Origin of the sequence: Paenibacillus sp. NPDC058898 (assembly GCF_049316025.1) — a bacterium.
In the GTDB taxonomy this organism is placed as follows: domain Bacteria; phylum Bacillota; class Bacilli; order Paenibacillales; family Paenibacillaceae; genus Paenibacillus_AQ.
On the sequence record NZ_JBMOSM010000004.1, the window covers coordinates 576,715 to 634,385 of the forward strand.

Consider the following 57,671-nt stretch of genomic DNA (forward strand, 5'->3'; position numbering starts at 1 on the left):
CTGAAGCATATCAACGACGAGAAGCATATCAAGCTCACTGGGAAGTCGAACGAAAGGACGTTAAAGACGGCCCGCTGGCTGTCTGACCATGATCGGAACATGTGGGTCCGCCACGTCTATGTGCCGGGCATCCATGACAGCGAAGAAGACTTGATTGCGCTCGGTCAATTTATTCGGACGCTGCACGGCGTCGAGAAATTCGAAATCTTGCCTTACCATCAGATGGGCGTTTACAAATGGAAGGAGCTCGGCATGGCTTATCCATTGGAGGGCGTACCTTCACCTTCCGAGGAAGAAGTGGCACGCGCTTACCGATTGATTGGTGAGATACCCAAGAAAATAGAGATAGTCCAGAGCTAATAGATTTCTAATTAATTTCATATATGCGTTACGATTACTGACAACAACCTTTCCCCATATGGAAAGGTTGTTGTTTTTTTGTAGAGGATTTTATCCCTTGGCAAGAAAAATATCGGCCTATCGAAAAATGGAATCGCTTTCTATAATGAAGATGTGAGGAAAACGCCTATCAAATAAACAAACACTTCGGGAGGGTCAAAGACAATGAAGAAAAAGGGTCTGGCATTATTAATGTCGCTTCTGTTCGTCTCATCCACGCTTTTGTCTGCATGCGGCGGCGGTGACAAGGCAGCAGAAAAACCGTCAGGTGGTTCGGAAGGAACGGCCAGCAATGAGCCGTTTGAAATCACCATTCGCCATACGCAAGTAGGTGAATCCAAGAAATTCCGTCTCGCATTGCTGAACGATGTTGTCAGTAAAACCGAAGAGGCGGTGCCCGGGCTGAAAATCAAGCTGGACGCTGTGGACTCTGAAGTGAACCGGAAAGAGAAACTGAGAGGCGAGATGGCAGCCGGTAAGCCGCCGGAAGTATTCGATGTGTTCGGCAGCCCGGATGCAGGCGTATATTCCAAAGAAGGCTTAATGCTTGATTTGACCCCAATTTTGGATGAACTAGGCATTAAAGACAAATTTACGACACTGGATCCATTTACACATGACGGCAAGATCTACGGATTGCCGATTGGGGGTTCCATTGAGGGTATTTTCTATAACAAGGATTACTTCACCCAAAAAGGTTTGAACGTTCCTAAAACATTGGCTGAATTGGAGCAAATTGCTGAAACGATAAAGGCCGACGGGAAGATTCCTTTTGCCCAATCCTCCAAGGATGCTTGGATTCCGCTCATGACCACGAACAACCTGTGGAGCTATTACGCAGGGCCAGAGGTTACTTACGGCTTCAAAACCGGGGAAACCAAATGGACCGATCCGAAAGTCGTGGAAGGTGTGAAGAAGCACCAGGAATGGGTTGAGAAGGGATACTTCAAAAAAGGCGAGCTTGGCTTCGAATATGCGGACATGAGAAACCAAATGATCACCGGCGAAGCCGTCATGATGATGGACGGATCGTGGGCAAACTCCGTATTTAGAGATCCGACTCAAGCGGGTGATTTGGTAGGTAAGGTCGGATACTTCAACCTGCCTCCGGTTAATGAAGGCGACCCTGTCATCGTCATGCAGGACGCAAACAACGGATATGGATTCTCGGCAGCGGTAGCAGAAGATCCTCGTAAACTTCAAGCGGTTAAAGAATTCATTAAAAATATGTGGACAGATGAAATGCAGCTGCGCGGTCTGAAAGAAGACGGTGTACTGCCGGCAATGAAGATGGATCTGGCAACAATGAACTCCACTTCGGATGATCCGCTTATGCAGGACATTTTCAAAGGCGTCAGTGAGATCAAAAAATCCTTCCCTGCCTTTGATGCACTTGTTCAAGCCGACGTAAACACTGCACTGAGCATGGGCATTCAGCAGGTCATCGGCGGCGAGCTTGATGCCGAGAAGATGCTGGAGAATGTGCAAGCAGCGCAAGAAGCGGCCAATGCTTCAGAGGAATAACTAAAATTCTAGACGAAAGGGCACCACCCGCTGCGGTACATGGGGGTGCCCTTTCGCCTAAACAACATCAGACATAAATACGGAGGTTACCATGAACAAAGCGCTGAGAAATCCTCTGATTTACATCGTTTTTGTGCTGCCGGCATTCTTATTGTTTCTGGCTTTTTTCATATACCCGATCTTTACTGCGTTTGACAACAGCTTTACGAGCTGGAATGGCATCTCCAAAGATGTGAAGTACATTGGGCTCGATAACTATGTGACAGCCTTGAATGATGATGCTTTTTGGAAGGCTGTCAGGAACAATGTTTATTTCATTCTCTTTTCCTGTTTGATCCAGGTTCCGACGATCGTATTTTTCTCCCTGTTAATCGCAAACGTGAAGCGTTTGAAGGGACTTTATAAAACGGCGGTTTTTGCACCATCCATCATGTCGACGGCTGTGATCGGCATTTTATGGGGATTCATTTACAACCCGGACTTTGGTCTGATGAATGAGATTTTAGGGCTGGTTGGAATTGAACCCATCTACTGGTTATCGGATAGCAAATGGGCCATGATTGCCATCCTGATCACGAATGCGTGGCAATGGACTGGCTTTTACATCGTGATGGTTCTTGCCGCAATTCTATCCATACCCAAAGAGCTGGATGAGGCTGCGGCAATTGATGGCGCGACAGGGGTCCAAAGAGCAACCAAAATCACGCTTCCATTAATTATGCCAATTATCTCTGTTGTGATCATGCTTTCGATCGCGGGAGCCATGAAAGCGGCGGACATTATTCTGGTTATGACCAAGGGCGGGCCGGCTGGCTCAACCGACGTTATGGCGACATATATGATTCGATATGCGATCACGAGCTTCAAGCATGGCTTTGGCAACTCGATCGCCGTGCTGATCTTCCTCTTCACGATTATCGTAACGGTGCTTTACCAGGTGCTGGTCGCAAGACGCAACGAAAGGATTGAATACTGATGAGAGCAATAAAGAAACTGATCCCGCACATTTTTCTGATGGCTTACTTGCTCGTCATACTATATCCTTTCCTGTTCGTCCTGTTCTCTTCCGTGAAGGTGGATAACCAGTCTATTGCAACGAACCCTTTTGGTTTGCCAAGCACGCTGGTATTTGATAACTATGTGAACGCATGGGTGAACGCCAAGATTAGCACGTATTTCTGGAACAGCTTATACATCGGCGTGCTGTCAGCCTGCTTGTCGATTCTGTTTGCAGCGATGCTGGCCTTTGCCGTGACGCGGATGAGATATAACCGGATTAGCGCCATCGTCTTTCAATGTATTTTGATAGGCATGCTGATTCCGAATAACTCTCTCATGCTGCCGATATATGGCATCATGAGGCAGTTGGATATTTTGAACACGCACATGGCCCTGATTCTACCGTATGTTGCCAATGCCATCCCGTTCTCGGTTATTATACTGGCTGCCTTCATGCGGTCGCTGCCCGGTGAAATCGAGGAGGCTGCGGTTATTGATGGATTGAGGTCCGGAGGGTTGTTTGCTAGAATTATCATACCTCTGACTGTTCCGGCTATCGTTACCGTATTTATTATCAATTTCCTGGGTAACTGGAACGAATTCTTGCTTGCTAACTACTTCCTATCGAATGATGAACTGAGAACACTGCCTGTCGGCATGGTCGGTTTCAGGGACGCCTACAATATGAACTACGCACAAATGTCTGCGGGTATCATATTCAGCGTGCTGCCGGTCCTTATCATTTATGCCGTTCTGCAAGAGAAGATCATTGAAGGCGTCACCGCAGGAAGCGTCAAGGGGTAATACTAGGAGCAGGAGCATGCGTATGAATTTGCGGAACAAACTATTCACAGCCTTTTTGGGGCTCATTATTATTCCGTTATTTGTGCTGGGCCTATTTACATTCTTTATTACCTACAATTCGATTGAGAAAAAGTACAGCCAGCAAGCCGAATATTCGCTTAAAGCAATCAGCTACAGCATTCTGAGCGTGTTTAAGGAGATGGAGTACGTCACGGATAACGGGATTGCCACCTCCGTCTTCGCCATGGCGCTGAACGCCAAGGATCCCGATGCGCAGAACCTGATTAAGGAATCCAATGCGGACCAGCTGAAATTGAACGACAGACAGCGGAGCTTTCGGAATCTTCTATATAATCATCCTGCGATTAGCTATGCGTTTTTATATCATTTTAATAAAGAATCATCACCGATTCCTATATTCAGTAAAGAAGATTTCAGGACCCTGCCTTATGAAAAGTTTAAGAATAGTCCTTTATATGAAGAGGTGGTTCAGCTTAACGGAATTCCCAAATGGCTGGCTCCGCACGAATTTCCGGAGTTGACGGGAGCGGATCCGGTATTCACCCAGATCCGGCTGATTAAGGATGTTACGACACTCCGCAAGCTGGGCATTCTTGTCGTCCAGATCAAGAGGTGGGAGTTTGAAGAAATTTTCCGCAATTTGACACTCCCTAACAATCTGCAGAACACATCTTTTATGTTGGTCAACAATGAAGGCTTCATTCTATTTGACCCCAATAACGATATGGATGGTCAAAATATCAGTCAATATATGAAGCATGACGTTGAGTTTAAGCAAGGCTACCAAAGTTTTAAAGCCAAGTTTAATGGCAAAGAGAATATTGTTTCTATCTATCATCTGAATGATTACGGCTGGAATCTCGTCTCGGTGACTGACTGGAACTCGTTATCGCAAGAGGTTACTTCCTTTGCCAAGTGGTTCTTCGTCATTATGGGCCTCTGTCTGGTTACCGCGATTGTGTTCAATCGTCTGTTCATGAATCGGATTACCGGGACGATCGCTGTTATCGTGCGGTTTATGCGCCGTGTGGAAGATGGGGATTTGAACGCGAGAGTTGAAGAGAAGGGAGAGGATGAGCTGCTGCTGCTGTCGAAAGGGTTCAACAACTTGATGAACCGGATCAACAATCTGTTTGCGCAGATCAAAAAGGAGCAGAGGCAGAAGACCGACGCGGAGATGCGTGTGCTGCAAGCGCAGATCAAGCCGCACTTCCTCTTTAACACCTTGGAATCAATCAATGTTCTCGCTGTCCAGAATGAAGGACGCAAGGTCAGTGAGATGGTTTACCGGCTTGCCAGCATCTTGCGGATCAGTATACAGGAGAAGGAAGAAATTACGCTGGATGAAGAAATCAAGCACTTGCAGAGTTATCTTGAAATCCAGAAGTTTCGGTTTGAGGACCTGTTCGAATACGAGATTGACGTGCCGAAAGAGCTTATGCACAGCCGTATCCTGAAGCTGACGCTGCAGCCGCTGGTTGAGAACAGTATACAGCATGGCTTTGAAGGCATTTCTTATACGGGATGGATACGCATCTCTGCATGGAAGGAACTCGGTAATGTCATGATTCGGGTCGAGGATAACGGACTCGGCATGACCGCTGAGCAGTTGTCCATGTTTGAATATATGGTGTCCGAGGATAACGGATCCGAACAGGTGACGTTGCAGAATCTCAAAGTGAACCAGGAACGACGGGGACTTGGGCTGCGGAGCGTGGCTGACCGACTTAGAATTCAGTACGGGGATTATTACGGTCTGTTCATATGCTCAAGCCGCCCCGGCGGCACCGTTATACAATGCGTCATACCCAATTATGACAGGGGGGAAGGGCAGCATGTTGAAGGCATTATTAGTTGATGATGAGGCTCCCATCCTGAACAATCTCAGCAAGGTTCTGCCTTGGGAAGAGATGGGCATGAAGGTTGTCGGACTTGCCCGAAGCGGGATGGAAGCACTTGAAGTAGCGGATCAGTACAACCCGGATCTGATCCTGTGTGATATCCGGATGCCCGTCATGGACGGACTGACCTTTATAACGAAGATTCGGGAGAAAGGAAGCCGGGCGGAGATCTTTTTGCTGACGGGATATCAGGAGTTTGAATATGCCCGGGAAGCAATTAAGCTGGGCGTCAAGGATTACATCAGCAAGCCAATTCATTACGGGGAACTCGAGATGAAGATTCGTGATATCGGGGAGGAAATCCGCAAGAAAAGGGCGAAAGAGAAGTATTACAGCACCGTTTCGCTTATTGATGAGGCTCCGAATCCCGAAGCCGTAAAGAAAACGCCGGAACAATTGGTAACGTCTGCTCTGGAGTATATCAATACCCATATGGGGCAGGATTTGGGGATTGAGGAGCTTTCGGAGCATCTGGGCATCAGCTCCAGCTACTTCTGTTTATTGTTTAAGAACCATGTCGGACTCACCTTTGTGGAGTACTTGACGAGACAGCGGATGGAGGCAGCCAAGTTCCTGCTGGTGAACAGCGATAAGAATATCGCTCAGATCGGCTCCTTTGTCGGTTATCATGAGCGGCGGTATTTTACCAAGGTATTTCAGAAGGCTACCGGCATGACGCCATCCGAATTCCGGGAAATGTCCGGAGAGGCAACGGTATAGGTTTTGACAGGACCCATGCAGGCTGCTAAAGTCATCACTGGATCAATCCCGCCTGGCTTGCAAAGTCCTTTAAATTGATAGAAGGTAGGTATGAAATCAATGAAATGGACGGCAGCAGATTTATCGTTAGAACAAAAGGTAGGACAAATGTTTATATGCGGCTTCAACGCGCTGACGCCGAATGAGCATGCCAAAATACTGATTGAACAATATCAGGTCGGGGGCATCTGCTATTTTCGCCGGAATGTGAAAACGCTGCCTCAGCTTGCCGAACTGTCGGAGTCCTTACAGCAGCTCGCATCGGACAGCCAGAAGTTCCCGCTTCTGATCTCGATTGATCAAGAGGGCGGTATGGTTGCACGAATTGATCATGAAGGCATCAGCCGTATTCCGGGGAATATGGCGCTTGGAGCAGCGGGCAGCGCGGAGGATTCGTACAGGGTAGCACAAATCGGGGCACGCGAATTGCGTTCACTTGGTGTAAATATGAACTTCGCTCCTTGTCTCGACGTGAACAACAATCCTCGTAATCCGGTCATCGGCGTGCGTTCCTTCGGCGAAGATCCTCAAGCTGTTGCCGCTCTTGGGACTGCGGCAATGAAGGGATACCAGGAAGAAGGTGTATCCGCTACGGCCAAACACTTCCCGGGCCATGGCGACACCAGCATCGATTCTCATCTCGGGCGGGCTTCTGTACCGCATGATTTGGAACGGCTCCGCAGCGTGGAATTGTATCCGTTTGCGCAAGCGATCCAGAACGGAGTGGACGCCATCATGACGGCTCACGTCAGTTTCCCGGCGATAGAGCCGAGCGATCTGCCGGCGACGCTCTCTCATGCCGTGTTAACGGGTTTGCTGAGGGAGGAGATGGGGTTTGAAGGTCTGATCATAACGGACTGCCTTGAGATGCACGCAATCTCCAAAGAGTACGGGATTCCGGAGGGCGCGATACGCGCGATCGAAGCGGGTGCGGACTGCGTACTGGTCAGCCATAATCTATCGGAGCAGACGGCGGCGATTACGGCCGTCATTGAGGCTGTCCGCAGCGGGAGACTCCCGGTAGAGCTGATCGACAAGGCTGTAGATCGGATATTGGCGCTTAAGCAGCGTAATGCAAAGCTCGCTGAGGAGCTTCCGGTCTACCCGATTGGCGAGGTTGCGGAAGAGACCAAACAATTGCTGGCTCAAATTGCAGGCAGAGGAATCACGCTGGTGAAAGACGAGAGGCAGCTGCCTCTTAAGCCGGAGCAGGCCGTTGCGGTGATCTGGCCTGAGCTGCTTCAGGCAACCCAGGTGGATGAAGCATGGAGCAAGAGCTACACCTTAGGGGATGCCTTGAGAAGTTACGGGGTTCAGGCAGACGATCTGCGTGTCGGAACGGATATGTCCGACGAAGAGATAAAGCAAGTCGTTAAGGCAGCTGAAGGATATAAACAGATTGTAGTAGCTACGTACACCTCCGAGAGCCGTCTTCCCGCCGGCCAGCAGAAGCTGGTGAACAAGCTGGTTGAACTTGAGGATGTGACACTTGTTATCGTCGCTACCCGTAATCCCTATGATATCAATGATCTTCCGCCGGTTCCGACGTATTTGTGCAGCTACGAGAACACACCTTATTATATGAATGCAGCCGCGGGTGTCTTAATAGGACGGGTTACGCCTGAGGGCAAGCTCCCGGTAGGAATCAGCGAGACTTATCCGCTTGGCTGGAGCGGTAATCAGGACTATGTCAATAATTAAATAAGGGTTGCTCAAACCGGAGTCTTCCTACCCAGGAATGCTCCGGTTTTCCTATTTTCCAGCCTTTTCTGAGCAACTTTTCGAGAAAGTCCGCGTCTAATAGTATGTCCAATAGAGGCAGACAGACTATACTGAGAGTTTTAAAGGAGTAGAGAATGAATTTCAAGAGAATCTCGATGATTACAGTCCTTGCCGCGGCCCAGGTATCCATGGCATTTCCCGCGGCAGCTGAATCACCGGATATTACAGCTCCGGCGCTAAATAGCCAATCAGCGCTGCAGTCCCCGGTGGAAGGACAAAGCCAGCAGAGTGGAGAACAACAGACGGACTTGCAGCAAGCGGAGGAAACATCAGCAACGCCAAAGGAAACATCTTCTGATTCAGTCGAAGGTACGATTAGCGATCCGAATGCCGAACCTTCTGCACCCAATGAGCAGCAGGAGGATACGGAAAACGATCCTTCCGATAATGAGGTTTCAGAGAACGAAGAGGGCAGCCCATCCGGAGAGCCCGAAGTCAGTACTTCCAATGTTTCGGCGAATGAACTTGTACTGATGATGAACAGCAATGTGATGTACCATAACGGCAAGAAATACAAAGCGGGTCAGCCGATGGCTGTGAAGCAAGGGGTATCCTATGTCGCCATTCGCGCCATGGTTGAACGTGCAGGACTGAAACTGTCCTACGATAATAAAACGAAGGAAACCATCATCCTTAAGGATGGTAATGAACTTCGGTTTACGACAGGAAGCAGCAACTATAAAGTCAATGGACAGGTACGTTCGATGAAAGGCCCTGCCTACCAGAGCAACAATGTGTTTATGGTCCCGTTAACCGCGATCACGCAAGCGCTTGAAATTCCATACCAGGTGAACCAGCCCGAGAAGAAGGTTATTCTCGATCTATCCGGTATGGGCAGCGGCAACGGTAATGGTGAACAGCCAGGCGGAAATAACGGCGGGGGATCTGGCAGCGAGGTTCCGAATATACCGAATCTCGGGCCCAATGACCTCATCTTGATGATGAACAGCAACAAGATGTATCAGAACGGGAAAGCGTATACGGCAGGTCAGCCGATGGCAGTTAAGAACGGCGTATCCTATGTTGCCATTCGCTCCCTCGTTGATCGTGTCGGCCTGAAGCTGACCTATGACGGAAAGACTAAGGAAACGATTATTATCCGCGGTAACGATGAGCTTCGTTTTAAGACGAACAGCAGCGTTTACACCGTGAACGGGGTCAGAAAATCGATGAAGGGACCGGCTTACCAGTCCAACAATACGTTCATGGTGCCGCTGACCAGCATTACGCAGGCGCTGGACATCACCTATCGGGTGGACCAGCCGAATAAGCGGGTTATCCTTAGCTTGAGCGCAAAGCCCGTAGCTTCCTTCACGGTGCAGCCTGGTGAGATCCTCGCCGGACAAACAACGGTTACGTATAAGACAAATGCCTATTCGCCGACGGGCCTGGCTATTGTTGACGAGCATTGGGAAGGCCGGGAAGAGATTTTTGACGAACCCGGCGTGCATACGGTTTCCTACTCGGTACAGGATTCCAGCGGGGAGTGGAGCGACCCGTATATATTGAGCATTCAAGTATCCGCTCCGAATACGCCGCCTGTTGCCATGTTCGAAACGGATAAACAGGAATATAAGATCGGTGAGAAAATAACGTACATGAATATGAGTTATGACAACGATCCTGGCGATGAGCTTACGTATAAGTGGGAAAACAACGATCAGGCCTTTTTTACGGCAGGACCGCATAAAGTGCTGTTGATTGTTACTGATAAACATGGAGCGACCAGCTCATACGAGAAGATTATCAACGTAACGAGCGAAGTATTGTATACGCGTGATCAATTCAATCAATTGTTTACGGGCATCGGCGACAAATACACCTTTGACGGATCCGCTGTGCCGACATGGAATCTGATGCCGATTACAAGAAGCTCCGAACCTTATCTGTTGATTCGCAGCAACTCTCCGGAAACCGTCTATCAAGAGGGTATCGTCTACCGCGAGGTCGGCAATGCCAGCACGCGATTCATGATCCACCACTTGAACGCAACCGGGAAGAACATGAAGATGTACGTCGTCGCCACTAACATCAACACCATGACGGCGCGTCTGACAACCGAGTATACGGGAATAGGCGGTCCGATTAATATACCGACTGCCACGGGAAAAGCAGCTGTTCAGCGCTACCTCGAGTCTATGCAATCAGCTGATTCATTCAAGACGATCTCGCTCGCGCCTGGGGAAAGCCGGGTCATTCTGCAAGACTTGAGCGCGCAAACCTTGAAGAATCAGCAGGTGCTGTCCATGTTTGCTGATCTCTATTCGGATTCACCGATCCGGTATGATGTCATCATGATTGATGAAGCCAAGGATCCGATTCAAAAGCTTCCTTACCTGAAGCTCCATCCGAGCGACGGCGTTCATAACCGGGGAACGTACCCGGACTCGACACGGATCATTGAATCCCATGATCTGGTTGGCAACACGCCTACCCGTCTAGCGCTCGGTGACAAGACAAACGATCCGAATCTGGAAGGGTATGACGGCATTAACGGTTCATATCAATCCAATGCCGGGAACTTCGGTGTGCTTTACAAAATCAAGCTGCACCGCGTAGCGCCCAATACGCTGATCACGCTGAATCCGCGTGGAGGCAAGTACATGGGTGCGCTGATGGTGAACGGAACTATCATTCAGACGCCGAATACAAGCGGAGGCGCTATATCTGCACCGAATGAAGCAGCCGTTCTCTATCGTACAGGGAATTACGAGCAGACCGTGGAAATCCTGTTTACGGCGGCGCCGGGAAGCAGCTTGCCAATCAACTTCCTGTTCCAGCCGCTTCCGCAAGTGAAGAACTAATCCATTATTTATTCATAACAAAGGGACAGCCTTACAGCCAGCACATGGTTAGGGTTGTCCTTTTTGTTGGCTGATATAAAGGGCGCTCGTCAAATGCCAAGCGTTTCGCGTCCCAGCGGCGCAGTACCTTGCAGGGGTTTAGTCTATCCACAACCGCTTTCATTGACGCTGTCTTATTTTTCGGGCATTATAAGGAGAGAGTATCTTCAAGTAGAGGAGGTTACCTCCGTATGCTTACGACGGAACAGATCATCGACGCCATGTCGGAACATGGGCTGCGCATTACCGATCAGCGCAAGACGCTTGCCAAATTGTTTGGGGAACATCCTGGATATTTGACGGCCAAGGATGTGTACGAATATATGGGCCGGAAGTACAGCGGTTTGAGCTTTGATACAGTGTACCGGAATCTTCGGGTATTGTACGAGCTCGGTGTATTGGAGCAGGTAGTGTTCGAGGAAGGCATCAAGTTTCGAGGACGATGCAGCGAAGAGCATCATCATCATCACATGATTTGCCTGCAGTGCCAGAAGACGTACCCGATTACATTTTGCCCGATGCAGCTGACCGATGCACCGGATGATTTCCAGGTGGTTCAGCATAAATTCGAAGTGTTCGGCTACTGTCGGGACTGCGGCAAGGAAAATACCGATAAGGAAACTTCACCAGCCAGTGGAGGAAAGCGGGACAGCCGGGTATGAGCACGGGACGTAGGGTAGTGAAGGTGCCGATACACTTCTATCGGAAATTCATTTCTCCGTTGAAACCGGCGACTTGCCGATTCTACCCGACCTGCTCGGCCTATGCACTGGAAGCGATTGAGGTACACGGCGCGCTGAAGGGCTCCTGGCTGGCGGCCAAGCGAATAGCAAGATGCCATCCGTTTCATCCAGGCGGCATTGACATGGTTCCACCGCGCAAGGATAAGGTGTCGTCTTCATTGACAGAGAAATAGCGTTTTTGGGGCATCCTAATCGATACGAAGCGGAATGGCATGCTGTCTTTGGACATAGCAATCCCACGGAACGCGACTCACCTTGACACACCGCAGCCCGTTTGATTAAAATGTAAGAAATTATAGGTATATCCGAGGAAGAGATAAGTACGAAAAGCTTGCCTTGAACAGAGAGCCGGAACAGCTGGAAACCGGTCTTGGCGAATTTCGGAAAATGGTCTTGGAGGATCCGCTTTTGAGCGCTGCAGTCCGGGTAATAAGGCTGCCGTAAAGAAGCGGCGTGAGCCAGCGTTAATGGACGGCCGGATGACGGCAGATGAGCCTGTTACCCGTAAGGGGACAGGGAATTTGGGTGGTAACACGTGAGAACAACTCTCGTCCCATGGGGACGGGGGTTTTTTGCTGTCTACTGCTGTTTTTCAATAAGAGATTACTTGGTACAAACAATCAATTTCACGGTAAAGGAAGGTTACTATGGCAGACAAAAAGACGTTTTATATTACAACGCCAATCTATTACCCAAGCGACAAGCTGCATATCGGCCATGCTTATACTACGGTGGCCGGCGACGCCATGGCTCGTTACAAACGGCTTCGTGGATACGATGTCCGTTATTTGACGGGGACCGATGAGCACGGACAGAAGATTGAACGCAAAGCGGCGGAGGCTGGGAAAACCCCGCAGCAGTTCGTTGACGACATCGTGGCAGGCATCAAAGACCTGTGGAAGAAGCTGGACATATCCAACGAAGATTTCATTCGCACCACGGAGCAGCGCCATACCAAGGTTGTGCAGGAGGTATTTGAACGTCTGCTGAAGCAAGATGACATCTACAAGGGTGAATACGAAGGCTGGTACTGCACGCCTTGTGAGTCGTTCTTCCTGGAACGTCAGCTTGTCAACGGCAACTGTCCGGACTGTGGCCGACCAGTAGAGCTTGTGAAGGAAGAGAGCTACTTCTTCCGCATGAGTAAATATGTGGACCGCCTGCTCCAGTATTACGAGGAGAATCCGGATTTCATTCAGCCGGTATCCCGCAAGAATGAGATGATCAACAATTTCATTAAACCGGGTCTTGAGGATCTGGCTGTGTCCCGTACGACCTATGAGTGGGGCGTGAAGGTGAAGAGCGATCCAAAACACGTGATCTATGTGTGGATTGACGCACTCCTAAACTATATAACGGCACTCGGATACGGTACGGAGGACACCAGCCTGTATGACAAATACTGGCCGGCTGATGTTCACCTGATGAGTAAGGAGATCGTCCGTTTCCATACGATCTATTGGCCGATCATTCTGATGGCGCTCGATGTTCCGCTTCCGAAAAAGGTGTTTGCTCATGGCTGGCTGCTGATGAAGGACGGGAAAATGTCCAAGTCCAAGGGGAATGTGGTCGATCCGGTTACGATGATTGACCGGTATGGTCTCGATGCGCTTCGTTATTACCTGCTGCGTGAAGTTCCATTCGGAGCGGACGGCACCTTTACGCCGGAAAGCTTCGTGGAACGGGTGAACTCCGACCTGGCCAATGACTTGGGTAACCTGTTGAACCGTACCGTGGCCATGGTCGATAAATATTTTGACGGAGTCGTTCCGGCTTTCTCCGCTGGCGTAACGCCGTTTGATGCAGCGATCGAGGAAGCAGCTAAGTCGGTTTATGAGAAAGTCGAAACCGCTATGGAGAATATGGAATTCTCGGTTGCGCTGACGGCGATCAGCCAGTTTGTCAGCCGCAGCAACAAATACATTGATGAGACACAGCCATGGACGCTGGCCAAAGACGAGAGCAAACGAAATGAACTGGCATCTGTCATGAGTCATTTGGTGGAGACGCTCCGCGTGGCATCGATCCTGCTGCAGCCGTTCCTGACCCGTACGCCGAAGAAAATGTGGGATCAGCTCGGTCTGGCGGAAGGCGAATGGACGACTTGGGAAGGCGGACGCCAGTTCGGAGCCATACCGGCTGGAACGAAGCTTCAAAAGGGCGAGCCGATATTCCCACGCCTGGATACAGAGCAGGAAGTGGCCTACATCGCAGAGGCGATGACAGGCGGTACGAAGGCCGCCCAGGAGGAACCTACGACCTCGGCAGCAGCTTCGTCCGCCGAAAGCACGGAGGAGCCTGTAGAGCTTAAAGAGGAAATCGGCATTGAGGATTTTGCCAAGGTCGAGCTGCGCGTAGCGCAGGTAATCGCTGCTGAGCCGGTTAAGAAAGCAGATAAGCTGCTCAAACTGCAGCTTGATCTCGGATTTGAGCAGCGGCAAGTGGTATCCGGCATTGCGAAGTTCTACAAGCCGGAGGAATTAGTCGGACGCAAAGTGATTTGCGTAACGAACTTGAAGCCGGTGAAACTTAGAGGTGAAATGTCGCAAGGTATGATTCTGGCCGCCTCCCACGGCGACCAGCTGACGCTTGCAACGGTGCCGGATGGCATGCCTAACGGTGCCGTTGTCAAATAAAAAGCTCTCTCATTGAATTAAGTCGCGATAGACGGTGTACCCTGTTAAAGGGTACGCCGTTATTTTTTCCTTTAATACGGGGGATATAACATCTCTATTGAAAATTAATAGTAATTTTTACGATTTGGTTGACAATGATGTTTGCCTGCTCTTATAATCTTGTTAGTAAAGATTACGATTAATTGAACGGAGCGGATATGGGAGATGAACATGAACAAGAGAAAGAGAGAAAGCAAACTTAACAGTTGGACCTGGAGTGTGACCTCTATATTGTTGGCGGTACTCATCCTGTCGGGGTGCGGAAGTAAATCTGGCGGCAGCATTGTCGAAGGCAAGGTAAACGTCATTACGACCTTTTATCCAATCTATGAGTTTACGAAGGAAATTGGCGGGGACGACGTCAATGTTGTAAATCTTCTGCCAACGGGCGTGGAACCACATGATTGGACACCGCGCAGCCAGGATATCGTGAATACTTCCAAGGCTCAGCTGTTTCTCTATAACGGTGCCGGATTGGAAGGCTGGGTACCTGGGTTTCTGAAGGGACTTGATAAAGATACGCAAGTTAAGCCCGTTGAAGTCAGTCACGGGATCAAGCTGATCGATGCCGTGGGAGACGATGGTCATGGACACGGGGCAGCAGCTCATGAAGAAGAGCACGATCACAGCCATGAGGAAGGCACGGAAGCAGAGCACGATCACAGCCATGAGGAAGGCACGGAAGAAGACCATGCGGGCCATGAACACGAGGAAGCGGCCGCTGGGACTAGCGCCGACACACATCATACGGATCCGCATACATGGGTAAGCCCGAAATCGGCACTGGTCATGGCAGAGAATATCAAGAATAGTCTTGTCGAGGTGGATTCCGAGCATAGGGATGGCTACGAACAGCGCTTTGAAGCCCTGAAAGAGAAGCTGGTCAAACTGGATAACGATTTCACAAGCGAGTTGTCCAAAATGCCGAAAAAAGACATTGTCGTTTCCCACCAGGCATTTGGCTATCTGTGCCGGGATTATGGCTTGACGCAGCATGCGATTATGGGACTTTCGCCGGACGCGGAGCCCAGAGCGCAGGATATAGTAAACCTGACCAAAACGGTGAAAGAGAAGGAAGTCAAATATATTTTCTTCGAAGAACTCATATCGGATAAACTTGCCAAAACGCTGGCGAATGAAGCGGGCGTGGAAACCTTGGTATTGAATCCCGTGGAGGGACTGACGAAGGAGCAGGCAAGCGGCGGTGACAATTATTTCACGCTGATGGAGAAAAATTTGCAAAATCTAACGAAGGCTTTACAATAAGGAAGATGGGGGAGCATATCCCCCTCTTCTTTCGTGTTATGAACGTTTATGATGTTCATATATTTAGATAGAAAGACTACAGAGAGAAAGGCGGCCTGGTTATGGAGCCGGCAGCACAGGATTGCCACCAACCTATTGTACAAATCAAGGATGTATCCTTTCATTACCGCGAGCAACAGGTGATCAAGGATCTCAATTTCACCATAAAAGAGCGGGACTTTGTAGGTATTGTCGGGTCTAATGGGGCAGGCAAAACCACTTTACTCCGCATGATTGTTGGATTGCTGCCTGCCGCGGAAGGGTCTATCGAACTCTTCGGTCAGCCGATCCGTAAGTTTCAGGACTGGGAGCGAATCGGGTACGTTCCGCAGAAAAATTCGTTTAATCCACTGTTCCCCGCCACTGTGCGCGAAGTCGTCATGTCCGGGCTATATAATCGGAAGAAAATGTTTCGCCGTTTGAACCGTCTGGACCACCAGAAATGTGAGGATGCTCTGGAAGTGATGCGCATTCAGGATATTGCTGATAAGCGGATCGGCGCTCTGTCCGGCGGGCAGCAGCAGCGCGTTTTTCTCGCCCGGGCGCTCATTAATCGTCCGGATCTGCTCATACTTGACGAGCCTACGATCGGCATTGATGCCGATACCCAGGCCGGATTCTTTGAATTGATTACCCATATGCATGCCCATCATCGCATGACGTTTTTGATGGTCACCCATGATTTGGACATGGTTAAAGACTACTTGGGAGAATCGCCGGTATCGCAGAACGGGAAAATTCAGTTTTTTGTAAGGCATTCTCATGATATCGAAAACTGCGCAGAAGTGGATCTGCAGCATTCGCTCGTATAATGTATAGAAACAAACTTTTTGAAGCAGGAGAAGGGGACGTTATCATTGCTTGATATTTTGTTTAGCGATTTTTTTCAGCGGGCGCTGATCGGAGGAGTTCTGATCGGTATCACAGCCCCGCTAATCGGGATATTCCTCGTGCTGCGCAGGCTGTCCATGATCGGCGATACGTTGTCACACGTCACGATTGCGGGTGTGGCACTCGGATTTCTGATCGAAGTATATCCGCTTGCCGCAGGGCTTGTGTTTGCGGTGCTGGCCTCGTTTGCGATTGAGAAGCTGCGAAAGGCATATAAAAGTTATGCCGAGCTGTCAATCGCCATTATTATGTCTGGCGGCGTTGCGCTTGCTTCGCTGTTTTTCACCTTGGGAATGGGCTATAATACGGATGTTATGAGTTATTTGTTCGGCAGCATTTATACGCTGGATTCCACGGATATTTATATGGTGGGCGGTGTAACTGTCGTTGTCATTGCGGTTGTGGTTATGTTCTTCAAGGAGTTCTTCCTGCTCAGCTTCGAGGAGGATGCAGCCAGTGTCAGCGGCCTGCCTGTCAAAATGATGAACATGATCATTACGGTACTGACCGCGCTTGTCGTAAGCACCGCCATCAAAATTGTGGGTGCGCTTCTGGTCTCCGCATTGTTGGTGATTCCGGTAGCGATCAGTTTATTGCTGGCGAGAAGCTTCCGAAGCTCCATCGTATTATCGGTTATCATCTCCGAAATTGCCGTTATCGGGGGACTGATGCTTGCGGGCATATTTAATTTGGCACCTGGCGCGACTATCGTGCTGCTGCTAATCAGCTTGCTTATCATTACGCTTGTCGGCAAAAAGGGCTTTACGACATAAGGGGGTTCTGAAATAAAATGGCTGATATTAATATCGGCATCGCGTTTGCTGCCGGTTTTGCTTCTTTTATATCTCCATGCTGTTTACCGCTGTACCCGTCCTACTTATCTATTATTACAGGCATGTCGGTCAATGACCTGAAGAGCGAACAGAACCGCAAGGAAGTCCGATTCCGGACCATGACGCATACACTCGCGTTCATCCTTGGATTTTCTGCCGTTTATTATACCCTCGGTTGGGGTGCTGGCTTATTCGGGGAGTTCTTCACGGAATATCAGGACCTGATCCGTCAGCTGTCCGCGCTGCTTATCATCGTAATGGGACTTATGCTGATTGGTATTTTCCAGCCCAAGTTTTTAATGAAGGACCGGAAATTCAATTTTAAATCCAAACCGACCGGATACATAGGAACATTTCTGTTTGGCATCGGGTTTGCTGCAGGCTGGTCGCCATGTGTCGGACCGATTTTAACGGCCATCATCGCACTGGCAGCTTCCGATCCGGGAACCTGGTTCCCGCTGATTACCTCTTACTCTCTGGGGTTTGCAGTACCGTTTTTTATCCTGGCCTTTTTCATTGGCTCCACCCGTTGGATTCTGAAGTATTCAAACATCTTGATGAAGGTCGGCGGTATCTTGATGATTCTGATGGGGGTTCTGCTCTTCACGGATCAAATGTACAAAATTACGATTTGGCTGCAAGGCATTACGCCGGAGTGGCTTAAATTCTAAAGCTGGGGGGAAGGCTGGTCCAATTTATAAGTCATTATTGGCATAGGATTGGACCAGGACTTGCCAACCGGTCTCAAAAACATGTATCATTACTAGTGCAGGTAAAACAGTTTTTTGCACGGGTTATGTAATTATAGAAAAGAGGGAATAAGATGCCGACACCTAGCATGGAGGATTATTTGGAGCGCATCTACAAGTTGATCGACGAAAAAGGATATGCGCGCGTTTCGGATATTGCCGAAGGCTTGGAGGTTCACCCCTCATCCGTCACGAAAATGATTCAAAAGCTGGACAAAGACGAATATTTGATCTATGAAAAATATCGTGGTTTGGTTTTGACCAGCAAAGGCAAAAAAATGGGCAAACGGCTCATGGAACGTCATCATTTGCTTGAGGAATTCCTTGAGATGATAGGTGTACAGGATGAAAATATTTATAGGGATGTTGAGGGAATCGAGCATCATTTAAGCTGGGATTCCATTATGAGAATTGAGACGCTTGTGGAGTATTTCAAGCGCGATGAGAATCGACTTCAGGATTTGCGTGACGTTCATAATGAATTAGTCAACGAATCGTAATGTGGCATCTGTCCGCTTGTGACAGATGTTTTTTTAAACTGAATCGTCATATTTCTAGTGTTATACTAATAAGTTAGATTACCTGCAAATTTCATATTTTCGGAGGATTAATAGAAATGAAGCTTCGTAGATGGTTGTTGGTGCTCATTATGTTACTATTGTGTCTCCCGTCGGTGGTCCCAACTGCGCAAGCGAAGGCAGCTCCAATCAGTATTCAGTTGGACGGCGTAACCTTAAACAGTGACGTATCTCCTTACATATTGCCGAAGGTTAACGTAACCATGGTCCCTACGCGGATTATCAGTGAAGGCCTGGGCGCTTCGGTAGCCTGGAATCAGAAGTTAAAGACAGTAACGATCGGGATGGACGGTTCGAGCCTCCAATTGACATCCGGCAGCAAAACCGCGCTTGTGAACGGCTCATCCATACCGCTGGATGCATCGGTTGAAGTTAAGACCGGCCGGGTTATGGTGCCGCTGCGGTTTATCAGCGAGAACCTGGGTGTGCAAGTTGAATGGAACCAAGCGGCACAGCGCATCTCGCTAACGACAGGCACGGACGTCGTTCTTCCACCACCGGTATCCACGGGGGATGAAGTCAGAGGGGCCTGGATATCCACGGTGTTCAATCTGGATTGGCCGAAAACAAAGACCAGCGCAGAACAGCAAAAGGCATCTTACATCGCCTTGCTGGATTCGCTCCAGGAAGTGGGCATTAATACCGTGTACGTGCAGGTACGTCCGGCTGGCGATGCATTGTATCCTTCAACAATAGTGCCATGGTCCAAGGTGTTGACAGGCATTCAAGGCCTTGATCCGGGGTATGATCCGGTAGCTTTCATGGTCGAGGAAACGCATAAACGGAATATGGAGTTCCACGCATGGTTCAATCCTTTCCGGGCAAACACCGATATTTTGACAGCATCACTCGATCCATCCCATGTTGCGCTCAGCCACCCGGATTGGATCGTGAACATAGGTAAGCAGCTGTACATTAATCCAGGGATCCCGGAAGCTCGGCAGCATATCATCGATACCATTATGGAGGTCGTGAACGGATACGATATTGACGGTATTCACCTGGATGATTATTTCTACCCATCCAATACGGTCTTCAACGATGATGCGGCATACCGCCAATATAACCAAGGTGCTTATTCCAGCCTTGCGGATTGGCGCCGAGGAAATATCAATGCATTTGTGCAAACGCTCGGAGAGAGCATACACCGTGTGAAACCTAATGTGGAATACGGAATCAGTCCTTTCGGCGTATGGCGTAACCAATCCGTGGATAAGACGGGATCGGATACAAAAGCGGGTGTGACGGCTTATGACAGCATGTATGCCGATGTGAGGGCCTGGATTCAGAACGGCTGGATCGATTACGTAGCTCCGCAAATCTACTGGAGCATGAGTAACCCTGCCGCCGATTATGATAAGCTGGTTGACTGGTGGGTTAGTGAAGTGCAAGGAACCGGCGTTGACCTTTTGATCGGTCATGCGCCCTACAAACTGGGAACCAGTGAGATTGGTTGGCAGAGCGCATCGGAGATCATCAATCAACTGAAGCATAATCAGAATTATGCCGAGGTTAAAGGCAGCATTTTCTTTAGAGCAGAGAATATTTTAAACAATCCGTTAGGCATTAAAGATCAATTGCAATCATATTATAGATAAATCGGCACGTCCTATAGGTATGAAACATCCCCCGCGCTCATACATAGTCATTAGACCATGTGAGGCGGGGGATTTTATATGCAAATCAATGCGGTATTTGAAGGTGGGGGAGTCAAGGGAATCTCGCTTGCCGGGGCTGTCAAGGCGGCGGAGAATGCCGGCATGGAATTCAGCCGCGTTGCAGGAACGTCCTCCGGATCCATCGTGGCATCCGTGCTGGCAGCAGGTTACCGAGCAGATGAGATCAAGCGCATCATTGAGGAGACGCCGTTTCATTCGTTTCTCCAGCGAGCACCGATCTTTAACACGAAGTTGATCGGTCCTGCCTTGCGGGTGTTAATTAAGAAGGGGCTGTATTCCGGAGAAGCCCTTGAGAACTGGATTCGGGAAATCCTGCTTGCCAAAGGGATATTTACTTTTTCGGACATCCCGGCAGGCAAACTATATATTGTGGCTTCCGACATTACGAATGGAAGGCTGCTGGTGCTTCCAGACGATCTTCGCCAATATGGCATAAACCCTGCATCATTTCCCGTGGCAAAGGCTGTGCGCATGAGCTGCAGCATTCCGTATTTTTTCGATCCCGTCATTCTTCGTTTATTGGGCAGGGCTGCCAAGGGCAAATCGTTTGGAGAACAGTTTGTTTATATCGTGGATGGGGGGCTGCTGAGCAACTTTCCGTTATGGCTTTTTGACCGTGAGTCGAAGGGAGGGCCTAAGCCGCTGCCAGTGCTTGGCTTTCAGATGGTCGGAAAGAATAGTAACTTGCCCCATCTGATCGATGGCCCGATCGGCATGTTAACCGCCGTGTTCGAGACGATGCTTTCCGCTCACGATGAACGCTATATTGAACAGCAAAATCGCAATCGAACGATCAAAATTCCGACGCTTGGCATTGGCACCACTCATTTTAATCTGACCAAGGAAGAGAGCGAAAATTTGTACAATTCGGGATTAACGGCAGGTACGATGTTTTTCACTCGCTGGAAATCCGAGCATTAAAAAAACCGTCCAACCGGCATGAGTTTGCGCGGTTGGACGGTTTTCTTGTTAGTGATATTTAGGAACATCATCGGATGGGTCGGATTTTCCTTTTTGCCCATCGATCACTTGAAACGGGTACTGTTTACGTTTTGCAGTTGGACTGCTCTTCCGTACGGTGCTGTTTTTTGCCGCCAACTTTGCTGCCGTTCGCTTAGAAGGCTTCACCTTGGGCCGCTTGTTCAAACGGCGAGGCGGAAACTTGTAGAGCACATACACGACAGCAACAATAATGAGTGGAATCAAAATATTCAGTCTTGAACCAGGGTCTAACAGGAGTACCAGTAGCCCTATGGCGGCTAACGTGATCGCCGTCCAAAAAATGATCGCATGCCTTCTCATGGATTATCACCCTTTCGCGGGATCCAGCACACTTCCTGTCACAGATTGGTGAACTGTAACATTCTCGTATTGAGCATCTAACTCACGCATTCTGTTAAAGGATGCGATGGATACTTCAACTTGATCATCATTAGGTTCCTTCGTCGTTAGAAGCTGCAGCCACAGACCGGGATAACCGAGGAAACGGAGTACCGGCATGTCTCGCATGGCATTGGTAAGTTTCAGAAACTCAAAGGAAACGCCAAGCACGACCGGAAGAAGCGCGATTCTTTGAATGACCCGTTGCGTCATGGTATCCCATGGCACCACCGAGTAGACGACAACACCGAGAACAATGGTCAGCATCATGAAGCTGCTGCCGCAGCGATAATGCAGTCGTGTATATTTCTGAACATTCTTCACCGTCAACTCTTCGCCAGCTTCAAATGCGCTGATGACTTTGTGTTCAGCACCGTGGTACTGGAACAGTCTTTTAATGACAGGTGTCTGGGAGATCGCCCATAAATATACAAGGAGCAGTATTAATTTAATTACGCCTTCAATCAGGTTATGCACAATATAGTGATCAAATGTATTGCCAAAAAAGAAATCCTCTACAAAAACAGGAACGAGTGTAAACAGCAGCTTGCCGAATACAAAGGAAAGCACACTGACGGCGGCCACACCGATAATCATGCTTAAACTCCAGCCTGAGTCTTCTTTCTCCTTCTGTTTCTCACGTTCTTCCGGCTCCAGGGTATCGTCAGCATATGCATCCGCAGAGTAATTCAAATGTTTGGAACCCTTAATTGTAGAATCTATGAGACTGACGATGCCGCGAAGAAGCGGAATCTTCCGCAGCTTCCGAACCCATGTCTTGTCTTCGCGAGGCACCTCGAGAAACTTGATTTCGTTATTTTTACGCCGTACGGCCGTCACATTCACATGCTTTCCGCCGAACATAACGCCTTCGATTACAGCTTGGCCTCCATAGCTGATCGGGGTTGACTTATCGGACAACCAGTTCACCCTCCCTGACATGTTTTTCGTTCTATGAACTATTGTATCGAATTTTGAAAGTAATTTCTAGTTGGATTAGCCGTAAGGGAAGCGGAGCATACTACTTTCAGAGAAGAACGGGGTAAGAGCAATAGTACGATGACTTAGAGAGGAGAATCATTAGATGCATGAACATCAATTTCGACAGCAGAACCAAGTCACCAATCCATTTGTGTTTGCCCTGGAGCTGGGCTATTACGCAGGTCTGATTTGGGGGGGCGCGGTCTGGATATTTTACTGGTTAAAATTCACGAAGGTGCTGCCGGGCTTTTTGCTGGAGCCATTCTTCAAGCATGAGTTCCTAAAGACGACTGCCGGACAAATCGCCGGTTGGCTGTCCTTTATCGCATTTTCCGTCATCGCTTCCCTCATCTATGTCACCTTGTTCAGGAAGCTGAAGGGCCCGTGGCCCGGTATTGCTTACGGAATCATATGGTGGGCGGTGTTGTTCGTCGCGCTCCATCCATGGCTTCGGCTGACGGACCCGGTGAAGAAGCTGCCGTGGGATACAAACATCTCAGAGGTTTGTATTTTTATATTATGGGGACTATTTATCGGTTATACGATTGCGCAGGAATTCACCGATGAGAAACTGCGCGAACCGAAGAAGGTGACAGGCTAAGCAATAAAAACTTCTCAACCCTATGCCGCCTATGGTAAAATAGCTTTTGGTTATTTGACGAAAAGGTGGGAAGCCCTATGAAATCCATATGGGTGATAAACGGACCGAACTTAAACCTGCTCGGCTTCCGTGAACCGGGCATTTATGGTTCACTCAGCTTGCAGGCGATCGAAGATAATTTGCGTAAACAGGCGGATCTCGCCGGTATCGGTATTACCTTCTATCAGTCTAATCATGAGGGTGCTATCATCGACCGTATTCATGAAGCTATTGGACAGGCGGACGGCATACTACTTAACCCGGGAGCACTGACCCACTACAGCTACGCTGTACGTGATGCCATCAGTTCTGCCCGTATTCCGACAGTGGAAGTTCATCTATCGAACATTCATGCCAGGGAGGAATTTCGTCATACCTCCGTCATCGCACCTGTTGCTGTCGGACAAATCGCGGGTTTTGGCGCAGCGAGTTACACACTGGGCTTGTCGGCCCTTTTGCAAGTCCTGAACGACCCAGAAGGATAGCTTGGGAAATGGGTGAGAGGAGAGGTTAGAATGAGTAACAAACGAGTGGTTAAACTGCGCGAGAAACTTCAAGGCAAAGGCGTAACGGCTATGCTGGTTGCAAGCCCGATCAACCGCAGATATTTGACAGGCTTTACCGGGTCTGCCGGCTATGTGCTGATCACACGGGATAATGCCTATCTCTTGACGGATTTCCGCTATATGACTCAAGCTCCACAGCAAGCCGTCGGCTTTCAAGTGGTTGAGCATGGACCGAAAGTTATGGAGACGGTCAAGGATTTGCTATCTTCCGAGGGGATTACATCGCTTGGATTTGAACAGGACCATGTTACATACGGCGTATTTTCCACCTATTCGGAACAGCTCGCGCCAATTAGCCTGGTGCCGGTTTCGGGTCTTGTAGAGGATCTGCGGATATTCAAGGATGAGGAAGAATTGAGCATTATGCAGCGGGCTGCCGATTTGGCTGATCAAACGTTCAGCCATGTGCTGACCATTCTGGCTGCCGGCAAAACGGAGCGGGAAATCGATCTGGAGATGGAAATGTTCATGCGCAAGCATGGCGCCACAGCGTCTTCCTTTGATACCATTGTCGCTTCCGGTGAGCGTTCGGCTCTTCCGCACGGCGTTGCCAGCGAGCGTGTCATTCAAGGGAACGAATTCGTTACGTTTGATTTCGGTGCGCTGCTTGACGGATACTGCTCTGATCTCACAAGAACCGTTGCGCTCGGAAGTCCTGATCCTAAACTGAAGGAGATTTATGATATCGTGCTGGAAGCACAGCTTCATGCACTGGATCATATTAAACCTGGTATGACAGGACGCGAGGCAGACGCCTTAACTCGTGATATTATTACCCGTTATGGATACGGGGAATATTTTGGACACAGCACGGGGCATGGTTTGGGTATGGAGGTTCATGAATCTCCGAGACTGTCCAAGCTGAGTGATGATGTGCTGAAGCCGGGTATGGTGGTAACGGTGGAGCCGGGCATTTACTTGCCTGGGCTTGGCGGTGTCCGAATTGAAGATGATATCGTCATTACGGAATCGGGTATTCATATACTAACAAGCTCGTCCAAAGACTACACTGTGCTATAAAAGGCTGTTCAAAAAGATAGCTTTTTGAATTTGTACTTTAGGAAAATGATGTACTATATTAATTAGACCGCATCCTTAGGAGGGAATCTTAGTGATTTCAGTTAACGATTTTAAAACAGGTTTGACCGTAGAAGTAGATGGCGATATATTCACCGTTTTGGATTTTCAGCACGTAAAGCCCGGTAAAGGCGCAGCTTTCGTACGTTCCAAATTGAAAAACCTTCGCAACGGCAACACCGTAGAGAAGACGTTCCGTGCAGGTGAAACGATTGGCCGCGCGATCATCGACAATCGTGGTGTACAGTATCTTTACGCCAGCGGTCAAGAGCATGTATTCATGGATAACGAAACTTACGATCAGTTCAGCTTGACTAACGAGCAGTTGGAATGGGAACTGAACTTCCTGAGAGAGAACATGAATGTAAACATCATCAGCTACCAAGGGGAAATCCTCGGGATCAACCTGCCTAACAGCGTGGAGCTGAAAGTTGTTGAAACCGAGCCGGGAATCAAAGGCAACACGGCTACGGGCGCAACGAAGAGTGCGAAAGTGGAAACCGGCCTGAATGTACAAGTTCCGCTGTTCATTAATGAAGACGATGTGCTTCTGATCGATACACGCGAAGGTAAATACATCTCCCGTGCATAGCAGGCTCTAAACGGGACCCTTCAACGATTGACGGGGTGCCAATATCTTCTAAACAACGAGACTCCTGTACGTATGTACGGGAGTCTTTTTTGTGATGGGCGAAAGCCGATGCGGTAAGCCCGAGTTCTTTTTGCCTTGAAAAGCCTTGACGGGATGACTTACTTTCGTATTATACTGTTTTAAAGTGAGAAACCACCTGAATGCTGTTACATACTGATATTAGTGGGGAGTGAAAGAAGCATTGTCACTGTACGTCATGAAATTCGGAGGCAGCTCTGTAGGGGATACAGAACGTATGAAGCGTGTTGCCAGAAGAATTGTAGAGAAACAAGATGAAGGTCATCAATGTGTAGTCGTGGTGTCTGCTATGGGGGATACGACAGACGATTTGATTGACCAGGCAAAGCTGTTGAACGAGAATCCGCCGGCGCGGGAAATGGATATGCTGATGACCACGGGAGAACAGATATCCATATCGCTGCTATCCATGGCCATTCACGGTCTCGGACGCAAGGCAAAGTCTTTTACCGGCTGGCAGGCGGGGTTCCGAACGGAAGCTGTCCATGGCAAAGCCCGCATTACGGATATTATGCCAGAGCGCGTGTTTAAAGCGCTTGACGAAGGGAATGTCGTCATTGTAGCGGGATTCCAGGGAATGTCTGAGGACGGAGAGATTACAACGTTTGGACGCGGGGGATCAGATACCACGGCGGTTGCTCTAGCGGCTGCCATCCAGGCGGATGTATGCGAAATATATACAGATGTGGACGGAATTTACTCCACGGATCCGCGGGTTGTTAAATGTGCGCGGAAGTTGAAGGAGATTTCCTATGACGAGATGCTGGAGTTAGCCAATCTTGGAGCAGCTGTTCTTCACCCGCGTGCGGTTGAGTATGCGAAGCATAATCAAGTCAAGCTTGTCGTCAGATCCAGCTTTAATCATAACGAGGGTACGGTTGTTAAGGAGGAAACAAGCATGGAACAAGGTGTGGTTGTCAGCGGAATTGCCTTTGACAAGAATGTGGTAAGAATTAGTATTCTGGGCGTTTCCGATACGCCAGGCGTTTTGGCTCAAGTGTTCGGAGAACTTGCAAAAGAAGCGATTGATGTTGATATTATCGTACAGAGCGGTGTGCAGAACGGCGAAGCAGACTTTTCCTTTACCGTTTCCTTGGCCGATCGGGAGCGTGCGTTGTCAGTTATTGAACAAATCCGGAGCAAAACTCCGTATCGTGACGTTACCTCGGAAGATCATCTGGTGAAAGTATCGATTGTTGGCGCTGGCATGGTCAGTCACCCGGGTGTGGCCGCGCAAATGTTTGATGTCATCTCCCGGCAGGGGGTCAGCATCAAAATGGTCAGCACGTCCGAAATCAAAGTATCCTGCGTCATTGAAGGAACCAATCTGGAAGGTGTCGTACAGGCGCTTCATACCGCGTACGGATTGGATACGGATCAGCAGGCTTCCGTTGGCGGACCGCAGGTTCGGCGATAACCTGTTTTTATGTAATCATTTTCTGCAATCATATCGATATTAAATAGAGTAATCCCGGTCCATAGCGGCCGGGATTTTTTGCGTTGTCCGAAAGATTCAAAGTTCGCTTCTATGAAATTGAAAAAATAGAGATAAAACGAGAGTACCTCGCATATTTTTAAACATCACACATGTGAACAAGGAATAAGGAGGATATATAGCATGCTGGACAAGTTTGTCGCTAGTATGGCCACGCTTCGTTTTTTCTCTGGCAGTCTCGAGATTGTGGCGGCCATCATCATGCTGCGTCTGAACCAAGTTGATAAAGCGCTGGCTGTGAATTCGGCCCTGGCTTTCATGGGCCCGCTGGTACTGATTCTGACAACAACGATTGGCCTTGTGGGAATGGCAGATAAATTGTCGTGGGGGAAGATCGGCTGGATTTTGTGCGGCGTCTCCTGTCTCTTATACGGCGTTCTAAAAAAATGATAGATTCGCTGCATATTTTTCAGGTACAAGCATACACATGGGATATGAAGTTCTCTTATTAGAAGATGATCAAAAAGGACAACCTGGGGGAAATTGATATGACATTGAATTGGTTAGACCTGTTTCCCGAAACCGTAAAACGAATGCTGCTGAGCCTGTCGAATGAGCTTCTCAATCATGTAGAGGAGGTACGTATCCGGGAGGAACGTCCGCTGGAAATTAATTCGGCGGGCAAGCATCATTTTCTGGACCGGCGGGGCGGGCTTACACTGCGGCCTGATGAAGCGTATAAGCCGACGCGTGAAGATACCCATCGGTTGCTGGATCTAATCAGTAACCATTCCCTCTACACCATGGAAGAGGAATTGCGAAAAGGGTTTATCACGATACCTGGGGGGCATCGGGTCGGGCTCACCGGCCGGACGGTGCTCAGCGGGGGTAAGGTTGAACACATTCGGGATATTAGTGGATTTAATGTCCGGATTGCCAAGGAGGTTCAGGGAGCGGCGGATGACATCATCCCGCATTTACTTGACCGGAAACGGAAAAGGGTGATGCACTCGCTGATCTTATCCCCGCCTCAGCAGGGCAAAACAACGCTGCTCAGGGATCTGGCAAGGCAGATCAGTTACGGCAAGTGGGGGAATTCGGCCGTGCATTGGCCGGGAATGAAGGTAGGCATCATCGACGAACGTTCTGAAATCGCCGGTTGTTTGCGCGGAGTCCCTGGATTCGACGTAGGTCCGCGTACGGATGTGCTGGATGGTTGTCCGAAAGCTGAAGGGATGATGATGATGATCCGTTCAATGTCCCCGGATGTGCTGATTGTGGACGAGATCGGACGGCCTGAGGATGCGGAAGCTGTCATTGAAGCCTTGCATGCAGGAATTAGCGTGATTGCAACGGCACATGGCTCATCCATACAAGATATGCGGGGGCGACCGGCACTCGCCGGTCTTTTGGAGAACCGAATGTTTGAAATGTATGCCGTTCTCAGTAGAACAAGCGACCAAAGATCATACAAGCTGTATGACGGAGGTCAGCGAACGCTTCAGACGGCTGCAGTCGGTCCGCCGGGCGGTGATGCCTATGCTTAAATTGGTCGGGGCTGTGCTTGTGCTGGGAGCCGGAACTTTAGCCGGATTTTTTCAGGCCCAGCAATTCGCAGCAAGACCCAGGCAGCTGCGAGAACTTATTCTCGCGCTTCAACGGCTGGAAACGGAGATCAGCTACGGTTTGACGCCGCTACCCGATGCGCTGGAGCGAATTGGCGATTCCCTTCGTGAACCGCTCAGATCCTTATTTGCCTCAGCCGCGCTTTACATGAGACCCGATTATGGGTTATCCGCACAGGACAGCATCCGCAAGGCACTGGGCGAATACTGGAAGCGAACATCAATGAAAAGTGCCGAGCGTGAGGTGTTGGAGCAGCTAAGCGGCGTTCTTGGCACCAGTGACAGGCAGGACCAGATCAAACATATCGCTCTGGCCGTGGGACAGCTCAAGCATGAAGAAGCAGCGGCAAGGGATGACCAGGTCAAATATGAAAAGATGAGCAAAAGTCTGGGACTGCTCATTGGAGCATTGATCGTCATTTTGATCTTTTAGCGAGGTGCCAAGGGAAATGAACATTGAAGTGAACGCCATCTTCCAGATTGCCGGTATCGGGATCATCATTGCCATGATTCATACCGTCCTGAAACAGATGGGGAAAGAGGATATGGCACATTGGGTAACCCTGATCGGGTTTGTGGTTGTGCTGTTTATGGTAGTCAGATTGCTCGACGATTTGCTTAAGGAAATCAAAAGTATTTTTCTATTCCAGTAGGTGGACTTATATGGAAATTATCCAGGTGGTAGGACTGGGCATCATCGCTACCGTGCTGATCTTGGTTGTCAAGGAACAGAAGCCGCTCTTTGCCTTTCTTCTGGCAGTGGCAACCTCACTTCTCATCTTCCTGTTCCTGATCGGGAAGATTGGAAATGTCTTATCCATGCTGGAAGATTTGGCGGAGAACTCCGGTGTCCAGATCATTTATCTGAAGACCGTTCTGAAAATCATCGGTATTGCCTATATTGCGGAGATGGGGGCCCAGATCGTACGAGATGCCGGACAGGAATCGATCGCATCCAAAATAGAACTGGCGGGAAAAGTGCTCATATTGGTGCTCGCTGTACCGATTATCGGGATCATCATCGAGACGGTCCTGAAGCTCCTCCCGGCTTGAAAAAGGTGGGGGGACATGGTTACAGGAGTTATACTTCGAAATGGCTTGGCTGTGTTTCGTCTACTGATCCTGATGTTGTTTATGTCCGGATTGTTCTGCGGAACAATAAGTGCGACCGCCGCGGCAAATCCGGCCGATGAGTGGGTAGAGCAGCAGACGCAGCAGCTGCCGACAGACCAGGTCGAGAAATACTGGGACCGGCTCATGAAGGATTACGGCGGTTTCTTCCCGGATGGAAAGACGCCGTCCCTGATGGATATGCTGCTGCCGGGCGGCGATGGTCTTAGCTTCAAAGGGGTTATGTCCGGAATCGGAAAGTATTTGTGGCACGAGGTGCTTTATAACGGCAAGCTGCTGGCGACCATTGTGATGCTGAGCATCATGAGTCTGATCCTTGAGAATCTGCAGACGGCCTTCGAAAAAAGCACCGTGAGTCGGGTTGCCTATACCATCTGTTACATGGTTGTCCTGGTCATTGCCGTTAACAGCTTCAGCATCGCGATTGGATATGCCCGGGACGCCATTACCCAAATGATCGATTTCATGATGGCGATGCTTCCCTTGCTCTTTGCACTGATGGCTTCGATGGGCAATGTCGTGACTGTCTCGGTGGCTCATCCGCTAGTCATCTTCATGGTACATACGGTAGGTACGCTGATCAGCACGATTGTGTTCCCGCTTCTGTTCTTCTCGGCTCTGCTGCATCTGGTAAGTTCGCTATCCGAAAAGTACAAGCTGACCCAGCTGGGCAACCTGCTGCGAGGAGTTTCAATGGGCGTTCTGGGCGTGCTGCTTACCGTGTTTCTGGGGGTTATCTCCGTCCAAGGACTTACCAGCTCGGTTACGGACGGTGTGACGATCCGGGCAGCCAAATATGTAACCGGCAATTTCGTTCCGGTAGTCGGCAAGATGTTCGCAGATGCAACGGATACCGTGATCTCGGCCTCATTACTCGTCAAGAATTCCATCGGGCTGGCAGGGGTCATCATTATTTTGTTCCTTTGCGCATTCCCTGCGATCAAGATCTTGACGCTTGCCTTGATATATAACGTCGCAGCGGCCGTCATGCAGCCGCTCGGAGACACCCCAATCGGCACCTGCCTGCAGACGATCGGAAAGACGATGCTGTATGTTTTTACAGCTTTGGCCGCAGTCAGTATGATGTTCTTCCTGGCCATCACGATTCTGCTCACGGCAGGCAACATTACCGTCATGATGAGGTGAGGCAGAATATAGCGGCGGCTAATCTTTAGGAGGAATGACGAATGGACTGGCTTGGAGGTTGGTTGAAAAGCGTCATCATGGTAGTTCTCTTTGCAGCCTTCGTTGATTTGATACTTCCCGGCAAAGCGCTTGAACGATACGCCAGATTAGTCCTGAGCCTGTTGATTCTGCTTACGCTGCTTAGCCCGATTATCACATTGATAACGGATCCCCCTGAGAATCAACTGGCGATGGAGCTGGAGCGGCAGGAGAAAGGTCTGCCGGAGGAGGTTCAACTGGAGCATATTCTGGCACAGGCCGAGAAGCTGAAGGAAACGCAGCAGAGTCAAAGCCTTCAGTGGGCAGGCAACGAATTGGCCCAGGTGATGAAAGAAGAGATTTCGGCAGAAACGGGGGAAGCGGTTCAGGAGGTCAAGGTGGTACTGGCTGCAGTTGCTAGGCAGGACAAGGGATATGCAGGCGCTACGATACGATCTGTTGATGTAAGACTGGTTGGAGGTGAATCGGAGAATGCAGAGGTAGAGAACAGCGATGATAAGCAACCCATCGGCATAGAACCTGTGGATTCCGTTCAGGTGAATGTTGAATCCATGCAATCGGAACGGGATGGGAAGGCTGCGGCGAAAGCGAATGCAGAAGCAGTGAGCAAGGCCGAGGAAGCAAGAGCAGAGCCGGTTCGGAAATACATTAGCCGTCGGTGGGATTTGGAGCCGGATCTGATTACGATCTATATGCCAGGGCAGGAGCAGGATAAAAAGCTGTAGCGGAGGTGAGTATGATGGGAAATTGGTTGAAGCGGTTGGAACAATGGCTGGGCGGAGGTGCTGGCGGAGCAAGAAAAATGCAAACCTTCAGGTGGTTGATCATTCTGGGTCTGATCGGCGTTGCGATTATGCTGTTCAACTCCTTCGTCAATGTGAAGAAGCTGGATCATGAGAATATCGGTCGCGAGCCGCCGCCGGAGACGGCTGCGGTCTCAACGACCCAAGGCGGGACTTCAACCAGCGGCGGGGGTGAGTTTGAAAGTATCGAGCAGGATTTTGAAATGCGCACTAAAACCATGCTGGAACAGATTGTTGGGGTTGGGTCCGTCGATGTCATGGTGACTGTGGAATCTACAGAGGAATTGGTCGTCCAGCGTGACATGAAAGATACACAGGAACTGACGGAGGAAACCGATGCTAACGGAGGTAAGCGCCATGTCACAAGTTATCAGCGTGATGGCCAGATTGTAACTTATGAATCTTCCGGAGAAGAAACGCCGATCGTCACCAAGAAGATCAAACCTCAAGTCCGGGGGGTGCTCGTCGTAGCCAAGGGAGCCGAGAATGATGTTGTTAAGAGCTTGATCGTGGATGCGATCCAGCGAGGCCTCAATGTCCCGTCTTATCGTATATCCGTTGTCCCGCGTAAACAGGAATAACCGCAGCCTCTCGAATGATCCGATCATTCGTGCCAAGGTTTTCATTCAAAGGAGGAAACGTTCAAATGAATAACAAAAGACAAACCATATGGTTAGTATCCATGCTCAGTTTGATGGTCATCCTGTCAGCCTACTACTTATTCACCGACGATTCGGGAACGAAAGCGCCGCCGGTTGCCGAGAGCACGCAAGTGGACGGTCAGAAGCCAGGTGCCGGACAAGAAGCAAACGGAACCGCAGGCACTGGCGACGAGCTGGTTGTGAACGAAGTGCTTGAAGAAGGTACTGACGGTGATTCCGGTGCCGATGAGCAAGGAACTGCAACAGGCGATACAGGTGCGGCCGGTACAGAAGACTCTGCAGAAGCAACACAGGGTAAGCAAGGGGATCAAGGAAAAGCAAGTGGCGAAGCCGGTAAAACGGAAGAGCCGGAAGTGAAGGAATCCCAAGAGGGTGCCGAGAATTCCAAAGACGCTAGCAGCACAGACAAAGAGGGCGCCAAGGACTCCAAAGACACAAGCAGCACCAGCAACGGTAAGAAATCGGATGAAGAAGTGCTGGAGCAAGTGGCTGCCAATGCAACATCTGCAGCAGCCCAGTTGGAGTCCTATAAATTGGACCGCTCACAAAAAAATATGAAATTATACGATGAGTTAATGACAAAGATCGACAATCATGAAAACAAGCCGGAGCAAACAGCTCAAGCTACCGAGCAGCTGAAATCGGCCGAAGCGAGAGAAGAAGTGATTCTCAGCATCGAAGAAGCCCTTCAGCAGCAATACGGAAACGCCGTTGTGAAGGAAGAGAGCGAGAAGTATAATGTGGTCGTACTGAGTGAGAAACTCGATGCCAAAGGTGCAGCCGGCATCGTGAGTCTTGTGATGAAGGAACTGAAGGTTTCGCCGGATAAAGTAACCGTTCAATATGTTGCGCCATAAGCTTGTCCGCAGATTTCAACATAAATCACGGATATATTATAAAACCGAAAGAGTCTAAGGATTGCCTTGGGCTCTTTCTATTTCGCTCGATTGTGATATAATACTCTAAGCTATTGACTGACTGTCCTAAGCAAGGGCTTCCAAGAAAGTGAAGGAGTGAACGTCGATAATGTTTAAATTAAACGAAATCAAGGAACTTATTAAGCTGGTGGATCAAACATCCGTGCATGAGCTGGAAATTGAGAGCGAAGGTACACGCTTATCCATTAAGAAACCCAATGCAGCCGAGGTGGTTAACAACTATCAGGCGGCGCCGCAAGCGTTCCTACCGGCACAGCAAGTGATGGCACCACAAATCGTACAGCCGAATACGGGGAATCAGGCACCTGCAGCTGCACCACAGCAGGATTCCGTGGAGGATGGCAAAAGCTCATTACATAAAATCGTATCACCGATGGTAGGAACTTTCTATCGTTCCCCATCGCCTGAGGCTGGGCCATTTGTCAGCCCCGGGGACAAGGTGACTGATAAATCAACGGTCTGCATCATTGAGGCCATGAAGCTGATGAATGAACTGGAAGCAGAGATCAAAGGCGAAATCGTAGAGGTTCTCGCACAGAACGGTCAACTTGTAGAATTCGGGCAGCCTCTGTTTCTGGTGAAACCGGAGTAATATGGAGGGACTCGCCAAGAACGAGAGTCGCAAGAGTCCGAAGGAGGTTACTGCATGACATTTCAAAAAGTGCTAATCGCGAACCGGGGAGAGATTGCCGTTCGTATCATCCGGGCTTGCCGGGAACTTGGCATCGCAACGGTGGCCGTATATTCGGAGCCGGACCGGGAATCCCTGCATGTTCGCTTGGCGGATGAGGCCTATTGCATCGGCCCTACGTTATCGAAAGACAGCTATTTGAATTTTACCAATATCATGAGCGTTGCTACACTGACCGAGTGTGACGCCATTCATCCCGGGTATGGCTTTTTGGCCGAGAACGCGGATTTCGCGGAGATTTGTGAATCCTGCAACATTACCTTTATCGGTCCTTCCGCTGACGCGATCAACCGTATGGGAGATAAGGCTGTTGCGAAGCAGACGATGAGGGATGCAGGTGTTCCGGTTATTCCGGGATCCGACGGATTGGTCGAGGATTTAAATGAGGCCGTAATGCTTGCCCGGGATATCGGATATCCCGTCATTATCAAGGCTACTGCAGGTGGCGGAGGTAAAGGAATTCGGATCGCCGAGGATGAAGAATCGCTGGTTAAACAGATTACAAACGCACAGCAGGAAGCCCAGAAGGCCTTCGGCAATGCAGGCGTCTATCTGGAAAAATATTTGACTGGCATGAAGCATGTAGAGATTCAAATTATCGCCGACAAACATGGCAACGCCGTGCATCTCGGGGAGCGTGACTGTTCTGTGCAGCGCCGGAGACAAAAGCTTGTTGAGGAAGCTCCTTGTCCGGTGCTAAGTGAAGAGGTACGCAGCCGGATGGGCGAAGCCGCCGTTCGGGCCGCAAAGGCCGTTAACTATTCCGGTGCAGGTACGCTTGAATTTTTGCTCGGCCAGGACGGTCAGTTCTACTTCATGGAGATGAACACGCGGATTCAGGTGGAGCATCCGGTGACCGAGATGGTGACCGGGGTTGATCTGATTCAGGAAATGATTTCCGTTGCCGAGGGCAACACGCTTTCTTTCACGCAAGAGGAAGTAGTTATTAATGGCTGGTCCATCGAATGTCGGATTAATGCCGAGAATCCGGACAAGAACTTTATGCCTGCGCCTGGAACCATTCAGTTCTATTTGCCTCCAGGAGGTCCTGGCGTGCGGGTAGACAGTGCGGCATATCCCGGTTATACCATTTCGCCTTATTATGATTCGATGATTGCCAAGCTGATTGTATGGGCGCCGACCCGCGATGAAGCCATCGCGAAGATGAGGCGCGCACTGGCTGAATTCGAGATTGAAGGGATCTATTCAACCATCCCGTTCCACCAGAAATTGCTCAAGCATCCTACCTTCTTGAAGGGTGACTTCGATATTAAATTTTTGGAAGAAAATGAGATTTGAAACCTTTGGCCAAGTTTGTCATAAACTTGGCCAAATGGTATAGTATGAGTAATAAGAGCGCATGCCTTAAGCAGTTGGGGTGCATCCGCTAACTTATTCCGAAAGGTGTGTTGAGACAATGGCGGAAACTTTGCCTACAGAATTTGAACGTACAGATATTGGTGAAATTCAGATCGCTCCGGAAGTTATTGAAGTCATAGCTGGACTTGCTACGGTAGAAGTACGTGGGGTTGCAGGGATGAGCGGAGGCTTTGCAGGCGGCATTGCCGAGCTGCTCGGACGTAAGAATTTATCCAAGGGTGTTAAAGTGGAAGTTGGACAACGGGAAGCTGCTGTTGACGTATCCGTTATCGTGGAGTATGGTCATCGTCTTCCTGAAGTAGCCGGAGAAATCCAGCGCAACGTGAAACGTTCGATTGAGAATATGACAGGGCTTACGGTCATTGAAGTCAATGTACATATTCATGATGTCCATTTCATGAAATCCGTAGAGAAGACGGAAGAATTGGATCTGGCTCAACGCGTGAAATAAGAATACTTTCAGGCTAGCCCTGGGCAGCGATGTCGAGGGTTTAATCTAATTTTAAGGAGGCTGTGCTGAATCGTGGCCAAATTAATGGACAGACTTTTGCTGTTTATCTACAGCTTAAGTATCGGTGTTATATCCGTAGTTGCCATCCTCCTGTTGAGTGGCGCTGTTCCGTATGAATTAACAAGCGCTCAGGAACAACGCCTTTTCTGGGCTGGAATTATCGTAGCTGCGGTTTTGTTTTTGCTGAGCATCCGTTTCTTCTACATCTCCGTAAGGCGCGATCGCTCGAACCTGAATTCCATCGATCAGCGCACGGAGTTTGGTGACATTCAAATCTCTGTGGAGACGATCGAGAATCTCTGTCTCAAGGCGGCTTCTCGCGTCCGTGGAGTCAAGGATTTGAAATCCCGGATCAAGGTATCCCAATCGGGTCTTGATATTGCGATACGCGCCGTGGTTGATGGTGAGGAATCGATTCCTACACTGACAACGGAAGTACAGAAGCAGGTGCACGACTTTGTTGAAGATACAACAGGAATACCCGTGTCATCCGTATCCGTATATATTGCTAACGTGGTTCAGGCACCAAGCTTCAAGAGCCGCGTGGAATAGAGGTGAGCTTCCCCAATGCCTTGGAAAGAAATATGGGAGAGTCACAGAGGAAGAATTGCCGGGGTGACCGGCGGGCTTGTGTGCGGACTGATTTACTTATTATCCGGTTTTTGGGATATGCTGTTCTTTGCATTAGTGGTATTTATCGGCTATATATTTGGCAAGCGCAAGGATCTGAAGCAGGGCTCCGTATTCCACTTTCAGGAATGGGGACGATGGCTTTCCGAGCGCTGGCGGCCGTTTAAATGAACCCTGTGATATGCTTTCTCCGGAAAAAATGCTGAGGACAGGTGTAGTGCGCCTTTTTTGCGGAGAGAGATATTCACAGGTTTTTTTTTGGCCTTTTAATTGTTGTCAAGTCTTGACGGCAAATGGATCATACTAATTAGAAAAATGGATTCAGCAGGGTCCACAGGAGGAACAAAATGAAAAGACGTGTAGTAAGAGAGATTGTCGTTCAAAGCCTTTACCAGATGGAGATGAACGAAGTCGACAGTGTGGAAGCCGTGTCGATGCTGCTCTCGGAAGCGGCCGAAGAAAATGAGACCGAGCGGGTCATCGGCGACGAAGTTCAAGTGAAGGAGTATGTGCTGCAATTGGTCAATGGAACCTGGGAATCCAAGGATTCAATTGATGAACTGCTCGCTCATTATTTAAAAGGCTGGCAGGTAAGCCGTCTTTCCCGTGTGGATCGTCAAATCCTGCGTTTGGCTGTATATGAACTGACATCCCGTGAAGATGTGCCTGGCAAGGTAGCTGTTAATGAAGCGATTGAGTTGTCCAAGCATTTCGGAACGGAGGAGTCAGGGAAATTCGTCAACGGCGTACTGGGCCGGATGATTCAGGAGCTGGATCAAGTCAAGGCGAAGCTGCGTCAGTCTTAATCTGTACGCTTAAGCTAAGCTTGAAACGATATCATTCCATCATATTGGAGGAGAGATTAGGATGACAGCAGCAACGATAATTAGCGGAAAACAGATTTCTGAAGAAATTCGCAAGGGGATTGCGTTAGAAGTAGAACAATTGTCCAAGCAGAATGTACGTCCTGGTTTGGCTGTTGTACTTGTAGGGGATGATCCGGCTTCGCATGTTTACGTTCGCAACAAGGAGAAAGCATGTCAGGATCTGGGTTTTTATTCCGAGGTGCATCGTCTTTCCGCGGAATCCAGCCAGGAAGAAGTGCTGGCGCTCGTGGACAAGCTCAACGCCCAGGAATCCATTCACGGAATTTTGGTCCAGCTCCCTTTGCCCAAGCACATCCATGAGAAGGCCGTCATTGATGCGATTGCAGTGGAAAAGGACGTTGACGGTTTCCATCCGGTTAATGTGGGTAACCTCGTGATAGGCGACGACAGTCTGCTGCCGTGCACACCTGCCGGCGTGATTGAAATGATCAAGCGGACAGGTATTGAGATTGCAGGCAAGCATGCTGTTGTAATCGGGAGATCCAATATCGTTGGCAAACCGGTATCCCTTCTCCTCCAGCGCGAGAACGCCACCGTTACGATGTGTCACTCCAGAACGGGGAATATGGCTGAAATCGCTCGTCAAGCGGATATCCTGGTTGTTGCGATCGGCAGAGCGAATATGATTGATGCCAGTTACGTGAAGCCAGGCGCGGTCGTGATCGATGTCGGCATGAACCGTTTGGAGAACGGAAAGCTTGCCGGGGACGTTGACTTTGAGAGCGTGAAGGAAGTGTCAGGTCCGATTACTCCGGTTCCCGGAGGGGTGGGACCCATGACCATTACGATGCTCATGCAGAATACCTTGATAGCCGCCAAAAGGCTGAATGGGTTGAACTGATATGAAGTCGGCAGATCCAGGACGAGTATTATCCGTTAAAGATTTAAACCGTTATATCCGCATGAAAATGGAAGGCGACTCCAGGCTCTCCGACGTATGGATCCGCGGTGAAATTTCGAATTTCACCCATCATTCCAGCGGACATATGTACTTTACCTTAAAGGATGAAGGCAGCCGGATTCGTGCGATCATGTTTGCGACTCATAACCAGAGGCTCCCTTTTATACCGAAGGAAGGCTCTCGCGTTATTGCCAGGGGTAATGTGTCGGTATATGAACGGGATGGTCAGTACCAATTCTATGCGGTTCAAATGCAGCCTGACGGGATCGGCAGTTTGTACCTTGCTTATGAACAGCTGAAGTCGAAGCTTGAGGAAGAGGGTTTGTTTGCAGCCGAGCGCAAGCGGCCTTTGCCGCGTTATCCTAAGACGATTGGTGTTATTACCTCGCCGACGGGTGCCGCTGTTCGGGATATTATGATTACGATCCGGAGAAGGTACCCTCAGGCAAGAGCGATATTGTATCCGGTGCTGGTTCAAGGCAAAGGGGCTGCTCCTTCAATCGTGAAGGCTATTCGAACGATGAATGACATGGCTGAGGCCGATGTGCTCATCGTTGGGCGCGGCGGCGGATCACTCGAAGAACTGTGGGCATTTAATGAGGAGATCGTTGCAAGAGCTATTTATCAATCCAATATTCCTGTTATTTCCGCCGTTGGACACGAAACCGATTTTACGATCGCCGATTTTGTAGCGGATTTACGAGCCGCTACGCCAACGGCCGCCGCGGAACTTGCGGTACCGAGCAGTGCGGAACTGAGGGGACAGCTTGTACAAAGACAGCGCCAGCTAAAACAGGGACTTCAGCAGCGTCTTAAGCGAAGTCGTGACCGTTTAGTTTCGCTCCAGCGTTCCCCGGTTCTGGTTCATCCTCGCCGGTATATGCTGCAGCATGCCGAACGGTTGGACATGCTGTCCCAGCGGCTGCAGGGCAACCTGAAATCCCAGCTGTCCCTGGTCCGCCAACGGCAAAAATCACTGCATCAGGGATTAATCAGGTATAATCCGCGAACCCAAGCGGAGTTCTCGGCGAGAAGAAAAGATCAGGTGAGCCGGCAGTTAATGAATGCGATGCAGTCGATCATGAAATCCAAGATGTCGCAGCTGCAAACCGAAATGCGGCATCTCGATGCGCTCAGTCCGCTGAAAATTATGTCCAGAGGATATAGTCTCGTGTATGACGAGCAAGAGCAAAAGCTTGTCAAATCCATCGAAGATGTTCAGTTAGGCGATTTGGTTAACGTGAGGGTCAGCGATGGACAACTGCAGTGTCAAGTGTGGGGAATGAAGGAGGATGAAGAGAATGGCGAATGAAACATTGGAGATCAGTTTTGAAGAAGCGATGGCTCAGCTCGAGACGATTGTAGAGCAATTGGAAGATGGAGACGTGCCGCTGGAAAAAGCCATTGATTTGTTTCAACAGGGCATGAAGCTGTCGCAGATATGCAGCAAAAAGCTGGAGCAGGTGGAGCAAAAAATTGAAATGATCGTAGAAGAAGGCGGAGAACTGAAGCGTAAGCCTTTTGGTGGATCGCTTGATGAGACAGGTGAACTAGGTGAATAACAGACTTCCGATTCATCAATATATGAATGATATTTGGGACAGACTGGATAGCGAGCTTACCAATCTTTTTCCGCCGGGTTGGAAAATTCCTGAAACCCTTCGCCAGTCCATGTCGTATTCTTTAATGGCAGGCGGAAAGCGAATGCGTCCGCTGCTTGTCATTGCTGCATGCGAGGCGGGAGGCGGCAACCGTGACGCAGCCCTTCCGGTCGCTTGCGCCGTTGAGATGGTTCATACATATTCCCTTATACATGATGATCTGCCAGCGATGGATGATGATGATTATCGCCGCGGCAAGCCAACAAATCATAAGGTTTTTGGCGAAGCAAGCGCTATTTTGGCTGGTGATGCCTTGCTGACACATGCTTTTTACAGCGTAATCCAGGCTTCCAGAAAGCATGGAATTCCGGCTGAGCGTGTGCTGTCGATTGTGGAGGATCTTGCAGAGTATGCAGGTCCGCGGGGAATGGTAGGCGGGCAGGTTGCCGATATGGAGGGTGAACAAGGGATAACGACGCTAGAGCAGCTTGAGTATATCCACCTGCACAAGACGAGTGATCTGATCATGTTCTCGCTGATGGCAGGCGGGCATCTTGCCGGGTGTTCGGAGTCCCAGATTGAATCCTTGCGAACCTTTGGGCATCATATCGGCCTTGCTTTTCAGATTCAAGATGATATCCTGGATCTGGTCGGGGATGAGTCCAAGCTTGGGAAGCCGGTGCAAAGCGATGTGAAACAGGAGAAAGTAACGTATCCGTACTTCATCGGTTTGGACGCATCCAGGCGTGAAGTTGAGCGCCTGACAGCAGAAGCGAAGCGGGTCATTTCAGAAGGGAACTTCAATGATCCCTCCAGATTGCTGGAGATTGCCGATTTCTTGATGGCGCGGGACCACTAAGCACGCTTTACATGCAAACGGTTTTTTTGTGATATAATGTCTGTTAATGGCTGAATTCATATCAGCTAAAGAAACGTAAACTTAATCAAGGAAAGCGGGGAGATTCTTCGTGCTTCTTCCAAATATCAAGCATCCCGAACAACTTAAACATCTATCGGTGGACGAACTCGAGGATTTAGCAGGACAAATCCGTCATTTTCTAATCGAAAAGCTGTCCGTTACCGGTGGCCATCTTGCACCGAATCTGGGAGTGGTTGAACTCACGCTGGCCTTGCACTATTGCTTTGACAGCCCTCGTGACAAGATGATTTTTGACGTGGGCCATCAAGCCTATGTACACAAGATCTTGACCGGACGGATGGATAAATTTGATACGCTCCGAAAATACAAAGGCTTGTGCGGCTTCGTAAAGCGTTCCGAAAGCGAGCATGATGTCTGGGAAGCCGGACACAGCAGCACCTCGCTGTCTGCTGCAATGGGTATGGCGATGGCGCGTGATCTGAAAGGTGACAACAACCGGGTTATTGCCATGATCGGTGACGGTGCCCTTACCGGCGGCATGGCGTTTGAAGCGCTCAACCATATTGGCCACGAGCAGAAAAAGCTGATGGTCATCCTGAATGACAATGAAATGTCGATTGCACCGAATGTGGGTGCCATGCACAATTACCTAAGCAAGATCCGTTCCGATCGTTATTATCTTCGTGCCAAGGACGAAGTGGAAATGCTCCTGAAGAAAATTCCTGCCATCGGCGGCAAACTCGCCAAAACGGCAGAGAAGATGAAGGACAGCCTTAAATATATGATGGTTCCCGGTGTTTTATTCGAGGAACTCGGACTTACCTATCTGGGTCCTGTAGACGGACATGATCTAAACAAACTGATCGATACGTTAAAGCAGGCCGACAATGTGGACGGACCCGTTCTGATTCATGCTGTCACAACCAAAGGCAAGGGATACCGGCCGGCTGAATCCGATTCTCATAAATGGCATGGAATCACGCCTTATAAGATTGAATCCGGCCAAGTTCTTAAAGCGGTCGGAAATCCGATGTATACGGAAGTATTCGGACAGACGCTGGTTGAGTTGGGGGAACAGGACAATCGGATCGTGGCCGTCACGCCGGCGATGCCGGGAGGCTCCGGCTTGATCCCGTTCAGCAAGAAATTCCCTGACCGTATGATCGATGTAGGGATTGCCGAACAGCACGCCGCGACCTTGTGCGCAGCATTGGCAATGGAAGGCATGAAGCCTGTATTTGCGGTGTATTCCACGTTTATGCAGCGTGCGTACGACCAAATCGTGCATGATATTTGCCGCCATAACGCCAACGTGATGTTTGCAATTGACCGTGCCGGCTTTGTTGGTGCAGATGGCGAGACTCACCAAGGGGTATACGACGTAGCCTTCATGCGTCATATCCCGAATATCGTCATTATGATGCCAAAAGACGAGAACGAGCTTCGTCATATGATGAAAACAGCACTCGATTATAATGAGGGACCTATCGCATATCGTTACCCTCGGAACAATGTGCGCGGCGTTCCAATGGACACCGAACTGGTACCGATTCCTATCGGAACTTGGGAAGTCGTTCGTCCTGGCGAAGGATACGCCATTCTGGCAGCGGGTCCTATGGTTCAATTGGCTGAAGAAGCGGCGGAGCAGCTCAAACGGGAAGGAATTACGGTACAAGTCGTAAACGCCCGTTTCCTTAAACCGTTGGATGGAGGTATGCTGCGGAATCTGGCCGAGACGGGGACGTCCATGCTGGTTCTGGAGGAAGCTTCGCAAGCGGGTAGTATGGGCAGCGCGGTTTTAGAGTTTTTTGCGGAGCAGGGAATCCATGATGCGGTTGTATCTTTAATGGGGATCGAAGACCGGTTTATCGAGCATGGAAGCATACCGCAGCAGCGTGAAGAAGTAGGGCTGACATTGGATTCGGTTTGTCAGGAGATCCGGAGCTTGAAGAATGCTCGGACAGCCGTACTTGGCAAGAGAAGTTTTATGTCTTAGTAAACCATCGGGAGTATAATATGGATTCATCTCAGAAAGAACGAATTGATGTCCTGCTCGTGGAGCAGGGATATTATGAGAGTCGCGAAAAAGCCAAAGCCGCGATTATGGCGGGTCTGGTCTATGCCGGAACCGAGCGGATCGAGAAAGCCGGCATGAAAATTCCAAGGACGTCCGAACTGAAAGTCAAAGGCTCGGTTCATCCCTATGTCAGCCGTGGCGGATTAAAGCTTGAGAAGGCGATTCGTTCATTCGATATCGATATGAAGGGGCGTACGATGCTGGATATCGGCTCTTCGACTGGCGGCTTTACGGATTGCGCGCTCCAGCACGGAGCAAGTTATGTGTACGCAATCGACGTCGGTTATAACCAGTTGGATTGGTCGCTTCGTAACGATGAACGCGTTTGTGTCATGGAGCGAACCAATTTTCGCTATATGACGCCGGACGACCTGAATGGCCCTCAGCCGGATTTTGCCAGCATTGACGTTTCGTTTATATCCCTTCGCATTATTTTGCCGCCTCTGAAGATGCTCCTGGGTAAACCGGGAGATGTGGCTGCTCTGATCAAACCTCAATTTGAGGCAGGTCGGGAGAAGGTTGGTAAGTCCGGCGTGGTTCGGGATCCGAAGGTTCACAGGGAAGTCCTAACGCAAGTGCTGACTTTTGCAGATGAAATTGGGTTCAAATTAAAGAATCTTACGTTCTCTCCGATTACGGGAGGGGAAGGCAATATAGAATTCCTGGCCCACTGGCGATTAGAGCCGGAGGATTCTGAAAGCTCGGAAGAACCGACTCAGGGAGATGGACAAGAATCTGTCCATTTGAGTCAATGGATTGATACCGTCGTAACACAAGCGGCTCATACATTCACAGGAAACTCATCGAAATGATGGGTTTCTTTTGCTGAAAAAGAGGAATTGATGTTCTCATCCGCGAATACAAAATTCGAGGTGAGAGGATGAATGAGCGTTATGATTGGTTATTAATGATATTGCTTGGTGTCGTCGTTGCCTTGCTTATCGGTTATAGGCTGAATCGTTGGCTGATGTCGCCATCACCGGATCGACTGCCGGGCATCCCGATCAATGAACACATTCCAGATCACCCAGCCATTGGGATGCTCGAACAAGAAGGATATGACGTGGTTGGGGGTAAAGTAAAAATAAACTTATCGTTTGAAACGGGTCAGAGACCCATTTTGAGTCGGTTGTTTATAGATTACGTTGCATCCGATGACAGTGGCGAGCTGTACATGGTCAAGCTGGCACGGGAACGGATGCCGGTCGATTGGACGGGGGCCGGCATTCGTGATCGGTTGATGCCTTTTTTGCTGCTATATCCCGAATGTGCCGGTCTGCTCTATATTGATGTAAACGAGAAGTCGATTCACCGTTTAAGCATGGATTGGTCGGACGAAGAATGGATTGGTCAAGATGATTACAACAGTTAATACTCAGGAGGCTCTTTATGAAGGGACAACGCCATATTAAAATCAGGGATATTATTACCCACCAGGATATTGAGACACAGGATGAGCTTGTAGACGCATTGCGTGCGGAAGGTTTCCAGGTTACTCAAGCTACAATTTCACGTGATATCAAAGAACTGCTGCTCATCAAGGTGCCTACGGATGATGGGCGATATAAATACTCTATGCCGACAGATCAGCGTTACAATCCTGTACAGAAGCTCAAAAGAGCGCTTATCGATAATTTTGTTTACATTGACCGTACCGGTAATCTTGTCGTCATGAAGTGCTTGCCTGGAACAGCTAATTCCGTAGCCGTGCTGCTCGATAATATGGAATGGACCCAGGTCATGGGGACCATATGCGGCGATGACACAATATTGCTCATTTGCCGAACGGAAGATGACGGAGAACATGTGGTTGCCCAAATTAAAAATTTCATTTCGTAATCAATGTTGTGACTCATTGGCAGTTTTTAAGCAGTAGCGGAGGTGGGAAACATGTTAAACACGCTATCCATTCGGAATCTGGCGGTTGTAGAAAGCGTGGATGTGCATTTTTATCCGGGATTTCACGTTCTGACAGGGGAGACCGGAGCTGGTAAGTCCATCATAATCGATGCGCTGGGATTAATTGCCGGCGGCCGCGGCTCGGCTGAACTAATTCGCTACGGCTGCGACAAAGCAGAGATTGAGGCTTTATTCGAGCTGCCTGCAGGGCATCCCGTATGGGATACGCTGAAAAAGCTGGGTGTTGAAGCGGATCCAGAAGAGCATTTGTTGATACGGAGAGAACTGACAGCTCAAGGAAAAAGCACCTCCCGTATTAACGGCCAGCTGCTGAATTTAAGCATGCTGCGTGAGGTTGGAGAAAAGCTCATAAATATCCATGGTCAGCATGAACATCAAAGCTTGCTCCGTTCAGAGCAGCATATGAGCCTTCTGGATACGTACGGAGATAAGGTCATAGGGCCTGTCAAGCGGAAATATCAAGAATTGTACGGGGAATTCAGCAAAGTGGAGCGAGAGCTCAAGGACCTGCAGGAGACGAGCCAGAAGGCGTATCAAATGCTCGATATGTATCGGTTCCAGCTGGAGGAGATTGCAGCGGCGGAGCTAAAATCCGGTGAGGACGAGGAATTGTCCGAGGAAAGAACCAAGCTGTCCCACAGCGAGAAGATGATGGATTCCGTTGCCGGAGCATACGACCTATTGTACGGATCCTCGGGATTGGAATCCGTCAGCCGTGCCCTATCCAAATTGGAGGATGTGTCAGGTTACGATGAGAAGGGTTTAAAGCCGCTTGTTGAGCAGCTGCAATCCGCTTATTATCAGCTGGAGGATGCCGTTTTCCAGCTAAGGGATTACCGCGACAGCATTGAATTTAATCCGGAACGTCTGAACGACATTGAGCTTCGTTTAGATATGATCTCCGGATTGCGCCGAAAATATGGGGATAATGTTGAGCAAATTTTGGAATACTACGTGAGAATTCAGCAGGAAACCGATATGCTGGAGAATAAGGACGAATTTATCCAAGCATTGGAACAGCGTCGTGACGAGTTGTTAAGCGTGCTGTTGGTTAGTGCTAAAGAGCTTAGTATTGCCCGCAAGCAGTGTGCGCAAGATTTAGCACGGCAAGTGGAGGGAGAACTGAAGGATCTGCAAATGGAGCGCACCTCCCTTGAGGTTCGTATGGAACTACAGCTGGATCCTAACGGTTACGAATATGAAGGACATAAAGTAAGGTTGACCAGACAGGGTATGGATACGGCAGAATTCCTCATATCCGCCAATCCGGGTGAGCCTCTGCGTCCGCTTGCCAAAATTGCTTCGGGTGGAGAAATGTCCAGAATTATGCTGGCGATGAAGAGTATATTTGCCCGTCATGATCAAATACCGGTCTTAATCTTTGATGAAGTCGACACAGGTGTCAGTGGAAGGGCTGCCCAATCGATTGCGGAGAAGCTGTTTTTGCTGGCCAAAACCTGTCAGGTGTTCTCCATTACGCATTTGCCGCAGGTTGCATGCATGGCAGATCATCAGTATTTAATCGAGAAGAAGCTGGAAGCCTCCAGAACGATGACGCAAGTAGAAAACCTGAATGAAGAGGGGCGTGTAAAAGAACTTGCACGAATGCTTGGCGGAGTCGAGATCACCGAAAAAACACTTCATCATGCCCAAGAAATGCTCAATCTGGCGGCAGCGCAAAAGGCTTCCAGAAAGGCTCTGGGTCAATGATTGACAGTTATAAATCCATAAGGGCAGGGTAACTTAAAGGTACGCAATTGGCGACCACCTTTTCGTCAAGCGAAAGAAGAAAAAGGGAGCGTGACAGCCATTGAAGCCCAACCTCAGGAGAAAACTGCTCGGTTTCGTTCTTGCTTTCCTTCTTTGTTTTATTGGAACTGCTGATCCTGTCCAGTCTTTTGCTTCATTGCCTAATGAGCTGAGATTGATTTCCGGTCAGCAGTCCCGTCTTGATGTTGCCATGCCTGTTCAAGCCCTCGCTTCAGTTGATCGCCCGGATGTCCTGCAGCTCAACGGCTCCCGCGAGTCAAAACTTCAAGTATCGCTAAAGCATCCACTTCAGCTGAATCCCCAGCAAAGCGGAAATGCCGAAGTTACCCTGAAATTATTTGGTAAAATTCCTCTGAAGACAGTTCATGTGAAGGTGATCCCCGAGCTCAAGGTGATTCCTGGAGGTCAGACCATCGGCGTCAAAGTGAAATCCTCTGGTATACTGGTCGTTGGACATCATCTGGTACGCGTTCAAAACGGTGCTAAAGTGTCCCCTGGAGAAGCGGCTGGCCTGAAGGTTGGCGATCTGCTGACCACGATGGATGGAAAGCCGCTTAATGATGTAACAAAGGTTGCTGATATCGTCGAGAAGGCCGGTAAAGCCAATAAGCCATTGGATATCTCCTTCAAGCGGGGCGGCAAAGAAATGACAACCAAGCTGAGTCCGGCCTATGATCAAGAAGATCAAAGCTGGCGCCTTGGTCTGTATATCCGTGATTCTGCAGCAGGTGTAGGCACTTTAACTTTCTACGCACCTCACCAGAAAGTCTACGGGGCTTTGGGCCATGTCATTACCGATATGAATACTCAAACACCCATTGATGTTGGAAGCGGCCAGATTGTTCAGTCCAACGTTACATCCATTAGCCGAAGTGAAGAAGGCGAGCCGGGAGAAAAACGGGCAACCTTCACAAAAGACGGCAAGATTTTGGGCAATGTTGAGCGCAATACTCATTTTGGCATCTTCGGTAAAATGAATAATCTTCCTGAGCATGGTTTGTATCAGGAGCCAATTCCGATAGCCTTATCTCATGAGGTCAAGGAAGGACCGGCAGAGATTTTAACGGTCGTTGAAGGACAAGAGGTTGAACGATTTACAGTGGATATCGTTCATGTATCTAAACAGGATGCTCCCGCTACGAAAGGGCTTGTACTCCGTATTACCGATCCAAGACTGCTTAAGAAGACAGGCGGGATTGTACAAGGCATGAGCGGTAGTCCAATCGTTCAAGATGGCAAGCTGATTGGAGCGGTTACGCACGTTTTTGTAAATGATCCTAAATCGGGGTATGGATGCTTTATTGAATGGATGCTTCAGGACTCCGGCGTACTACAATCTACAGAATCATCTCCTCAAAATCTTAAGGCGGGTTAATGCCTTGAGATTTTTTGTCGTAAAATAACGAAATAGAGATTAATTTGAAACAAAATATTTAATTATAAATCAACTTCAAAAAAAAATAAAGAAAAATAATTTTCGACAGAAGGAATTTAAATCACTATGTCGAAAACTTTATACACAAGAAAAATATTCTAAAATAACAACTGATCTGATAAAGGAGGAGCACGAATTGCAAAAGATCGAAGTATTATTGGCAGACGACAACCGTGAGTTTACAAACCTGCTTGGTGAATACATTTCGGATCAACAAGATATGGTGGTATCCGGAATCGCTTATAATGGCGAAGAAGTACTGAGCATGATTGAGGAAACGGGAAAAGTACCGGATGTGCTGATCCTTGACATTATTATGCCTCATTTGGACGGCCTTGGCGTACTTGAACGATTACGCGATATGAATTTGTCTCCGCAGCCGAAAGTCATTATGCTTACGGCATTTGGTCAGGAAAATATTACGCAGCGAGCTGTACAATTAGGTGCTTCCTATTATATTTTGAAACCGTTTGATATGGAGGTGCTCGCTAGCCGCATTCGTCAACTTGTTGGCTCGTCCAGCAGCATTTCTTCAGGCGCGTCATTTACAAGTATGAAATCCAATGTGGTTCCTATGGGCAAAGGCAAAAATTTGGACGCCAATATCACTTCGATTATCCATGAAATAGGTGTTCCTGCTCATATCAAGGGCTACCAATATTTGCGTGAAGCCATTACCATGGTATACAACAATATCGAAATTCTTGGGGCGATCACCAAGACTTTGTATCCAGCGATCGCAGAGAAATTCAAAACAACGCCTTCTCGTGTGGAACGTGCAATCCGTCATGCTATCGAAGTAGCCTGGACTCGCGGAAACATCGATTCCATTAGCCATCTGTTCGGCTACACCATCAACATCAGCAAATCCAAGCCAACCAACAGCGAGTTTATCGCGATGGTCGCTGATAAGCTGAGAATTGAGCATAAGGTGTCTTGAAAGGGTAAGGATGAGGAAGGGATTTAGGGTAATGTAAGTGGTTGCCCTAAATGTCTACCTGCGCGAAAACATTGAAATCACTCCTTTATTGGTTGCGATGTCGTAATCTGTGAAGGAGTGATTTTATTGTTTGGTCATGGACTTTCAACAACAAAAACAAACCAGCCGTTATTCCGGCTGGTTTGTTTTCATTTCGGTAACTTTACCCGGTAAACGTCCTTCGATGTTACGTACCTTCGATTGCCCTCACAGATAATACATTTTGAACTGGATATCCTGCTCGTGGTTTCCGAACTTCTTCCCGAATAAGGTGGCGCCTCCAACGTGTCTTGCATCTTCCTTCACTTCAATTCGGAAGGTCCAGCGATCACAGGTTGCATCCAAATCATCTACAGATACAGCAGAGAGCGGGTCTCCATCGATATACGTACCGTGGCTCGTAATTCGTATCGTCTTTAGCAGTCCATATTGGTTGATGTTGTGCGGCCACCATGCAGGCGTATATTTCCCCCGCGTATCTGCAAAATCCCCCGGGCTTGTCCAGGTGCCAAGTTCGACCCCGTTTAAGGAGAAGGTAATGTCGGAAGGCCAGACATCATTGGAAAAAGGAAATTCTGAGGAAATCTCTAAACTGATTTCGAACTGCTGCAGCTTTTCATCCTTTTGAAGGAAGTTAGCGATGTTGTATTGGATAAAGCCCTCGGTAAACCACAGGATTTCTGCATCCACTCGCTTGGGATCCATGAAGTATTTGGGTTCGTCTACCCGCCCGATAAATTCCTTCTCGGTCGCAAGGCCGCAGGTAGGCTTCAAGTCATAGTCCGTGTAATGTCCGATCGGGACGGAAGCCTCATATGAAGCAAAGGAATGAAAGATTTTTTTCGGGAAGTTGATTTCGATATGATCCACCTTCAGGATCGAAATTTTCTGTTGGCCCGATTTCCCCGGTACTTTTTCTGTGCGGATAATGCCTGCATCTTCGAGTTTTTTAATATGTTTTGTCACAATCGGACTGCTGATTTGAAGTTCTTGGGCCAAATCTTTGATATTCATTTTGTTCTTGGAGAGCAGCTGAATAATCTTGATTCGAACTTCGCTGGCCAAAGCCTCGTAAACCACAAGCGATGACTTGTCTATTTCCAATTGCATATGACCACTTCTTTCAACAAGTTTTTTCGTTCAAAATTCATTAACTAATATGCATCATACCACATGCTTTATTAACCTGCATATAAATCTCACCATTTAATGCAACAAAATTTCAATATGATGATTAACATATATGTTAATCAAATAAAATATTATTGATTAAGATTTGTATTTATGTTATTGACACCGTTTTCAAAACGAGTGTATACTGAACCAAAGTTAATCGTTTTCATCATCCAGGCAGGTGAATGATTAACCAAATGATTAGTAATAGGAGGAGAGTTTGTTGAAGAAAAAAATGGGGGTTTCACTGATATTTGTATTGTTAGCGGTAGCGGTATTAGGGGGATGTGGCAACGGGGATAAGAACACCATTACCTTTTGGACGCCTTTGACGGGTGATGACGGAGCTTACATGGATCAACTTGTGAAGAATTACAACGCCACCAATCCCGAGTACAAAGTGAAACATGTGATTACCTCGGATATGTATACAAAAATATCAACTGTTCTTAATTCAGGCAAAGGCGTTCCTGATTTGTCCATTATTCATGCGGATCGCGTTCCAAGCTTCGTGAAGCAAGGTGTGTTGGAGCCGATGACGGCAGTCATGCAAGCACAACCAGAATTGAAAGCGGATAACTATTTGCCGCAGGCCTGGGCAACCGGAAACGTAGAGGGCACCCAATATACAGTACCGCTTGATATTCACAGCAATGCGATGTATTACAATAAAAACTTGCTCCAAAAATACAATGTTGAAAGCTTCCTGGATGATGATGTCGTGACCATTGATGAAATTTTATCGCTGCAAGGCAAGTTGGATGAAGGCGATTACGTGATCAATGACGCTCTCTTGGGCTGGGTTGTGTTAGCGCAAATCCAGAACCTTGGCGGCGACATTCAACAAGACGGCAAGCCGGCCGTGAACACAGAAGCCATGAAACAAGCGTTTACGGAGATTAAAAAAGTATCAGATGCGGGCTTGATGACCCCATTTGGTGAGGACGGCTATCTGATGTTCCAAGCTGGAAACGTTTTATTTTCCACAGACGGCACATGGAGCTCGACGGCACACGCAACAGTGGACGGATTGGACTTCGGCGTAACGAACATTTATTCGACGAGTGCAGACAAGTATACAAACCGGGCCTCTTCGCACTTATTCTCCATGCTGAAGAACGATAAGAGAACGGACGAAAAAGAGCAAGCCATTGGTCAGTTCCTGGAATTCATTCGCCAAAACTCGATTGAGTGGGCAAAAGCGGGACAGATCGTAGCGAGTAAACAAGTCATTGAGAGCCCGGAGTACAATAACTATATTCAGTCATTCTTTACCTCTAACGAAAAAGAAATTGAATCCTTGTACATTTACACCTACGAGTACTATCCATACGTAGCGGAGGCTGTAGATACATACGCAGCGGATATCGTACGGGGCAATGTTGACATCGACGAAACCCTGGCGACGATGCAGAAATTTGTAGAGGATAAAATCGCGGAAGGAAGCAGTGCCGCAAAGTAAATGACAGCAGAGCAGATTGAAAAAAAGAAAAATGTCCTTGCTTTCATGACACTTTTCTTTTCCAAAGGAGAAATGAAAGGGTATGAATAAGAAGTCGTTGACGCCTTATTTCTTTGTAGGTCCCCATCTGATACTTTTTATCGTATTTATTCTATTGCCGACCCTATACGGGATCTATGCTTCCTTTACGCAGTGGAATCTGATCAATGACCCTGTGTGGGTTGGGTTGGCCAACTATAAAACGATTCTGTTTGACTCGGAGTCCACCTTCTACACCCAATTTATGAACGGATTAAAAAACACGCTGATCTTTGTTGTTCTAAGTGTACCTATATTAATCATCATTCCGTTAATGATTGCCGTATCGCTGGAACACAAAAAAGTGAAGATGAAAAATGTCATCCAGTCCATTCTCTATATTCCCGGACTCATTTCGATCTCCGCAGCGGCACTGATCTGGTCTTTAATCTTCAATAAGCAGCTTGGGATCACGAATAATATCTTCGGCTCTGAAACAGTCTGGGCAGCCAACCAGCCCTATGCCTGGCTGATCATTATTGTCATTACGGTGTGGGGCGGAGTCGGTGGGAACATGATTATCTACCGGGCTTCCATCAGCGGGGTATCCAAGGATTTGTATGAATCGGCCGAGATGGATGGAGCGGGGCCTGTCCGCAGATTTTCAAGCATTACGCTGCCTTCCATTCGTTTTCCGCTGATCTATACCTTTGTTATGACGACAGCCGGAGCCTTTAACGTATTCGGTCAGCCATTAATGATGACGGACGGAGGACCTAGACAGAGCACAACCGTGTTGATGATGTACATCCGGCAGTTAGCCTTCGGTCACGGGGAATCGATTGCCGGCATGGCTTCCGCGATGGCAGTTTTGCTCGGACTGGTCATTCTCGTCATTTCAGCCCTTCAGTATTATGTGATGAACCGAAACGCGTCCTAGCGGCACGTTCAGCTTGCAAACAACGGAAACGATAAAAGGTAGGTGTACTGTGCAATGTCGAACCCGGTAGTACATGAAGTAAACACGGATTCCAAGCTTGGTCGCTCGGGTCCGAAGAAGATTTCATCCAACATAAGCGTGTCCAAACATATAGCTTACGCATTTCTGATCATCCTGTGTGTGATATGGGCAATTCCGGTCATATTTGGCATCACCACATCTTTTCGGTCCCAGGCGGAGGTGGTTTCCAGCGGTTTCCGACTGCTGCCCGATAACTGGATTTTCGATAATTATGTCACGATCCTGCAAAACACGTCGACCGCGCCCATCCTGCGCTGGTTGATGAACTCCGTATTTATTGCAACGATGCATACGCTGCTCGTGATCGTTGTCATTTCCATTACCGGTTACGGATACTCGCGCATGAACTTTAAAGGAAGGGATACCTTATTCTTTACCTTGCTTGGGATTTCCTTCTTTCCCGGGGTAGTGAATCTGATTCCGTCTTATAAAATCATTGATGCACTGGGATGGGTGAATACATCTTGGGCGATGATCATTCCAGGTTTGGCCGGGATGGGGAACATTTTTTTGGTCAGACAATTCATGATGGGCGTTCCCAAGGATCTGGATGAATCGGCGCGTGTTGATGGCGCGGGAGATTTTAGAATCTATTCCTCTATTATTTTGCCACTCATGAAACCTGTATTGATTGTATGCGGGTTGTTTTCATTTACGGGTTCCTGGAATGATTTCCTCTGGCCCGTTATCGTGTATACCGATGTAGAGAAGATGCCCATCACAGCAGGACTGCTGTTGTTACAGGACATTTACGGCAATTACCGCATGATCGGACAATTGATGGGTTCTGCGATTCTGGCCATTATTCCGACGCTGCTGTTGTTCCTGTTTGCCCAGAAATATTTTGTCCAGTCGATCAACTTAAACGCAGGCATCAAAGGATAGCAAGAAGATTGGATTCATAGAAACAAGTAAAAATAGAAAGCTAGCGGAAGTCAAACTATAAGGTATAGGAGTCGTCACCATGTCTGAATTAAATATAAAAAATCCCCTGATCGAACAGCGGGCAGATCCGTGGATTTATAAACATACCGATGGTTATTATTATTTTACCGGTTCCGTGCCGGAATACGATCGAATTGAGCTTAGACGCTCGCAAACGATACAAGGACTCGCGGATGCCCAAGGAATTACGATCTGGCGCAAGCATGAGTCAGGCCTGATGAGTGCCAACATATGGGCACCCGAGATTCATTATATGGATGGAAAATGGTATGTATATTACGCCGCTGCCCATACTTCAGAAACGAGAGACGGATTGTTCGATCATCGGATGTTCGTATTGGAGAACGTTTCGGCGAACCCGCTTGAAGGGGAATGGGTGGAGAAAGGGCAAGTGATCACGAAGTGGGAATCTTTCGCCCTGGACGCAACAACGTTTGAGCATAAAGGCAAACGGTATTATGTATGGGCACAGAAAGATCCGGGCATTCCAGGCAATTCCAATCTGTACATCTCATTGATGGAGAATCCCTGGACCTTGACAGGGGAACAGGTATGCATATCGATTCCCGAGTACGACTGGGAGAAGATCGGGTATCTTGTAAATGAAGGGGCCGCCGTTCTTAAACGCAACGGGCGCATATTCATGACTTATTCCGCGAGCGCCACAGACCACAACTATGCGATGGGGCTGCTGACAGCCGACGAGGACAGTGATTTGCTGAATCCGAGTTCCTGGGTTAAATCGCCTGTACCCGTATTTAAGACATCTGAAGCCAATGGCCAATATGGGCCGGGGCACAACAGCTTCACAATTTCCGAGGACGGCTCGCAGGACATACTGGTGTACCATGCAAGAAGTTACAAGGAGATCGTGGGAGATCCACTATATGATCCGAACCGTCACACGCGCGTACAGGTCATCGGGTGGAACGCTGATGGAACACCGAATTTTGGGGTGCCGAGAGCGGATCATGAACCGGTCTCCAAGCCATGATGCCGACTTTGTAATTGGGGTTAAGACCGGATGGATTTGCAAACATCAGACCGACTGAGCTTAATAGCTTGGTCGGTTTTTTACATTTTAGGAGGTAAGGAGCATAATATAAAGTAGGAAAAAAGAAGGAGTCTTCGATATGGATGGAGAAAAAAGGACAGATCGATTTATGAGATGGTTAAGGATGTATTAAGCGTAGTTCTATTAACATATTCTTATTTCCTGGTAAGGAGGAATTATAAATGGCAAAGATATTAGTATTGGGCGGGACCCGCTTTTTCGGTAAAAGGCTGGTTAACCGGCTGCTGGCTAAAGGCGATGCCGTTACGATTTTGACGCGTGGACATCACCAGGATTCATTCGGAGGTGCCGTTGCGCGGCTTACCGTGGATCGAAAGGACCCGGAATGCTTAAAACAGGCAGTGGGAAGCCAGGACTTTGATATCGTATATGATAATATATGTTATACTCCGGAAGAAGCGGGACAAGCTGCAGACATCTTTGCCGGACGAATTGGACAATACGTGCTGACCTCCACGTTATCGGTATATGATTTTGCGGATCATCCGGTTAGGGAAGAGGAGTTTGATCCCTACAGATACCCTGTTATGACAAACGAAAGCAGGGACTATAGCTATAAGGAAGGCAAGCGCCAGGCAGAGGCGGTATTATTCGGTCGCCATAATCTGAATGTTACGGCTGTCCGGTTGCCGATTGTGCTGGGACCGGATGATTACACGCGAAGACTGCTTTTTCATATTGAGCATGCAGCGCAAGGAGAAGCGATTGGATTGCCTGATCCAGACGCACAAATCTCGTTTGTGCATGCCGAGGAAGCAGCGGAGTTTCTGGAATGGGCAGGTCAAGTGCAATTGGAAGGTCCGGTAAATGCTTGCTCCAGCGGAACGATTTCGGTCCGGGAAATGATGAACTTGATTCAGCAGGAAATTGGTAGTGCGGCACCCCTCCAGTCTTCAGCAGCACCTGATCACATGTCTCCGTTTGGAATTCCGGGAGATTGGACGATGGATCATGGCAAAGCGGCAGCTGCCGGGTTTAAATTCTGGGATTTGCACGACTGGATGCCGAAATTGATTGCGGAATTGTCCGCCGATTTAAAGGTTCGCTAGCGAAAGTGGCAGGATTGTTATCATTTGAAGAAAGATAAGAGGGAAGTGCCCTGAAAGGAAGATCAGCATGAACGACAAGATGGAAGCATGGAAAGAGCGTATTCGAGAGGTAGAATCCAAGGGAGACTTATCTCCGGAAGCCCTAACGTTAATCCATGCGATGTATGAAGAACTGGAAGCTTTGACGAAGCAAAATTTCAATCTGCGGAAAACCGCACTGAAAGCGACGTCCAGAGAAACAAGAATGTCGAGTAAACTGAAGGACGCACTGATGGAATAAACGGCGGAGTCCAGAACATATGATAAACACCGGGGAGGCTCCCCGGTGTTTTTTTGGAAGATATCATAAAGTGTAAACATACGAAGCATGGGCTTCCTGATATCGCAAGAAAAATGACAGCTAACGGCAGTCTGTCTTCTTTGAAGTACGTCGATAGACATTTTTCTTATGAATTAGTTTTTAGATGGTGTTCCTGACTTTGGCGCCTGGCGCTTCTTTTTGAATCTTGGTCCAACGTAATTTCGCTTGCGGTCCCGGAACAGAATCCAGCCGCCCAAGAATCCGATACCGATGACAAACAGGGCCAACCCGCCTAGAAAAGGTAGCCAACCGAAAGCGGGGTTTGCCACACTGTCATCCCCATGAACGGAAATATATAGAAAAACCGCATCTTTCATCATTAAGAAACCCATCATTGCCATAAAACCCGGGATAACCAAAATCAAGATGGCAATAAAGCGGGAAATTAACATTTTCATAGAAGATTCCTTCCTGCGACTGATGTAATGAACTACCGTTTATCATACCTTTTTCATAGGGTAATGTCTATTTCGATTATGGGTGATGATTTTGTAATCCGAAAAAAAGAGAGTACAATGAAAGGGTATAATTGGACTTATTATGGAGGTGCCGTTTGTGGCGATAACATGTGATGTAGCAATTCTTGGCGGGGGAACCGGTGGATATGTTGCGGCCATCCGTGCAGCCCAGCTCGGTAAAAATGTGGTCATCATCGAGCAGGACAAACTGGGGGGAACCTGCTTGCACCGCGGCTGTATTCCGAGCAAATCATTGCTTCGGAGTGCCGAGCTGTATGCGGAAATGAAGGATAGCGAGAGCTATGGAATCGAGACGGACGGGGTCCGGCTATCGTTTGACAAAGTGCAGAAGCGCAAAGACGGTATCGTCGATAAGCTGCACCAGGGCGTTCAATATTTGATGCGCAAAAATAAAATTACCGTCGTGCAGGGCAAAGGGAGAGTTATCGGCCCGTCCATCTTCTCTCCACGCAGCGGGGCCGTAGCGGTTGAGCTTCCGGATGGCGAGATGGAAACGGTGGTTCCCACTCATCTGATCATCGCGACCGGCTCGCGTCCGCGTCACTTACCGGGGCTTGAGCCTGACGGCATACATATACTAACAAGCGATCATGCGCTTCAGTTGGATGAGCTTCCTACATCCATCATCATCGTAGGCGGTGGCGTAATCGGCGTGGAATGGGCTTCGATGCTGAATGATTTTGGCGTTCAGGTCACAATTGTAGAAGCTTCGTCCCATCTGCTGCCAGCAGAAGACGAGGAGATTGGACGTGAGCTGACAAAGATGCTCACCGCCAGAGGCGTAGAGGTGATCACCAACGTATCACTTCAAACCGACAGCTGTGAGATTCGGAATCAAAGTGTGTCCA

At 48.7% G+C, this 57,671-nt stretch carries 60 protein-coding genes (2 of these 60 only partly in view); 56 read left to right on the plus strand and 4 right to left on the minus strand.

Annotated elements, in window-relative coordinates; genetic code table 11:
* From pflA to ACOZB4_RS14690, 18 genes are all read left to right on the plus strand, one after another.
* Positions 1–360 carry the 3' portion of a pyruvate formate-lyase-activating protein gene (pflA, locus tag ACOZB4_RS14605; protein ID WP_379415003.1) on the plus strand. It extends 384 nt beyond the left edge of the window, so only the last 360 of its 744 coding nucleotides appear in the window; its start codon lies off the left edge, out of view; the stop codon is at positions 358–360.
* Between the two features lie 204 nt (positions 361–564).
* Positions 565–1,923: an ABC transporter substrate-binding protein gene (locus ACOZB4_RS14610; protein WP_379415005.1), complete on the plus strand. Its 1,359-nt coding sequence runs from the start codon at positions 565–567 to the stop codon at positions 1,921–1,923.
* Positions 1,924–2,014: 91 nt separating this feature from the next.
* Positions 2,015–2,899 (plus strand): carbohydrate ABC transporter permease, encoded by an 885-nt coding sequence (locus ACOZB4_RS14615; protein WP_076320851.1) that lies wholly within the window; start codon positions 2,015–2,017, stop codon positions 2,897–2,899.
* Entirely contained in the window at positions 2,899–3,726 is an 828-nt protein-coding gene (locus tag ACOZB4_RS14620) for a carbohydrate ABC transporter permease (RefSeq protein WP_379415009.1), read from the plus strand. The genes ACOZB4_RS14615 and ACOZB4_RS14620 overlap by 1 nt, the downstream gene beginning before the upstream one ends.
* A 22-nt stretch (positions 3,727–3,748) precedes the next feature.
* Positions 3,749–5,605, plus strand: a complete 1,857-nt coding sequence (locus ACOZB4_RS14625) for a cache domain-containing sensor histidine kinase (protein ID WP_379415011.1) — start codon at positions 3,749–3,751, stop codon at positions 5,603–5,605.
* Positions 5,583–6,368, plus strand: coding sequence for a response regulator transcription factor (locus ACOZB4_RS14630; protein ID WP_076320853.1), 786 nt, complete (start codon positions 5,583–5,585; stop codon positions 6,366–6,368). The genes ACOZB4_RS14625 and ACOZB4_RS14630 overlap by 23 nt, the downstream gene beginning before the upstream one ends.
* A 99-nt stretch (positions 6,369–6,467) precedes the next feature.
* On the plus strand, positions 6,468–8,108 hold the full coding sequence (gene nagZ, locus ACOZB4_RS14635; protein WP_379415110.1) for a beta-N-acetylhexosaminidase: 1,641 nt from the start codon (positions 6,468–6,470) through the stop codon (positions 8,106–8,108).
* Between the two features lie 155 nt (positions 8,109–8,263).
* The gene (locus tag ACOZB4_RS14640) at positions 8,264–10,993 is read left to right on the plus strand and encodes a copper amine oxidase N-terminal domain-containing protein (RefSeq protein WP_076320854.1); all 2,730 of its coding nucleotides are present in this window, start codon (positions 8,264–8,266) and stop codon (positions 10,991–10,993) included.
* A 230-nt stretch (positions 10,994–11,223) separates the two neighbouring features.
* Entirely contained in the window at positions 11,224–11,694 is a 471-nt protein-coding gene (locus tag ACOZB4_RS14645) for a Fur family transcriptional regulator (protein ID WP_379415015.1), read from the plus strand.
* The gene (gene yidD, locus ACOZB4_RS14650; RefSeq protein WP_379415017.1) at positions 11,691–11,948 is read left to right on the plus strand and encodes a membrane protein insertion efficiency factor YidD; all 258 of its coding nucleotides are present in this window, start codon (positions 11,691–11,693) and stop codon (positions 11,946–11,948) included. The genes ACOZB4_RS14645 and yidD overlap by 4 nt, the downstream gene beginning before the upstream one ends.
* A 474-nt stretch (positions 11,949–12,422) precedes the next feature.
* On the plus strand, positions 12,423–14,411 hold the full coding sequence (metG, locus tag ACOZB4_RS14655; RefSeq protein ID WP_379415019.1) for a methionine--tRNA ligase: 1,989 nt from the start codon (positions 12,423–12,425) through the stop codon (positions 14,409–14,411).
* Between the two features lie 210 nt (positions 14,412–14,621).
* Positions 14,622–15,716 carry a metal ABC transporter solute-binding protein, Zn/Mn family gene (locus tag ACOZB4_RS14660; RefSeq protein ID WP_339272097.1) on the plus strand — a complete coding sequence of 365 codons (1,095 nt, stop codon included), beginning with the start codon at positions 14,622–14,624 and terminating at the stop codon, positions 15,714–15,716.
* Between the two features lie 101 nt (positions 15,717–15,817).
* Positions 15,818–16,567 carry a metal ABC transporter ATP-binding protein gene (locus ACOZB4_RS14665; protein WP_076320859.1) on the plus strand — a complete coding sequence of 250 codons (750 nt, stop codon included), beginning with the start codon at positions 15,818–15,820 and terminating at the stop codon, positions 16,565–16,567.
* A gap of 45 nt (positions 16,568–16,612) precedes the next feature.
* Complete coding sequence (locus ACOZB4_RS14670) at positions 16,613–17,419, plus strand: metal ABC transporter permease (RefSeq protein ID WP_076320860.1); 807 nt, start codon at positions 16,613–16,615, stop codon at positions 17,417–17,419.
* Between the two features lie 17 nt (positions 17,420–17,436).
* Complete coding sequence (locus ACOZB4_RS14675; RefSeq protein WP_076320861.1) at positions 17,437–18,150, plus strand: cytochrome c biogenesis CcdA family protein; 714 nt, start codon at positions 17,437–17,439, stop codon at positions 18,148–18,150.
* A 152-nt stretch (positions 18,151–18,302) separates the two neighbouring features.
* On the plus strand, positions 18,303–18,728 hold the full coding sequence (gene mntR / locus ACOZB4_RS14680) for a transcriptional regulator MntR (RefSeq protein ID WP_076320862.1): 426 nt from the start codon (positions 18,303–18,305) through the stop codon (positions 18,726–18,728).
* A gap of 116 nt (positions 18,729–18,844) precedes the next feature.
* Positions 18,845–20,404, plus strand: coding sequence for a family 10 glycosylhydrolase (locus ACOZB4_RS14685; RefSeq protein WP_379415026.1), 1,560 nt, complete (start codon positions 18,845–18,847; stop codon positions 20,402–20,404).
* 78 nt (positions 20,405–20,482) lie between these two features.
* Positions 20,483–21,406, plus strand: coding sequence for a patatin-like phospholipase family protein (locus ACOZB4_RS14690; RefSeq protein WP_379415031.1), 924 nt, complete (start codon positions 20,483–20,485; stop codon positions 21,404–21,406).
* Positions 21,407–21,454: 48 nt separating this feature from the next.
* On the opposite strand, the gene ACOZB4_RS14695 is transcribed toward ACOZB4_RS14690, so the two are convergent.
* Positions 21,455–21,787, minus strand: coding sequence for a hypothetical protein (locus ACOZB4_RS14695; protein ID WP_339272100.1), 333 nt, complete (start codon positions 21,785–21,787; stop codon positions 21,455–21,457).
* 6 nt (positions 21,788–21,793) lie between these two features.
* Complete coding sequence (locus ACOZB4_RS14700) at positions 21,794–22,786, minus strand: DUF1385 domain-containing protein (protein ID WP_076320866.1); 993 nt, start codon at positions 22,784–22,786, stop codon at positions 21,794–21,796.
* A gap of 163 nt (positions 22,787–22,949) precedes the next feature.
* On the opposite strand from ACOZB4_RS14700, the gene ACOZB4_RS14705 reads away from it, so the two are divergent.
* From ACOZB4_RS14705 to spo0A, 31 genes are all read left to right on the plus strand, one after another.
* Positions 22,950–23,447, plus strand: a complete 498-nt coding sequence (locus tag ACOZB4_RS14705) for a YqhR family membrane protein (protein WP_379415035.1) — start codon at positions 22,950–22,952, stop codon at positions 23,445–23,447.
* A 77-nt stretch (positions 23,448–23,524) separates the two neighbouring features.
* A complete protein-coding gene (gene aroQ / locus ACOZB4_RS14710; RefSeq protein ID WP_076320868.1) occupies positions 23,525–23,971 on the plus strand; it encodes a type II 3-dehydroquinate dehydratase in 447 nt (148 codons plus the stop codon).
* A gap of 30 nt (positions 23,972–24,001) precedes the next feature.
* Positions 24,002–25,072 (plus strand): M24 family metallopeptidase, encoded by a 1,071-nt coding sequence (locus ACOZB4_RS14715; RefSeq protein WP_076320869.1) that lies wholly within the window; start codon positions 24,002–24,004, stop codon positions 25,070–25,072.
* A 91-nt stretch (positions 25,073–25,163) separates the two neighbouring features.
* Complete coding sequence (gene efp, locus ACOZB4_RS14720; RefSeq protein WP_379415039.1) at positions 25,164–25,721, plus strand: elongation factor P; 558 nt, start codon at positions 25,164–25,166, stop codon at positions 25,719–25,721.
* Positions 25,722–25,962: 241 nt separating this feature from the next.
* On the plus strand, positions 25,963–27,216 hold the full coding sequence (locus ACOZB4_RS14725) for an aspartate kinase (RefSeq protein WP_076320871.1): 1,254 nt from the start codon (positions 25,963–25,965) through the stop codon (positions 27,214–27,216).
* Positions 27,217–27,417: 201 nt separating this feature from the next.
* Entirely contained in the window at positions 27,418–27,684 is a 267-nt protein-coding gene (locus ACOZB4_RS14730; protein ID WP_076320872.1) for a YqhV family protein, read from the plus strand.
* A gap of 98 nt (positions 27,685–27,782) precedes the next feature.
* Positions 27,783–28,781: a stage III sporulation protein AA gene (gene spoIIIAA / locus ACOZB4_RS14735; protein ID WP_076320873.1), complete on the plus strand. Its 999-nt coding sequence runs from the start codon at positions 27,783–27,785 to the stop codon at positions 28,779–28,781.
* The gene (gene spoIIIAB, locus ACOZB4_RS14740; protein WP_076320874.1) at positions 28,774–29,292 is read left to right on the plus strand and encodes a stage III sporulation protein SpoIIIAB; all 519 of its coding nucleotides are present in this window, start codon (positions 28,774–28,776) and stop codon (positions 29,290–29,292) included. Before spoIIIAA ends, spoIIIAB begins: the two co-directional genes overlap by 8 nt.
* Positions 29,293–29,308: 16 nt before the next feature.
* Positions 29,309–29,512: a stage III sporulation protein AC gene (spoIIIAC, locus tag ACOZB4_RS14745; RefSeq protein ID WP_007129715.1), complete on the plus strand. Its 204-nt coding sequence runs from the start codon at positions 29,309–29,311 to the stop codon at positions 29,510–29,512.
* Between the two features lie 10 nt (positions 29,513–29,522).
* Positions 29,523–29,912, plus strand: a complete 390-nt coding sequence (gene spoIIIAD / locus ACOZB4_RS14750; protein ID WP_071223846.1) for a stage III sporulation protein AD — start codon at positions 29,523–29,525, stop codon at positions 29,910–29,912.
* Positions 29,913–29,984: 72 nt separating this feature from the next.
* On the plus strand, positions 29,985–31,136 hold the full coding sequence (spoIIIAE, locus tag ACOZB4_RS14755) for a stage III sporulation protein AE (protein WP_372238780.1): 1,152 nt from the start codon (positions 29,985–29,987) through the stop codon (positions 31,134–31,136).
* Positions 31,137–31,177: 41 nt separating this feature from the next.
* Positions 31,178–31,900 carry a stage III sporulation protein AF gene (gene spoIIIAF, locus ACOZB4_RS14760; RefSeq protein WP_379415044.1) on the plus strand — a complete coding sequence of 241 codons (723 nt, stop codon included), beginning with the start codon at positions 31,178–31,180 and terminating at the stop codon, positions 31,898–31,900.
* A gap of 14 nt (positions 31,901–31,914) precedes the next feature.
* The gene (gene spoIIIAG / locus ACOZB4_RS14765; RefSeq protein ID WP_179090583.1) at positions 31,915–32,559 is read left to right on the plus strand and encodes a stage III sporulation protein AG; all 645 of its coding nucleotides are present in this window, start codon (positions 31,915–31,917) and stop codon (positions 32,557–32,559) included.
* A gap of 65 nt (positions 32,560–32,624) precedes the next feature.
* Positions 32,625–33,497 (plus strand): SpoIIIAH-like family protein, encoded by an 873-nt coding sequence (locus tag ACOZB4_RS14770; protein WP_379415046.1) that lies wholly within the window; start codon positions 32,625–32,627, stop codon positions 33,495–33,497.
* A gap of 169 nt (positions 33,498–33,666) precedes the next feature.
* On the plus strand, positions 33,667–34,170 hold the full coding sequence (gene accB / locus ACOZB4_RS14775; RefSeq protein WP_379415050.1) for an acetyl-CoA carboxylase biotin carboxyl carrier protein: 504 nt from the start codon (positions 33,667–33,669) through the stop codon (positions 34,168–34,170).
* Positions 34,171–34,224: 54 nt separating this feature from the next.
* Entirely contained in the window at positions 34,225–35,568 is a 1,344-nt protein-coding gene (accC, locus tag ACOZB4_RS14780) for an acetyl-CoA carboxylase biotin carboxylase subunit (RefSeq protein WP_076320880.1), read from the plus strand.
* A gap of 118 nt (positions 35,569–35,686) precedes the next feature.
* Positions 35,687–36,100 carry an Asp23/Gls24 family envelope stress response protein gene (locus ACOZB4_RS14785; RefSeq protein WP_009591235.1) on the plus strand — a complete coding sequence of 138 codons (414 nt, stop codon included), beginning with the start codon at positions 35,687–35,689 and terminating at the stop codon, positions 36,098–36,100.
* A 72-nt stretch (positions 36,101–36,172) separates the two neighbouring features.
* Positions 36,173–36,712: an alkaline shock response membrane anchor protein AmaP gene (amaP, locus tag ACOZB4_RS14790; protein WP_379415054.1), complete on the plus strand. Its 540-nt coding sequence runs from the start codon at positions 36,173–36,175 to the stop codon at positions 36,710–36,712.
* Positions 36,713–36,727: 15 nt separating this feature from the next.
* The gene (locus tag ACOZB4_RS14795; protein ID WP_076320882.1) at positions 36,728–36,961 is read left to right on the plus strand and encodes a DUF2273 domain-containing protein; all 234 of its coding nucleotides are present in this window, start codon (positions 36,728–36,730) and stop codon (positions 36,959–36,961) included.
* A 176-nt stretch (positions 36,962–37,137) separates the two neighbouring features.
* On the plus strand, positions 37,138–37,596 hold the full coding sequence (gene nusB / locus ACOZB4_RS14800; protein ID WP_076320883.1) for a transcription antitermination factor NusB: 459 nt from the start codon (positions 37,138–37,140) through the stop codon (positions 37,594–37,596).
* Between the two features lie 61 nt (positions 37,597–37,657).
* Positions 37,658–38,518: a bifunctional methylenetetrahydrofolate dehydrogenase/methenyltetrahydrofolate cyclohydrolase FolD gene (gene folD / locus ACOZB4_RS14805; RefSeq protein WP_076320884.1), complete on the plus strand. Its 861-nt coding sequence runs from the start codon at positions 37,658–37,660 to the stop codon at positions 38,516–38,518.
* A 1-nt stretch (position 38,519) separates the two neighbouring features.
* Entirely contained in the window at positions 38,520–39,890 is a 1,371-nt protein-coding gene (xseA, locus tag ACOZB4_RS14810) for an exodeoxyribonuclease VII large subunit (protein ID WP_379415058.1), read from the plus strand.
* A complete protein-coding gene (gene xseB, locus ACOZB4_RS14815; protein WP_379415060.1) occupies positions 39,880–40,140 on the plus strand; it encodes an exodeoxyribonuclease VII small subunit in 261 nt (86 codons plus the stop codon). Before xseA ends, xseB begins: the two co-directional genes overlap by 11 nt.
* A 22-nt stretch (positions 40,141–40,162) precedes the next feature.
* Positions 40,163–41,038, plus strand: a complete 876-nt coding sequence (locus ACOZB4_RS14820; protein WP_379415115.1) for a polyprenyl synthetase family protein — start codon at positions 40,163–40,165, stop codon at positions 41,036–41,038.
* Between the two features lie 109 nt (positions 41,039–41,147).
* Positions 41,148–43,055, plus strand: coding sequence for a 1-deoxy-D-xylulose-5-phosphate synthase (gene dxs, locus ACOZB4_RS14825; protein WP_379415062.1), 1,908 nt, complete (start codon positions 41,148–41,150; stop codon positions 43,053–43,055).
* A 20-nt stretch (positions 43,056–43,075) separates the two neighbouring features.
* Positions 43,076–43,948: a TlyA family RNA methyltransferase gene (locus tag ACOZB4_RS14830; RefSeq protein ID WP_379415064.1), complete on the plus strand. Its 873-nt coding sequence runs from the start codon at positions 43,076–43,078 to the stop codon at positions 43,946–43,948.
* A gap of 68 nt (positions 43,949–44,016) precedes the next feature.
* Complete coding sequence (locus tag ACOZB4_RS14835; RefSeq protein WP_076320890.1) at positions 44,017–44,508, plus strand: hypothetical protein; 492 nt, start codon at positions 44,017–44,019, stop codon at positions 44,506–44,508.
* 17 nt (positions 44,509–44,525) lie between these two features.
* Positions 44,526–44,975 (plus strand): transcriptional regulator AhrC/ArgR, encoded by a 450-nt coding sequence (gene ahrC, locus ACOZB4_RS14840; RefSeq protein ID WP_379415067.1) that lies wholly within the window; start codon positions 44,526–44,528, stop codon positions 44,973–44,975.
* 51 nt (positions 44,976–45,026) lie between these two features.
* Positions 45,027–46,766: a DNA repair protein RecN gene (gene recN, locus ACOZB4_RS14845; RefSeq protein ID WP_339272111.1), complete on the plus strand. Its 1,740-nt coding sequence runs from the start codon at positions 45,027–45,029 to the stop codon at positions 46,764–46,766.
* Between the two features lie 100 nt (positions 46,767–46,866).
* Positions 46,867–48,201, plus strand: a complete 1,335-nt coding sequence (spoIVB, locus tag ACOZB4_RS14850) for a SpoIVB peptidase (RefSeq protein WP_076320893.1) — start codon at positions 46,867–46,869, stop codon at positions 48,199–48,201.
* Positions 48,202–48,397: 196 nt separating this feature from the next.
* A complete protein-coding gene (gene spo0A / locus ACOZB4_RS14855) occupies positions 48,398–49,201 on the plus strand; it encodes a sporulation transcription factor Spo0A (protein ID WP_076320894.1) in 804 nt (267 codons plus the stop codon).
* A gap of 246 nt (positions 49,202–49,447) precedes the next feature.
* On the opposite strand, the gene ACOZB4_RS14860 is transcribed toward spo0A, so the two are convergent.
* Entirely contained in the window at positions 49,448–50,350 is a 903-nt protein-coding gene (locus ACOZB4_RS14860) for an ArsR/SmtB family transcription factor (RefSeq protein ID WP_076320895.1), read from the minus strand.
* A 283-nt stretch (positions 50,351–50,633) separates the two neighbouring features.
* Here ACOZB4_RS14860 and ACOZB4_RS14865 point away from each other — a divergent pair, with 283 nt between their 5' ends.
* From ACOZB4_RS14865 to ACOZB4_RS14890, 6 genes are all read left to right on the plus strand, one after another.
* Positions 50,634–51,875 carry an extracellular solute-binding protein gene (locus ACOZB4_RS14865; protein ID WP_379415074.1) on the plus strand — a complete coding sequence of 414 codons (1,242 nt, stop codon included), beginning with the start codon at positions 50,634–50,636 and terminating at the stop codon, positions 51,873–51,875.
* A gap of 82 nt (positions 51,876–51,957) precedes the next feature.
* On the plus strand, positions 51,958–52,833 hold the full coding sequence (locus ACOZB4_RS14870) for a carbohydrate ABC transporter permease (protein WP_213645168.1): 876 nt from the start codon (positions 51,958–51,960) through the stop codon (positions 52,831–52,833).
* A gap of 54 nt (positions 52,834–52,887) precedes the next feature.
* The gene (locus tag ACOZB4_RS14875) at positions 52,888–53,799 is read left to right on the plus strand and encodes a carbohydrate ABC transporter permease (RefSeq protein WP_379415078.1); all 912 of its coding nucleotides are present in this window, start codon (positions 52,888–52,890) and stop codon (positions 53,797–53,799) included.
* A gap of 79 nt (positions 53,800–53,878) precedes the next feature.
* On the plus strand, positions 53,879–54,853 hold the full coding sequence (locus tag ACOZB4_RS14880; RefSeq protein ID WP_379415080.1) for a family 43 glycosylhydrolase: 975 nt from the start codon (positions 53,879–53,881) through the stop codon (positions 54,851–54,853).
* Between the two features lie 242 nt (positions 54,854–55,095).
* Positions 55,096–55,983, plus strand: coding sequence for an NAD-dependent epimerase/dehydratase family protein (locus ACOZB4_RS14885; protein WP_076320900.1), 888 nt, complete (start codon positions 55,096–55,098; stop codon positions 55,981–55,983).
* A 67-nt stretch (positions 55,984–56,050) separates the two neighbouring features.
* Positions 56,051–56,263 carry a hypothetical protein gene (locus ACOZB4_RS14890; RefSeq protein WP_076320901.1) on the plus strand — a complete coding sequence of 71 codons (213 nt, stop codon included), beginning with the start codon at positions 56,051–56,053 and terminating at the stop codon, positions 56,261–56,263.
* A gap of 173 nt (positions 56,264–56,436) precedes the next feature.
* Here the strand turns inward: ACOZB4_RS14890 and ACOZB4_RS14895 are convergent, their stop codons facing one another.
* Positions 56,437–56,742 carry a DUF2627 domain-containing protein gene (locus ACOZB4_RS14895; protein WP_379415086.1) on the minus strand — a complete coding sequence of 102 codons (306 nt, stop codon included), beginning with the start codon at positions 56,740–56,742 and terminating at the stop codon, positions 56,437–56,439.
* A gap of 157 nt (positions 56,743–56,899) precedes the next feature.
* On the opposite strand from ACOZB4_RS14895, the gene lpdA reads away from it, so the two are divergent.
* Positions 56,900–57,671, plus strand: the 5' portion of a protein-coding gene (lpdA, locus tag ACOZB4_RS14900) for a dihydrolipoyl dehydrogenase (protein ID WP_379415088.1). 650 nt of this gene lie beyond the right edge of the window; 772 of the gene's 1,422 nt are visible here — the first part of the coding sequence; it begins with the start codon at positions 56,900–56,902; the stop codon falls past the right edge of the window.

Bases quoted from the DNA above. Each gene is read 5' to 3' on its own strand.
- ACOZB4_RS14830 (WP_379415064.1), top strand. From the start codon at position 43,076: ATGGATTCATCTCAGAAAGAACGAATTGATGTCCTGCTCGTGGAGCAG.
- ACOZB4_RS14685 (WP_379415026.1), top strand. From the start codon at position 18,845: ATGAAGCTTCGTAGATGGTTGTTGGTGCTCATTATGTTACTATTGTGT.
- ACOZB4_RS14620 (WP_379415009.1), top strand. From the start codon at position 2,899: ATGAGAGCAATAAAGAAACTGATCCCGCACATTTTTCTGATGGCTTAC.
- ACOZB4_RS14625 (WP_379415011.1), top strand. From the start codon at position 3,749: ATGAATTTGCGGAACAAACTATTCACAGCCTTTTTGGGGCTCATTATT.
- spoIIIAA (WP_076320873.1), top strand. From the start codon at position 27,783: ATGACATTGAATTGGTTAGACCTGTTTCCCGAAACCGTAAAACGAATG.
- ACOZB4_RS14885 (WP_076320900.1), top strand. From the start codon at position 55,096: ATGGCAAAGATATTAGTATTGGGCGGGACCCGCTTTTTCGGTAAAAGG.
- nusB (WP_076320883.1), top strand. From the start codon at position 37,138: ATGAAAAGACGTGTAGTAAGAGAGATTGTCGTTCAAAGCCTTTACCAG.
- ACOZB4_RS14795 (WP_076320882.1), top strand. From the start codon at position 36,728: ATGCCTTGGAAAGAAATATGGGAGAGTCACAGAGGAAGAATTGCCGGG.
- ACOZB4_RS14640 (WP_076320854.1), top strand. From the start codon at position 8,264: ATGAATTTCAAGAGAATCTCGATGATTACAGTCCTTGCCGCGGCCCAG.
- ACOZB4_RS14895 (WP_379415086.1), bottom strand. From the start codon at position 56,742: ATGAAAATGTTAATTTCCCGCTTTATTGCCATCTTGATTTTGGTTATC.
- ACOZB4_RS14695 (WP_339272100.1), bottom strand. From the start codon at position 21,787: ATGAGAAGGCATGCGATCATTTTTTGGACGGCGATCACGTTAGCCGCC.
- ACOZB4_RS14675 (WP_076320861.1), top strand. From the start codon at position 17,437: ATGGCTGATATTAATATCGGCATCGCGTTTGCTGCCGGTTTTGCTTCT.
- ACOZB4_RS14730 (WP_076320872.1), top strand. From the start codon at position 27,418: ATGCTGGACAAGTTTGTCGCTAGTATGGCCACGCTTCGTTTTTTCTCT.
- ACOZB4_RS14610 (WP_379415005.1), top strand. From the start codon at position 565: ATGAAGAAAAAGGGTCTGGCATTATTAATGTCGCTTCTGTTCGTCTCA.
- ACOZB4_RS14615 (WP_076320851.1), top strand. From the start codon at position 2,015: ATGAACAAAGCGCTGAGAAATCCTCTGATTTACATCGTTTTTGTGCTG.
- ACOZB4_RS14890 (WP_076320901.1), top strand. From the start codon at position 56,051: ATGAACGACAAGATGGAAGCATGGAAAGAGCGTATTCGAGAGGTAGAA.
- spoIIIAF (WP_379415044.1), top strand. From the start codon at position 31,178: ATGGACTGGCTTGGAGGTTGGTTGAAAAGCGTCATCATGGTAGTTCTC.
- ACOZB4_RS14645 (WP_379415015.1), top strand. From the start codon at position 11,224: ATGCTTACGACGGAACAGATCATCGACGCCATGTCGGAACATGGGCTG.
- ahrC (WP_379415067.1), top strand. From the start codon at position 44,526: ATGAAGGGACAACGCCATATTAAAATCAGGGATATTATTACCCACCAG.
- ACOZB4_RS14690 (WP_379415031.1), top strand. From the start codon at position 20,483: ATGCAAATCAATGCGGTATTTGAAGGTGGGGGAGTCAAGGGAATCTCG.
- ACOZB4_RS14770 (WP_379415046.1), top strand. From the start codon at position 32,625: ATGAATAACAAAAGACAAACCATATGGTTAGTATCCATGCTCAGTTTG.
- mntR (WP_076320862.1), top strand. From the start codon at position 18,303: ATGCCGACACCTAGCATGGAGGATTATTTGGAGCGCATCTACAAGTTG.
- ACOZB4_RS14835 (WP_076320890.1), top strand. From the start codon at position 44,017: ATGAATGAGCGTTATGATTGGTTATTAATGATATTGCTTGGTGTCGTC.
- spoIIIAB (WP_076320874.1), top strand. From the start codon at position 28,774: ATGCTTAAATTGGTCGGGGCTGTGCTTGTGCTGGGAGCCGGAACTTTA.
- metG (WP_379415019.1), top strand. From the start codon at position 12,423: ATGGCAGACAAAAAGACGTTTTATATTACAACGCCAATCTATTACCCA.
- ACOZB4_RS14705 (WP_379415035.1), top strand. From the start codon at position 22,950: ATGCATGAACATCAATTTCGACAGCAGAACCAAGTCACCAATCCATTT.
- accC (WP_076320880.1), top strand. From the start codon at position 34,225: ATGACATTTCAAAAAGTGCTAATCGCGAACCGGGGAGAGATTGCCGTT.
- ACOZB4_RS14660 (WP_339272097.1), top strand. From the start codon at position 14,622: ATGAACAAGAGAAAGAGAGAAAGCAAACTTAACAGTTGGACCTGGAGT.
- ACOZB4_RS14820 (WP_379415115.1), top strand. From the start codon at position 40,163: ATGAATGATATTTGGGACAGACTGGATAGCGAGCTTACCAATCTTTTT.
- nagZ (WP_379415110.1), top strand. From the start codon at position 6,468: ATGAAATGGACGGCAGCAGATTTATCGTTAGAACAAAAGGTAGGACAA.
- ACOZB4_RS14860 (WP_076320895.1), bottom strand. From the start codon at position 50,350: ATGCAATTGGAAATAGACAAGTCATCGCTTGTGGTTTACGAGGCTTTG.
- xseB (WP_379415060.1), top strand. From the start codon at position 39,880: ATGGCGAATGAAACATTGGAGATCAGTTTTGAAGAAGCGATGGCTCAG.
- aroQ (WP_076320868.1), top strand. From the start codon at position 23,525: ATGAAATCCATATGGGTGATAAACGGACCGAACTTAAACCTGCTCGGC.
- spoIIIAC (WP_007129715.1), top strand. From the start codon at position 29,309: ATGAACATTGAAGTGAACGCCATCTTCCAGATTGCCGGTATCGGGATC.
- ACOZB4_RS14630 (WP_076320853.1), top strand. From the start codon at position 5,583: ATGTTGAAGGCATTATTAGTTGATGATGAGGCTCCCATCCTGAACAAT.
- ACOZB4_RS14870 (WP_213645168.1), top strand. From the start codon at position 51,958: ATGAATAAGAAGTCGTTGACGCCTTATTTCTTTGTAGGTCCCCATCTG.
- spoIIIAE (WP_372238780.1), top strand. From the start codon at position 29,985: ATGTTGTTTATGTCCGGATTGTTCTGCGGAACAATAAGTGCGACCGCC.
- folD (WP_076320884.1), top strand. From the start codon at position 37,658: ATGACAGCAGCAACGATAATTAGCGGAAAACAGATTTCTGAAGAAATT.
- recN (WP_339272111.1), top strand. From the start codon at position 45,027: ATGTTAAACACGCTATCCATTCGGAATCTGGCGGTTGTAGAAAGCGTG.
- spoIIIAG (WP_179090583.1), top strand. From the start codon at position 31,915: ATGGGAAATTGGTTGAAGCGGTTGGAACAATGGCTGGGCGGAGGTGCT.
- ACOZB4_RS14880 (WP_379415080.1), top strand. From the start codon at position 53,879: ATGTCTGAATTAAATATAAAAAATCCCCTGATCGAACAGCGGGCAGAT.
- accB (WP_379415050.1), top strand. From the start codon at position 33,667: ATGTTTAAATTAAACGAAATCAAGGAACTTATTAAGCTGGTGGATCAA.
- ACOZB4_RS14715 (WP_076320869.1), top strand. From the start codon at position 24,002: ATGAGTAACAAACGAGTGGTTAAACTGCGCGAGAAACTTCAAGGCAAA.
- spoIIIAD (WP_071223846.1), top strand. From the start codon at position 29,523: ATGGAAATTATCCAGGTGGTAGGACTGGGCATCATCGCTACCGTGCTG.
- ACOZB4_RS14785 (WP_009591235.1), top strand. From the start codon at position 35,687: ATGGCGGAAACTTTGCCTACAGAATTTGAACGTACAGATATTGGTGAA.
- yidD (WP_379415017.1), top strand. From the start codon at position 11,691: ATGAGCACGGGACGTAGGGTAGTGAAGGTGCCGATACACTTCTATCGG.
- xseA (WP_379415058.1), top strand. From the start codon at position 38,520: ATGAAGTCGGCAGATCCAGGACGAGTATTATCCGTTAAAGATTTAAAC.
- ACOZB4_RS14875 (WP_379415078.1), top strand. From the start codon at position 52,888: ATGTCGAACCCGGTAGTACATGAAGTAAACACGGATTCCAAGCTTGGT.
- ACOZB4_RS14665 (WP_076320859.1), top strand. From the start codon at position 15,818: ATGGAGCCGGCAGCACAGGATTGCCACCAACCTATTGTACAAATCAAG.